Below are 57,671 nucleotides of genomic sequence, written 5' to 3'. Positions count from 1 at the left end.
TAGTAAGAGTCTGTCTGGCTTGAGGACGCATCGCCCTACAGAGTCGTGATCTAGCCGTACTCTTTACCATATGTTAAATCACTAAAATTCAAATTTAATGAACTTGCCATGATGGAAGAGCTAATAAAATACATCTTACAAATTGGCAACCTCAATACACAACAATTAAACCTTGTAACCCAAAGTGCAATTGAAATTGATCTTCAAAAAGACAAGTATTTCTCAGTGGCAGGAAAAATCCCAAGGCAAGTTGGTTTTGTAGTAGAGGGTGTCATAAGAGGTTGTTATTACAACAAAGAAGGAGAGGAAATCACTCGATGTTTCATTAGCGAGAATAACCTGGTAGTAGATTATGTCAATTTTGAAGCAAGTACTATCTCCTCTGAATATTTGCAAGCATGTACCGACTGTAAGCTCATTGTTTTTTCTAAGCAACACTGGGAAGATCTGTCACAGATTATTGTAGGGTGGGACAACATTAAAAACAAAATGGTACAATTATGTATGTACCAAAAATCCAGAAAAGGCCCAGTTGTGTCACAAGATGCTACTACTCGCTATTTAGAATTTATGGAAAACTACCCTTCTCTTATCAATCGTATTCCATTGACTTACATTGCTTCTTACTTAGGCGTCACACAACAGTCCTTGAGTAGGATAAGAAAAAACATCCGCTGATTGCTTTTTACCATATGGTAAAACAGTTTGTTTTTCATCCAGCGAATTTTGTTTCAGAAATTTAAAATGGAAACAAAATGAAAAAAGCACTCATTACAGGAGCGAACAAGGGAATAGGTTTTGGAACAGCAAGACTACTATTACAAAACGGGTTTTATGTCTACATGGGCAGCCGAAATGCACAAAATGGAGTAAATACTGTTGAAAAATTGAAAGCAGAAGGGTGGAACAACGTCGAAGTGATACAGATGGATGTAACCGATGAATCTTCGGTGCAAAAAGGCCGTGAACATATCGGGAAAAGGACGGATGTTTTGGATGTCTTAATAAACAATGCGGGCATCAACGGAGGAAACAGTCCCTATACGGCTCTTGAAGCTAAACCGGATGAGTATCGAGCGGCATTTGATACCAACGTGATCGGAACCGCAAGAGTAATAAATGCATTTATTGATTTACTAAGAAAGTCGGACGAACCAAGGATTGTAAACTTGAGTACGAGTGTAGGCTCTCTTACCTTGCAAAGTGACCCCAACTGGCCAGCTTACAACTATGCCAAATATGCAGTCTATGCTGTCTCAAAAGCAGCACTGAATATGTATACAGTTCATTTAGCGTATGAACTTCGTGATACCAATTTCAAAGTCAATGCTGTTTGTCCAGGGTTAACTGCAACTGATTTTACTTTTGGCAATGGTGGTGATGTAGAAACTGCTGCCAAAAGAATCGTTAAGTACGCAACCATAGGTAAAGAAGGTCCAACTGGTAGATTCTTTAGTGAAGAAACCAACCCTGAAACAGGGGAAGTTTCTTGGTAAAAAAATAACAAACCGCTAATTGAGTAGACGGCCGTGAGCGATAAGCCCACGGTGCGCCTCTCACACCACCGTACCTACATGGCGTTTTTTTAGGAAGACTACACTATCAATCCGTGGCGGTCAGTGCTAGAATTGAGTACAGCGGTTTCTGCTAGCGGCCAAAACCTCTCTTTACAAATTGTCGTATCTTGCTATCCCGACCCAAACAATACTTGAGATACTCCAAAGCACAGAGACATGAAAGTCAAATCATCACTCGGCCTTGTCGTCGCGTTCCTTGTCGTCACGCTATATAGCCATGCTACCCCTACCCTATCCCCCCAAAAAGGAACTTTCAACATAGCAAAAGACCTCTTGCTGGTCCAGTTTGATTGCAAAACCGATGTCGACGACCTCCATACTGTAGCAGCCTTGGCGACACTGCTTGCATCGCCTGAGTATTCGAACATCCACTACCATGCCGTGGCAGGGACATATGGTATCCAAGAGGGGTTGTATGTTCCACCCAATGACCTATTTCAACTCGCCTTTGGCCAGAACTGGACCGACGCGCATGGCCAGCCCAAAGACGCTACGAAGCGTGTCCAAAATATAGTACAAAAGACACTAGCCCATGGTGGCGATATCTGGATAGCAGAGGCCGGCCAATCGGATTTCACTGCCCAGCTGGTCAAAGCACTGCAATCCGAATGGTCAGATACAACCTTGGCCCAGCGGATACATGTCGTACAGCACAGTGATTGGAACGAAAACACTACCTCCCCTGAGCAGCTGCAGTTTGTCAAGAGCCATACTGCTTACCAAAAAATACCCGATGGCAATGCCTCAGGGAATGGAACGCCGGGATTTCGTACGGCTCGGGCGGTGGGTTACACAAACCAGATCACCAATCCCCAATTGATCCAAATCTGGCAATTGGCAATCGCCCTGTCCAACGAGTACAATGGCAAAGAAGGACGGTACAACAATGAAGCGATTTCGGCCGGAGGCCTTGACTTTTCGGACCTTTCTGAAGTTTGTTGGATACTAGGTATCCAAGACCTCAAAGACACCAAGCAGTTTTTTGCGACCTACTCCAACTAACCCCAAAACCTCCCTCACCTATGCCCCGCCATACCGCTGCCTGCCTCCTCCTCCTCACGATAGTGAGTGCCTGCCGTGAGACAATAGAGCAAGTACAAACGAACTACAGCTACGTCGATGTGGCGGCAGACACCAGCGCCCTACCGATGCTCTATGCAGTATCCGACGAGGAGTATCTACAGTACGGAGCAGCTGTCTCCTACATCACAGCAGAAGGAGATACGGTCATCCCCTTTGGGCAATACGCCTACTATGGCACGGACTCTTTCGTCCATGTAGCCCATGTCATCCTACACCCCGACGACAGCACCTACGGCCGACAGGTCGGGATCAACCGCCTCCATGACATCCTCTTTGATCTGGTCATGTATGACAATGGTCCCGAAGAGGCTCACGAAGACCTCCTCCGCGTACTGCGCAACGGCAAGATGGGCTATGCCAACGACCGTGGGCAAGTCGTCATCCCCTGCATCTATGCCTATGCCCGGTGGTTTGACCAAGGGCGTGCCGAAGTGACTTTTGACGCTACGCAGTACTATGACCTAGACCACCACCTGCGGGTCGAGAGTGACGACTGGTTCGAAATAGATCGTCAGGGTGAGCGCATCACCACACCCTAACTCACAACCACTACAAACATGAACGAAACCATAAGAAAAAAAATCATCTCTGTCTGTGAAGAGAAAATCGAAAAGAAAGGCGAAAAGGTCGGGCTTTCGTTTTACGCCTTCTTTGCCAACAAAAACGACAACCCCGACCTGCTGATGGAGGTCGCCGAATGGTGGATCAAAACACACCAACTCGACCACTTCGAAAAGGCAGTAAAAATCAAAAACATGATCCTCAACAAACAATAATGTTCCATAAACTGAATATCCTAGAAATCCATGACAGCCCTAGTGCGAACTCTTCTAACCTATCTATTCTAAGAAAAACAGCATCCCTTGGTTAGAAATATGTTGACCAGACTCTGATAGAAGACCTAAGCGAACGGCCTCCTTTCAAAACCGAAACATCACTAAAAGCTCTGGTACAGACCTTTCACCACCTAGTCTCGAGACACCAATCAAAGACTTGACATTCCCCTTCGTTTAGAATACTTTGCAACGCAAAATTAAAACAACATGCATGTCTTTATTAACCCCTTTTCTTTGGTTACTGATCGTCCTCCCGCTATTCATCTTGGCACATTTCAAATCAGAAAAAACGAACTTCAAATACCTCCTAATATTTGTCATCTATTTCCTCATTGACAATTATCTAAACACTTTAAATTTCACCAATGCTGTATTTCCGGATCTAAAATGGAACTGGGCGGGAAAATTGCTGAGCATGTGTTTTGGTCTTGGATTCATTTTTTTTCATGCCAAAGAAATCCGAAAAGACATCGGTTTCACTGGCAAATTTAACCCTCAGACTAAACTAGGTATACTCCTCTTTCTCGGTTTCCTGACTTTCGATTTCATCATCAAAATGTTCATCTTCCCAAAAGGAGGTGAATTTGATTTAGAAGCCTTCATCTTCCAAGCCTCTTTCCCTGGCCTGACGGAGGAAATAATCTACCGAGGGATCTATCTGTGGCTTTTGAGCAAAGTTTTCATTTCGTCCAAAATCATCAAAGGTGTAGCGTTTCGTTGGAGTTTTTTGATCGTCACTGTGCTATTCGGTGTAGCACATGGGATCGTCTTGACAGAATCTTATGAGATCCGTCACGACATTACGACGATCGTATACCTGACGTTAGTATCGTCACTGAGCCTTGGGCTGTTGAGAAAATTTTCGGGCAACCTGATCTTACCCATCCTAGGGCACAACATGATCAATACGATGAATTTCTTCATCAGACTGCTCTAATCCTGACAGTAAGAAAAATCCTTTGCTGTTCATTGCGCCAAGAGCTACGCCCCGATACTCGTCAAAGGAGAAGTTATGCAACCGACGGCAAGAGAACTGTATGATACACTCAACACGAACAAAAACGAAAAAACATTAAAAGCAACACCTAAATAACAGCCCCTGTACAGTCACATGTGCTATACGGCGGGCTGTCGCGATAACCAACGTAAACTCAACGAATAGGGAATGGAAGGAGATGACATCAAGAGAATTTCGAGACTGACTGCCATACTAACACAGTTGCAGACCAAAAGAATCGTAACGGCAGCAAGCCTCTCCGAAAAATTTGGGGTCACGCGACGAACTATTTACCGGGACATAAAAGCACTGGAGAAAGCCGGCGTCCCGATTTTGACCGAAGAAGGCAAGGGGTATACCCTAATGGAGGGATTTAGAATCCCTCCAATCATGTTCACCGAACAACAAGCCAACGCCTTGATCCTAGCCGAACAATTGGTTTTGAAAAGTAAAGACGCCTCATTTGTACAGGACTACTCAGAGGCTATGGATAAAATCAAGTCCATCCTCAGATATACGATCCAAGACAAAGCCAACCTATTGGCAGATCGAACCCAATATGACGAAGCGCTGAATCAAGAAAGAAACAGCTCCAATTTATCTGACCTACAATATGCACTCACCAACTACAACCTGGTCAAAATACAATACATCAACAAGGAGGGCATAGCCACTGACCGAGAGATTGAGCCATTTGCCATACTAAATTCAGAGAATTGGTATTTGATCGCGTGGTGCCGTTTGCGAGAGGAGTTTCGTTTTTTTCGACCCGACAGAATTCAAAAAATGGACGTCCTTACAGAAAAATTTGAACCCCACAAGATGAGCTTACAAGAGTATTTTGATAAATATCAATAACTCTTTCGAACCCTTGACATAAGGCTGTCTCATGCCTCCCATACGTTTGCCTCACATCTTTAAAAAAACATAAAAATGACAAACGTAATGAACTCAACCCTTGATGAAATAGGGTTTCCCAAGCCTACTTTCATATCGGCCAATGGCGTAGAACTAGAAGTCTATGAAGCAGGTCGACAAAATACAGGAAAACCGATTGTACTATGTCATGGCTGGCCTGAGCATGCCTTTTCTTGGCGCTTTCAGATCCCTGCACTTGTCAAAGCTGGCTACCATGTCATGGTCCCAAACCAACGAGGGTTTGGGAACTCATCCGCTCCATCCGAAACAACAGCCTACGACATTGCACAGCTCACAGGAGACCTAGTGGCTCTACTCGATCACTATGGATATAAAAAGGCCACTTTTATAGGACATGATTGGGGGGCAAATATTGTATGGGGGCTTGCACTGTTGCATCCAACACGAGTAAACAAAGTGATAAACTTGGCTTTGCCTTATCAACAAAGAGGAGAAAAACCTTGGATCGAACTCATGGAAGAAGTCTTTGGAGGAGACCACTATTTCGTTCACTTCAATAGACAGCTAGGAGTTGCCGACGCGATACTGGACGAAAACAAGGCACAATTCCTGCGCAACTTGTTCCGCAAGAATGTACCTCTTGCTCCACCTGAGCCCGGAATGTTGATGATGAACCTTGCCAGAGCCGAAAAACCACTCGGTGAACCGATAATGAGCGAAAGCGAATTGGCAGTTTTCGTTTCCGCCTTCCAAACATCTGGGTTTACTGGAGGTATCAACTGGTACCGAAACCTAGACCGAAATTGGCACCTACTGTCAGATGCAAACCCAATCATCCCACATCCTACACTGATGATCTATGGTACACAGGATATGATCCCTCAGTCCGAAAGCCTACAAGATTTCGTCCCTAATGTAGAAGTAGTCAGTCTAGATTGCGGCCATTGGATTCAGCAAGAAAAACCCGAAGAAACCAATCAAGCCATCTTGCAATGGCTGAAACAACAAAATGAATAAGTAAATAGAGACACATTCTCCTCAAAACCGAACAGATTGGAGAAACTGGTTAAAGAAAAATCGCCAGTTCAAACAGTCTGTTTGGTTTGTCTATTTTTAGGTCTTCTACGAAGACCCCTTCTATCCACTGGAGGAGGCAGTAAATGAGGTCCTTTGCTTTGGATGAGTAGATCACATAAAAAACTCTTGACAAAGAAAAACGGTTCTTGGTCATTGTACCCAAATAGTAATTTTCATTAAAAATAGCGATTGTAACAGCTGTATATGAGACATGGTTTTGTTGAAAACTATAATAAATTCTCCGACTGGAAATGTCGAAAAATCTGACTTTGATATCCTGACTCCCGTAGCTGCGGTTTATACACACTATACAGAAAGCGACGATTTCGAAATGGTTTTCAATAAGGTAGCAACCCTGATCAAAGAGAGCGAATGATCCGCACATGCGATGAAATCAACGAAATAGCCAAACAATAGAAGCCCTACCGCCCAAGGTTCTCACCTTGAAGATGCCAGACTAAATGAACACGCTAGGGGTAGATTCATTGACTAAAAACATACATCCAAGAACCTGCGCGGGTTTTCAGACACACATCAAATGGCATTGAAAAATGGTGGAGAGACCAAGGTCGTCCTCATGCATAACCCTACAAATGACTAGAAACGACTCGAAAGTCTCACGCAGATGGATTAGTTTGGCCAGCCCAAATAGAGCTGTAGACTTTGAATATTAGTAGACTACTTGATATAGCGCACGATCAAAATCCTAAACTAGACGTATTGAGAACAACATAAGTCCTAAAAAGAAAACGATGAAAACCTTAAAAGAACAGACAGAAGCCAAAATTGCAGCAGGGCGACAAGCTAATCCTGACTTCATGAAAGGGGTTGACGATATCATCCGAAAAGCCAAAGCTTTTCAACAAGGCGATGATGCGATTCAAGTTGGGCAAAAAGCGCCAGCTTTCGAACTCCCCAACGCTGAGGGCAAGTTGGAATCCTTAGACTCTCTATTAGCCAAAGGGCCACTTGTGCTGACCTTTTACAGAGGCAGTTGGTGTCCTTATTGCAACTTACAGCTTAGAGCCTTGCAGGCTCGACTAGACGAGATTCATGCACTGGGTGCGACATTGGTTGCCATCAGCCCACAAGTACCTGATGGATCAATGAGCAAAAATGAAATAACAGAAATGGATTTCACCGTATTGTCAGACCAAGATGCGAAAACTGCCTCTCAATACGGCATAGCCTGGGAAGTGCCCGCATTTTTGAAGGAACACATGCGCGTGGATCGCAACCTTGATTTGGAAACAATCAATAACGGCAACAGTAGTATATTACCGATTCCAGCCACGTTCATCATCGGGCAAGATGGGGTAGTCCTATGGAATTATGTCAACGTTGACTATCGAACACGTTCAGAACCTGAAGAAATTATTGACGTCTTGAAAAATATGTCCTAAACAAAGCGTATACAACGATTTTGGTATACGCCCAAAGCAGAAGCTTTTCTACGAATACCCAGTTGTACCTATCCCTTACAACTGCCTTGCAACCCCAGTATCCTCTACAAGAACGAAATAGCTCGATGGCATGTCCAATCACGCTACGTCACAAGAGGGCTGGGTAAAACCTAAGTCCCTTCTCCTTGCTAGCCTGCTAGCCATACAGCATACAAACTAGGTCGCGCGCTATGAGCAGCTCTATACTCGCCTACGTAGGATCCCACTGTAGTACCTATGCAATACGCAATGACTGAGTGAGCCCAAGTGTTTTGAAAATCAGTAAAACTCTGAAAAACAATACATAAGCGACAATTACAGCTTATCTTGAATAGAAATTCATTCTTCCAAACAACTGATACGAAGATGTATTTTCAACAACTGGATCTATCCCTAAACTAAAGACTAACTAAACATGAATGTAAGACGCAAATTATCCATCGCCATTGGCTTTGTTGCTCTCTTGACTACAGGCTGTCAAAACACCAAAGAAGAAGGCAAGAATGAAGAAAACCTTATTGAAACCAACTCAATAGCACACATCAAAGAAAAGTACAATACAGATATACCGACAAAAATACTGACACCTGATGTAGTAGACACCAGGATAGGCTCATTGAAATTCTTCGATGGTTTACCCTCACAGGCTACCGTCGAAAAAGTGTATGACAACCTCGATTTTATGCGAGGTGTTGAAACTTTCTTGAATGGCGTGCCAGCGACTTCCATAGAAGGCCTAAGGCTGGGGATGAATGAAGTGGGTGCCACTGCATCAAATCAAGTCGTTATTTTCGATGAATTATTGGACTCTACCCCCTTATTTTTGACAGGGAATACCAGTACCGTATACGCTTCTACTTTTTTCAACTTACAAGAAAGTGGCCCCATCGTCGTAGAAGTACCAACAGGTTGTGGCCCTGGTACAGTCAACGATGCGTATTTCAGATTTGTGGTAGATATGGGGGGGCCTGGTCCTGATAGAGGGCAAGGGGGCAAATATCTAATCCTTCCCCCAGACTACAATGGTGAGACACCTGATGGATACTTTGTCGCACAATCCACCAGTTATGTCAATTGGCTCATCCTCCGAGGCTTTTTGGTGGACGGAAAACCAGACATGTCATCCAAAATGTATCGTGAGGGATTAAAAATTTACCCCCTTAAAGACAAAGACACTCCTCCAGCCATGGAGTTCATCAATGTTTCAACCAAAGATTTCAATACCATCCATGCCAACAACTACGATTTTTATCATGAGTTGAATGAAGTTATTCAACGTGAACCTGTCTCCTTTCTAGACCCAGAGTTAAGAGGCCTATTTTCAAGTATTGGTATAGAAAAGGGGAAGACTTTTAGTCCAGATAAAAGAATGCAAGAAATACTAGAAGATGCTGTAGAAGTAGGCAATGCAACCGCTCGAGCTATTTCCTTTAGAACACGGGAAAAAGAAGCCACGATTTTTAAGACGGGGCATTGGGAATCAGGGTTCTTGGGAGGAAGTTATGAATGGTTGAAAAATGAAGGAAAAGGTGGCCGCTATTTGGATGCCCGCACACGCTTTTTCTACGTTGCTACGGTCAACACTCCAGCGATGGTCTTGAAAATGGTGGGCTTGGGATCCCAATACGCACTCGGTGTCTTGGATTCTGAAGGAGAGTATCTAGATGGCAGTCAAAACTACACCTTGAACATCCCTGCAAATGTCCCCGCAAAAGATTTTTGGTCAGTTGTAATGTATGATCCACAAACACGCTCGATGCTCCAAACCGATCAAGCCTTGCCCAGCGTAAGTAGTAAAAGAACCCCATTGATAAAGAATGACGATGGATCCGTCACTTTGTATTTTGGACCTACAAACCACACTCCTCAAGGTAAAGAAGCCAACTGGCTGCAATCCATAAATGGCAAAGGCTTTTTCGTATTGTTTAGACTCTATGGCCCACTTCAACCTTGGTTTGATAAAACATGGCAACCAGGTGATTTTGAGAGAGTAGATTAACTGCACCCCCTTGAATAGACAGTCGCTGAACATACCTCACGGCTGTCTATTCACTCTTTCCTTTATTCCCATCTTACTTGACGCTGACCCTATCTCTCTGACTCAGCGGATCACCCCGCTTGATGAAATAACCGAGTAGAAACAAAGTAGCTCACCTCCTTGCCAGGCAAGTACAGCCACTACCTCCTACACACGCCTAATATTATTGGTCAATCCCTGCACAGTATTGACCGAATAAATTAATTTTGCCGCTTAATTTTTATACAATACCATGATTTTAAGCGAACAGGAAATAATCAGACGTCAAGCCAGAGAGCAACTGATGCAATCGGGCATTGATCCCTATCCATCTGACACCTTCGAAGTGAACGTGACTACCCAAGACATTCACCAAAACTACGAAAAGCGAAAGACAGACTACAAGGATATTTCTATCGCGGGTCGACTCATGAGTCGACGCATCATGGGGTCAGCATCATTTGCAGAGCTGCAGGATGCCTCAGGTCGTATCCAGATCTACTTGCGCCGAGATGACCTCTGCCCAGATGAGGACAAGAGTCTCTACAACACCGTCTTCAAAAAAATGATGGATATCGGTGACATCATCGGTATCAAAGGCTATGTATTCACCACTGAAGTAGGCGAGATATCGATACACGTCACTTCACTCAAGCTGTTGACCAAGTCCCTCAAGCCCCTACCAATCGTCAAGGAAGCCAAAGACGCCGACGGAAACGTCAAGACCTTTGACGCCTTCACCGATCCAGAGATGCGCTACAGACAGCGCTATGTCGACATGATCGTCAACCCAGAGGTACGCGAGACGTTCGTCAAAAGAACACAACTCGTCAATTCGATGAGAAACTTCCTCGCAGACCGAGGATACCTAGAGGTAGAAACCCCTATCCTACAGCCACTATACGGTGGAGCAGCGGCACGTCCGTTCAAGACACACCACAACACACTGGACATGACGCTCTATTTGCGTATCGCCAACGAGTTGTATTTGAAAAGATTGATCGTCGGAGGGTACGATGGCGTATTTGAGTTCTCCAAGGATTTCCGTAACGAAGGTATGTCCCGCTTCCACAACCCAGAGTTCACGCAAGTCGAGCTCTATGTAGCCTACAAGGATTACGAATGGATGATGGACTTGACAGAAGCCATGGTAGAAAAAGTCGCCATGGACCTACACGGCACGACCGAAGTACAAGTCGGTGACAACATCATCAACTTCCAGCGACCTTGGAAGCGCTACACGATGTTCGAAGCGATCGAACACTTCACAGGTATCGACATCTCCGAGATGGACGAAACAGGCCTCAGAGAGACCGCCCAAAAACTCAACGTACCCATCGACGAAACCATGGGCAAAGGCAAGCTCATCGACGAGATCTTCGGAGAGAAATGCGAGGGTCAGTTGATCCAACCGACCTTCATCACCGACTACCCAGTAGAGATGTCACCACTCGCCAAAAAACACAAAAACAAGCCAGGGTTGGTAGAGCGCTTCGAAGCGATCGCCAACGGCAAGGAAATCTGTAATTCGTTCTCAGAGTTGAACGATCCTGTAGATCAACGCGCGAGATTCGAAGAGCAACTCGAACTCGGCAAGCGTGGCGATGACGAAGCGATGGTACTCGACGAGGACTTCCTCCGAGCACTCGAGTACGGCATGCCTCCTACGGCAGGACTGGGTATTGGGATCGATCGTCTCTCGATGATGATGACCAACTCCAACTCGATACAAGACGTCTTGTTCTTCCCCCAGATGAAGCCTGAGAAGAAAGTCGTAGCACTCACGGCAGCACAGTACGAAGAACTTGGTGTGGCCAAAGACCTCATCCAAATCCTACAGAAGATTGGCATGGTCACCAAGCAGCAATTCGCAGAAGCCAAAGACGGAAAACTGCACCAAGACGTCTGTGGCAACAAAAAGAAGATGAAACTCAAAGAGGTAAAGAACCCTAGCCTAGAAGACGTGCAAGGCTGGATCGCCAAAGCAGGCGAAGAGTGACATGTAGATTCTCGATCATTAGACTCTAGAAATTAGACGAATTGATCGAGGCAAAAAACAAGAGAAAGCGACATGCCTAGCAGTTTGTCGCTTTTTTTATACCCTTTTGAGATACATCAGTTTTTCAGGCCATGTTCATTTTAGTAGGAAAATACCCTCCAAGACTATCTTCGAACATCCGATTTGTGAATCACCCCTCTAGATGACTAACTTACCCTTGTGAACAGCTACGAAGACAAAATCACCCGAGAGTTGGCCGAATGGCAAAGTACGATGCAGCGCACGCCGAGTTTCTCCAACGAGAGCATCAAGAATTTCCAATCCAAAATCCAAAACCTCATCCCAGAAAAAGTCCATCAAGTGATAACCAAAGCAGTCAAGGAACTGACACGCGCCGTACTCTTCGGAGCAGCATTCACGACAAGCAAAAAAATCACTGGCCCCATCAATCTCATGGACGCAGAAGACCATGTCAAAGAACGGATCAACTTCTATACCTCGTCGGCCACTGCCGAAGGAGCTATCACGGGATTCGGAGGCTTTCTCAGTGGTTTGGCAGACTTTCCGCTCTGGCTGAGCATCAAGATGAAAATGCTCTTCGAGATTGCCCATAGCTACGGGTTTGACACCAACGACTACAAAGAGCGAATCTACATTCTGTACGTTTTTCAACTGGCATTTTCTAGTCAACAGCGCCGTATCGAACTCTACCACTTCATCTCCAACTGGGAACAAAACCAAAATAATTTGCCCGAAGACATCAATAATTTCGATTGGCGCACGTTCCAACAAGAGTACCGTGATCACCTTGATATCGCCAAGCTCCTGCAGCTGATCCCAGGGATCGGTGCGGTAGTTGGTGCCTACATCAACCACAAACTCACCAACCGCCTAGGTAAAACAGCCATGAACGCCTACCGCATGCGGCTCGTTCAAAACACACCCAAAATTGAAGATTAACCCCTCCAAAATGACTGATTTAGACAATTTGATCCAAACCCTCTCACTCGTACCACACCCAGAAGGGGGCTATTACAAAGAAACCTACCGCAGCACAGACAGTATCCAGCTTGCCTCCCCCTTTGACGGAGCACGCAACTACTCCACGTGCATCTATTATTTACTGACTTCCGAGACTTTCTCAGCCTTTCACCGAATCAAACAAGACGAAATCTGGCACTTCTACCAAGGAGCAACCATTGATCTCCACCTCATCCATCCGGATGGGCGCCACGAGCTGATAGAGATTGGGCACGACCTAGGCATGGGGCAAGTCCCACAATACGTCGTCCCAGCCGGTGTGTGGTTTGCAGCTGAAGTCAACGAACTAGACGGCTATTCCTTAGCAGGTTGCACTGTAGCACCAGGTTTTGACTTCCAAGATTTCGAACTCGCCGATCGTGAAGAATTGATCACAAAATTTCCTCTGCATGCAGAGCTAATCCGCCAATACACTCGAACTTAAAAGGATTACCTAACTATTTTTTTACGTGTTATCACGAATAACATCTCTACACTCGTTGCCCTTTCTTTGCATTGTGATCCTTCTATTCTTGCTGACAAGAACAGAAGGGATCATGGACCTCCTTTCCTATGCAATAGCATAACCTAATGTGACTCACTCCGGCCTAATCGTAGTAAAGCAACATACAGGTGACCCATAGAGAAAAAATCAATTCGGAATTAGACGCTTGGCGCAGACGACTGGAGACACCTCCTACCTCTTCGTACAAAACTGTCAAAAGAATACAGCGCAGAATCAATCTATTCATGCCCAGAAGCATGCATCACTTGATCGCCAAGATTGTCAAAGAAACGACTCGAGCTGTACTACAAGGTGCTCAGTACACGACTCCCAAACGTGAATTCACCCTTCAAATCCACAATGCCGAAGAAATGATCCGCGAATCCATATGGTTTTACTCCTCGTCCGCTGCAGCACAAGGTGCCATCACAGGACTAGGAGGTTTGGTCAGTAGCATAGCGGATTTCCCTCTATGGATTAGTCTGAAGATGAAGATGCTCTTTGAGATTGCAGGGTACTATGGATTCGACACCCTCTGTTTCAAAGAACGGCTTTTTATTCTTCATATTTTCCAACTGGCATTTTCGAGTCAGGACCGACGTGTCGCCGCGCTAGCGCATATCGAAAACTGGAGCGAAGTAGCCCAAACACTTCCTGACAACTTACATGCCTTTGATTGGGAGCGATTTCAGGATGAGTACCGCGACAACCTAGATATTGTCAAAATCTTTCAACTCATCCCAGGGGTAGGTGCGGTGATTGGCGCATGCGTCAACCAGAAACTGACTTACCGTCTAGGCAAAACAGCCATGAATGCCTACCGCATCCGCTTGATGAAAGAAGACAGATTGGCCATAGCGAACTAATTTTTTTTCAAACCGCAAACAATCCTGTCCTACTCTGATGTAAATTAGAGGCATGTCATTTGAAGCGAAGCACATGCAAAAAGCCATTGATTTGGCCATGCATTCCATACAAGAAAAGAGTGGTGGTCCTTTTGCTGCGGTCATCGTCCGCCATGGAGAAGTCATAGGCCAAGGCCACAACACAGTCACTGCCAGTCATGACCCCACTGCACACGCCGAGATCAATGCCATCCGTGATGCCTGCCAACGCCTCGGAGACTTCCAATTGCAAGACTGTGAGATCTACACTACCTGTGAACCCTGCCCCATGTGTCTCGGAGCAATCTATTGGGCTAGGCCCAAAGCAATCTACTATGCTAGCGCCAAAACAGATGCCGCTACTGCAGGATTTGATGATCAGTTCATCTACGACGAGATCGCTCTCCCAAGCCCCTCACGAAAAATAAAGACGCAACAAGCCATGAGACAGGAAGCCCAAAAGGTATTCACTGCATGGAAAAACAAAAAAGATAAAACGGAATACTAGGCGACTAGCCCTGCAAAAAAGAGACCAGGGCCTGCATGGCTCTACCTCGATGTGAAATGCGATTTTTAGCTTCTGCAGACATCTCTGCAAAGGTCACATCATGCCCCTCTGGCACAAAGATGGGGTCATACCCAAAGCCCTCAGTGCCTTTCAACTCTTGGGTAATACTCCCCTTGACCACCCCTTCGAATTGCAATTCTATGTCATCAAGAATGAGGGTAATCACAGTGCGAAAACGTGCCTGTCGATTGGTCTTTCCCTTCAGCTTTTCGAGCAAAAGCTTCATATTGGCTTGGTTGTCCTTTTCTTCGCCAGCATAGCGCGCCGAATAAACCCCTGGCTCTCCTCCCAACGCTTCGACTTCTAGCCCAGTATCATCTGCAAAACAGTTGACCCCAAAATGCTCCGCTACAAACTGTGCTTTGATCTTAGAATTTTCATCCAAAGTAACGCCATCTTCGGGAATCTCATCCACACAACCTATCTCATTGAGACCTACGACCGTATACCGGTCACCCAACATTTGCTTCACTTCTCTGAGCTTGTTGAGATTGTGTGTAGCGAAACAAATCTTCATGGCTTAGGGACGTATATTATCAACGTAAAACTCAAAAATTAATACAGAATTGGCAGGTATATTGGTCAACTCGGCAGTCCCATACCCTAAAGCAGAAGGGAAAATTGTCATTCCCTCTCCTCCTGTACCTATTTCAGGAGTAAGATACTTCACAGCTTCACGGTACCCTTTGATCGCTCCTGAAGGAATCCCTGCACCGCTAGCAATATAATTGTAAGTCATGGGCCTATAAGACTTGAGGCTAGAATAAATCCCCGAGACACTCCCATCATAATACTGAAGAGAATCAAGTGTAGTCTCTATGTCAAAGCCTGTTTCGGCCATAGCGGCCGCTATATCTACACCATCGGCCACCCAAGCCAAACTATCCTCATAGATAGCCACTTCTTTGATCGAGGTATCGAAAATTTCTCCATTCGTCAATTTACCAATATAGTCCAAAGAGACAATCTGATTGATCTCAGCAAACACGCCATCCCCTACTGATACCACGCCATAGCGTACACCATCCTCAGTAGAAGAAACATTGGTATAGCCGTTGTCCTCAAGGTATGTTTCGATGATTTCTTCGTCGATCGAAGCTTGCGCCAAAGAATCTTGATACGCTTGTTCTATGTCTGCTTGCTCATCCTTGACGGGATTGCTACAGGATGCTACGATACCCATCGAGACCAATAGACCCCAAAATACCAACTGCTTATACCTCTTCATCTACTAGCGTATATCTATTACTTCTATTTCAAAAATCAGATCATCATAAGGCGCAATCGATCCAGAACCTGCAGTTCCATATCCCAGCTCGTACGGTATGTACAAGGTGCCTTTTTGCCCTTTCTTATATAGTGCAATTCCTTCATCCCAACCTGCGATGACTTGCTCTTGGCCGATGACAAACGTAAAAGGCGTGCCTCTGTCTATCGACGAATCAAATTTGGTACTATCAAGTAGATACCCTTCATACTGCACAGTGACACTTTGGCCTGCTTCGGGCAAATCACCTGTCCCTGCACCGTCAACTGTATAAATAATCCCACTGGCCGTCGTTTGATAGTTGTTCACTTCATTTTCTTGGACGAAGTCTTCCATCGTAGGGTTAAACTCCGTTGGTTTGATGACGATGCGCAGATCTTCATAAGGACGAATCGTCGTAGATGCACCTGCACTGCCCCACCCTAGAGCATAAGGCGCAAGCACAGTCGCCTCGTCATTGAGTCCCATTCGGAGCAATGCTTCCTGCATCGCGGGCACTACAATTGAGTTCTCATCCAATGACGTGATCCACAGCAAACTGTCAACATAGCCATCAAACAACAAATCACCATTCATTGCATAAATCTTTGTCAAAAAAAGTACGACATCATCACTACCTATTTGCTCCCCTTCACCATCCGAATCCAAACGAAAATAGAGGCCCGAATCAGTCACAGTATATGCAGACACATCATTGAGTGCCACATATTCTTCCAATGTCCCTCTAGGATCAGATGAGCCATCGTCCTCTTTACACGAAGTAAAGAGAACGGTAGCTACCAACATCGCCGTAGCGATAAACTTACTTTTCATCATTTGCTTTAATACCTAATAACTCCACATCAAATTTCAAAATAGAGTTAGGTTTGATTGTTCCTCCTGCGCCTCTTGGCCCATAAGCTAATGCACTCGGGATGTAAAGCGTTGCTTTAGATCCTACGTTGAGTAGCGCAATGCCTTCGTCCCATCCTTGGATGACTCTGCCCTGGCCTAGCGGAAACTCGAATGGCTGATTTCTATCATATGACGAATCAAACTTCGTGCTATCCATCAACATTCCACTATAATGCACAATCACTACGTCACCCACAGCTGGTTTGTCGCCATCACCTTGCTCAGTGATCACATATCTCAACCCTGACTCTGTTACTTCAGCAGTGATGTTGTTTTCCGTCAAAAACAAATCGATTTCTTCTCCTTGTGCGATGGTTCTTTCTTCTTCTTCAGCCATCATTTTTGCTTGCTCCTTTTCCAATCTTGCTACGCGATAGTCCTGAAACTCATCAAACGTCATCTGATCTTGCATGCCTACATAGAACTGAATCTCAGATTCTGCTCCAATGGAGTCAGGCACAGAAGGTGCACCAAATGTCTTCACAAAAAGCTCTGTTGCGTTGATTTTGAATGTAATACTATCTCCTACTTTACATAGACTCAATACTTCGTAAAACACTCTAGAAGTATCCCACTGAGACGCATAGTAAGGCAACGTAATCGGCCCACCTCTCTCATCAGAAGAAAAGATATCAAAACCTTTGTCCGTTGTATACTTCATGTTCACCAACAACACACTGCTATCTTTCAAGGCTTCTTCGCCTCTCTTTTGATAAGACACTTTTACTCCCGATTTGGTTGTAACTACATCTTCGCATGAATAGAAAAATGTCGCCAACGCGATCATTGACAACAACATTAAGGTGTTACGCTTCATAGTTTAATTCTTTTGTTTGGCCTTGAACCAGTTCTTTAAATTTATTTATTGTGGTCTCTAGATCATCAAATGAAACTCCTCCAGCTGCATTTTTATGTCCTCCTCCATTGAAATACTTTCTTGACAATTCGTTGATCGGGATGTTTCCAAACGAACGAAATGATATTTTTACCTTCCCTTCATCTTCGATAAAAATCGCAGACACCTTGACGTCCTTGATACCCAAGCCGTAGTTGACCAAACCTTCCGAGTCACCTGTCTGGTAGTTGAATCTCTTCTTGTCCTCTGTCGTAAGGTAGAAGAAGGCTACGGGTGTCCCTTCGATCACTTCCAGTCGCTCTGACAAAGCAAACCCCAAGAGACGCATCCGATCCAGTGAACTATTGTCATAAACGTTGTGACTGACCTTGGATATGTCCGCTCCCAACTCCATGAGTGTTGCCACGATGTTGTGCACGTGAGGTGTCGTTGACGGAAGTTTAAAGTTGCCCGTATCCGTCATCAGTCCCGCATAGAGCGCCTCCGCCATGGCTTTGGTGATTTTTTCGACATCTCCGAGCATTTCGATCAAGTCAAAGATCAACTCAGCCGTCGCTGCAGCCTCTGTACTCCATAGCACATATTGTGCAAAGGTCTCTGGATTGAGGTGATGGTCGATGAGAACCTTTTCGGCCTCCGAATCTCTCACCATTTCCCCTAGCGCACCAATTCGCGTCAAGCTCGAAAAATCTAAGCAAAACACCAAGTCTGCATTTTCTACGAGATACTGTGCCTTTTCTTCGTTTCCTTCAAAAATCAACACGTCCTCATTGCCCTCCATCCACGTGAGAAAATCCGGATAATCCGTCGGAGTGATCACACATACCTGGTGGCCCAGCTTCATCAGATAACCCGCCAACCCCAATGAAGAACCCAATGCATCTGCATCTGGCTTGACATGAGTAGTGATTACAATCCGCTTGGGTAGGTTTAATTTTTCCTTTAAAGCTGCTAGATTCTGCATTTACATTGATAAAGAGTGTGCAAAATTGACAAAATTTAATTGAAAACCAAAAGCATCGCACTAACTAACACGCAATCAAAAAGATTACCTTTTTTATCCTCGACATTCGGGCTAGCTTTGCGGCATAAAAAAAGACGTCAAAATCAAAAAACAGTAATGGCAAACAACAGAACGTTCACAATGATTAAGCCGGATGCTTTCGCAGACGGGCACACAGGAGCAATCCTAAAAATGATCGAAGAGGCTGGCTTCACAATCAAAGCAATGAAAACAGTAAAGCTCAGTGCAGAAGATGCGGGGAAATTTTATGCAGTACACAGCGAGAGACCCTTTTATGGAGAGCTATGTAGCTACATGTCCAAAGGGCCCATCGTCGCAGCAATCCTCGAAAAAGACAATGCCGTGGCGGACTTTAGAGAATTGATCGGCGCGACCAACCCTGCAGATGCTGCAGAAGGTACAATCAGAAAATTGTATGCCAAATCACTCGAAGCAAATGCCGTACATGGATCCGACTCAGACGAAAATGCAGCCATCGAAGGTTCATTCTACTTTTCAGAGATCGAAAGAATATAAGAATAGAGGCGGGGTCTTGGGTACACCGAGACTCTGTCTACTTGCCCTTGTTGAAAAACCGACTCTTCACCCATCTCGGCAAAAAGATCGCCCCTAAGATCAAGTACGGATAGTACGACATCAATCGCCAAAAAATACTTGACACGAAGGTGTAATCCCCTAAATACTCATAAAAGAATTGATTAAAAAAATACTCCGCCGTACCTGAGCTACCCGGCGTAGGAGAGACTAACATTACGATCCACATGATCACTTGTCTCGAAAACACCACCATGTGCTCTGGCACACTCAAGTTGCTGTAGGCCTCCACGAGGCTATTGAGCATCAAGTAGCGAGCCACCCATATAAAGGTCGTCGCGGCAGATATCTTGACCCAGTACGACACTGCTTTGCCCTTGAGCCCATTGGAAGCCATGATGATCTCATCACCATATTGATTGGCCTTTTCTCTCCATTTTTTGAAAAATCTAAAGCCCGTAACCTTCAACAAAAACCACTTGAATGCCCTCGGTCTCACAAACAAAGCGTAAGACATCACTAAAGTATACACAGCAATCAGTCCATAGCTCAAAAAGAACAACAACTGTAAACTCGTACCCAGTTCCAAGTCCATGGCCTGTACATCTGGAAAAATCATCCCCTGTGTCAGCAGCATCACGATCGGTGCTGCAATCACAAAAAACAGATTGTCCAAAATCGCAGTGAGCATTACGTAGGCTAGTGATTTGCCCACATTGATCCCCTCAGCCATGAAAACAAAGACTACTACCGCTGTGCCTCCTACAACAGAGGGGGTCACCGCAGAAGCAAACTCCCACAAGATGATGATGACGATACTCCGAGACCAGTTGAGTTCTCCGTCCGATATCGTTTTGACGCGATAGACATAGCCTGCATCCCGTGCAAACAACACCAAAAACGCCACAATCACTGAGGACAATTTGGCGTCAAATATCAACTTGAGTGTATCAGATGTAATGTTTGGATCGCTGTAAAAGAGATAAAACACGATGGCCAATCCAAGTGCAATGGGCATCCAGATCTTTTTGGGGTCAAGAACCTGAAACACCTTTTTACTGTTTATATCCATTAGTCTACGGGTACCTCCTCCTGTTTCTCTATCCAAAAATTATTGAAGCCCTCTCCCAAATGGAGCTTTACCATTTGCAGCTGCAGCAATTCCAAGATGGCTAAAAAATTAAAAATGACATAGATTTTCTCAGGATTCTCCTGAATCAAATCTGTAAAGGCCATCCTCGAGGACACTTGCAAGGAATCGAGGATGTGTTTTTTTTGGTTAGATATGGTATATGGGTATTGGACGACTTGGTGCACAACCTTATTTTTCTCCATCTCGTAGCGACTCATCACTTTCTGGTAAACTTTTAAGATCTTGAACAAGTCTAAGTTCTGCAGTTCAGCCTCGACATTGGTCGATTCTGCCAAAGCCCTAATTTCCTTGGTAATGTTGCCTCGCTTTTCTCTGTCCAAACGGTCAGACTCTAACTGAACCATCTCCCCAATGATCGATTTGTAGCGCTTGTACTCCAAGAGATGACGGACAAGCTCTTCACGAGGATCTATTTCATTTCCTTCCTCATCCACACTAGGCCTAGGGAGAAGCATCTTGGCCTTGATCCGCATCAAACTAGCAGCGACCAAGATGAATTCACTCGCCACTTCGATGTTCATTTTTTCCAAATGATGGACATAATCCAAAAACTCCTCTGTAATCTGAGAAATCGGAATGTCGTAAATATCCAACTCGTCTCTTTCGATAAAAAAGAGGAGAAGGTCAAAGGGGCCTTCAAAAAGCGGGAGTTTTACTTCAAATTTCAAATTGGTTATCCTTAGTCTCTCAAAGGTATATGGATTCACCCTTATGGAAAAATCCGTGAGAGATACTTTACTAGGATTTAGATTTTGGTCGTTTGTAAAGAGGGACGGCACTACATGCCTCACCGTACATCAAACTACTGACGACAGGGGTCAATAGACGTGTCAGCTCTACATAGGCAAACTCAGGCACAGGAAATCGTCCACAACCTTTGACGATCACTTTGCCGTCTCGGTATTGCTCCAAGTCGATTTTGCTCAAAGCTTGCTGAAACAAGAAATTCTCCAAATGACTCATATCTCCAAAGACAACCGATTTGGCGATGGGTTCGAGGATCGAAGACAGCAGCATATATGCCCAAGTCGGCACGATCGCATCGACACTACAGTATACTGCTACGTGCTTGCCTGCATACTGAGACCAGTCGTGCTCCTTGACGAAAGCGCGAAAATCCTTTTCACGCAGCACCAACTCATTGAATAAATTATCTTTGATATCAAACTGTATTCGTGGCGCTTGGTCGTAGTAGGTTTCTAGATCAAAATTGATCAGCGAACTCTCTGCTACTTTATTGACTATTTCTCCTTCCATTATTTCTTTGCTGTAGCTAATCTAAACTCCTTCAAATAGAACGGCTCAAACGAAACAACGTTCTCAAATTCTCCCTTTTCAAACTTCCGACCTGCCAAAATCCCTACATCCACAGCCGAAGGGTGCACATGATCTAGAAACAACGCGTGAGGGTGATGAATGATTTCTTTGCACTTCTCCGCACCGTCTCCAAAGAACAAGACCTTGGCACCTTCCAACTCTTTCACAAAGCTATTTTCGTCGATGATCACAGGTTCGGTCTGCTCTACGACCTCAAACTCCGCATTGACCAGCATGGTATAGACCTCCATACGCCTTGCATCGATCATCGGACGAAACCATCCCACCTGTGGGGCATATTTATGCACTTGGTATGCCATACTCTCCAGGGTATTCACCGCGATCAGCGGGATATCCAAAGCGTAGCAAAGCCCCTTAGCAGCAGAAGTTCCGATCCTCAACCCAGTATACGAGCCTGGCCCTTCGGATATCGCTACTGCATCGAGATCGCTCAACTTGTGTCCTGCATTGTCTACCGTCTGCTGTATCATCACATGTAGCAATGATGAATGCGACTTATCTATGTGGTAGTGCTGCAAACCGAGCACACGTCCCTCTTGAATCAAAGCTACAGAACCACTCTTGGTCGAGCTATCTATACTGAGTATTAGTGACAAAATAGTACGAGTTTATTTAGATAATATCTTATTGTATCGCGAAGGGCTATTGAGCACCTCTTCCGCTTTTAGGACCACAGGATCGTGATCTAGTGCTGCTTCAATCATCCCCTCTTGGTAATAATATCGACTGACAATTTCTTCTTCTAGCATGAACTTCACCTCCGCCTTGTAGTCTCTCAAATAGTTCCTTTTGAGCATGGACACCTTTTCCTTTAGACCCTCGATGGACGGGTGCAAGCCCTCGTAAAACTTCTCCTCCTTAGACATCTCTATCAAACCTTCGATCGCTTCATCAATCTGCGACGAAAAACTCAGGTCTTTGGACTCGATCCAAGTTACAAAATCTGCGTATTCAGCATCTGTCAACTCAAATGCTCTCGGCTGACTGATTTCTGGATGCTTGGATCTATAGATGTTGGCATAATCAAACATGAAGTTGTTGTTGATGATGTTGTAGAGCAAGTGCGAATATTTACGTTCCTCGACCAACACATCGGGGTTGATACCTCCTCCGTCATAGACCGTTCTTCCATTGCGTGTTTTGAAAGCTACTTTGAGAGAGTCTGGGATTTTGCCCACACTACCGTCAGGGTTGCGATGGGAATAATCGATCGCTTGTATACATCTACCACTCGGGATATAGTACTTGGCTGTCGTGATCTTGAGTTGTGCATTGTAAGGCAATGGGCGTGTTGCTTGAACCAAGCCCTTGCCAAAAGTCCGTTTTCCAACCAATACACCTCGGTCGTAATCCTGCATCACACCTGACACAATCTCTGCAGCCGAAGCAGTCCCACTACTTGTCAAGACGACCAATGGGATCTCCTCATCCGTACTGGGTGCTGGAGCTGTATAACTCTTGTTCCATGAGGTTTTTTTCCCTTTGGTATTCACGACCTCTTTCCCTTTCGGGATAAAAACATTGGCAACTTTGACCGCTTCGTCGAGTAGCCCTCCTGGGTTATCTCTCAGGTCCAAGACCATTTTCTTTGCTCCCTTGCCTTTTAACTCCAACAAAGCATCTTGTACTTCTTCGCTAGCATGTGTCGTAAAATCACTAAGGAGAATATATCCCGTATCCTTATTGAGCATGCCATAGTAAGCCACATTGTTGATGGTTATTTTTTCGCGGGTAAGGGTAACGAGCATTGGGTCCACCACTCCATAGCGGTGCACTATCAAGTCCAGCTGAGTTCCAGGTTGTCCTTTGAGCATGTTGCTGATCTCATCCGAATCAAGCCCCTTGAGTGACTTGCCATCGATATGGGTGATTTGATCACCGATTTGCAAGCCTGCATCATGAGCCGGAAACCCCACATACGGCATCAAAACCGTATTGACTCCATCACGCTTGCCTACTACGGCACCAATACCACCATACTCACCAGTCGTGATCGTACGATAACTCTCCAGTTCACTCTCTGGGATATAGTCTGTGTAAGGATCCAACGAACTGAGCATCGCATCGATACCTGTCGTGATGATCTCTTCGTCTGGCAGCTGATCTACGTAGTGCGTATTGAGTTCGCGATATAGGGTTGCAAAGATGTTGAGATTGCGCGAAATCTCGAAGTAGTCATCGTCAGAGAAGGTGAACGAAAACATCCCGACCAACAATGCGCTTCCTACTATACCTATGATGACTCTTTTCATTTACACTGTTTTTTCTCGTTCGGCTAATAAACGACGGAGTGACCCAATTAGTTTTTTCTGAATGAAATCGAAAGAATGAATCTCCTTTCCCGTGTAAATATAGGCAATCGACAAAAACTGATCTGCATTTTCGATGAGTTGCTTGTTGAGCCGATAGGATTCTCTAATGAGTCGTTTGATGCGGTTGCGATCCACGGCTCGTTTGAACTTGCGCTTGGATACCGAAATCAAAATCTGATGGCAATCTGCATCCGATCGATCGATCGGTGTGTGCTTGATGCTGAAGGGGTAAAAATAAAAAGATGCTCCTTTCGAAAAAAGAGCATCAATTTCCTTTTTGCTATTGAGTCTTTCCTTCTTGGAAAAACTGTGCTTTTTGATCGTAACTTCTTCTTCCTCCATATATCTCGAAGGAACAAAATTAAGCAGAAACTTACTTCTTGCTACCTCTTTCGTCAGATACAGTCAATTTTTTTCTTCCCTTAGCTCTTCTTCTAGCGATGACAGATCTACCGTTAGCATCTTCCATTCTAGCTCTGAATCCGTGCTTGTTTTTTCTTTTTCTCTGCGAAGGTTGAAACGTTCTTTTCATTTTTTTCTTATTTTATCTTAATCGGAATCAGACCACTATTCTGTCCCTTCTTTTAATCTATCCTGTATTTTCTGTAAAACCCTAAACCAGAGCCTCTTTAAAAAATGGAGTGCAAAAATAAGTAGCTTTTATATAATTACAAACATGTATGTCATTCTTTATTGACCCAAGTCATTAAAAATGAAGGATTAACTCCTGAACACTCATTTTTTTCACCCTCAAATATGATATTTGTCCAAACGCTCGCTTATGATTTTTTGCCACATCTCCTTCAAAAACCCACACAGTCACTTTGCCAACATCAAAATCAAGTTTGCAAATCTAACTAAAGGGCCTCAAGAATTCACTCTACCAGCATGGCGTCCGGGCCGCTACGAACTTGACCCTTTTACAGATCATATCTTTCGGTTTGGAGTGTCAGATGAGGCAGGAAGACCACTCGCTTGGCGCAAAACTACCCCCAACACTTGGATCGTTGACAATCCTAGCACTCAGGCCTTGACCTTGCGCTACGACTACTACGCGTTCAAAATGGACGCAGGCAACTCCCTCGTGGACAAACAGCAAGTCTACCTCAACTTCATCAATTGCATTTTTTACCAAGTCGGAAGGATGGACCTACCCTATACTGTATCTCTCGACCTACCAAAAGATTATCTCATAGCCTGCGCTCTCGGAACACGCCCCACACTCCAAGCATCTAGTTACCATCAGCTGGTAGACTCTCCTGTCTTTGCCAGCACGAAACTCCGAGACCTCACCTACACCATTGACGGACACGAGTTTCACCTCACTTTCCAAGGCGAACACCCGCTCGACGAAACCAAGCTACTTGCCGATTTCTATCAATTCACTCGAGTACAGATGCAAGCCATGGGCGGATTCCCTTGCCAAGTCTACCGCTTCTTAGTACAGTCCCTAGACTACACACACTACCACGGTGTAGAACACGAAGATTCTACCGTACTCGTACTCGGTCCTAACACCCCTGATACACACGACAACTACCGCGAGATGCTACTAGGCGTAGCTTCACATGAACTGTTTCACGCCTGGAATGTCACCCGAATCCGTCCCGCCGAAATGTCCCCATATGATTTTTCCAAAGAGGTTCTCTTCGATACAGGCTTTGTCGCGGAGGGATTTACCACCTATTATGGTGACCTTTTTCTGAGACAGTCCGGAGTATTTTCCCATCAAGCCTATTACAAAGAAATCAATACCCTACTCTTGAGACACTTCCAAAACTACGGCAGATTTGAAAGCAGCCTGCTCGAATCCTCCCAAAACCTCTGGGTAGACGGCTACCAAAAAAGTACCCCTTCCAAAAAAGTCTCTATCTACGTCAAAGGAGCACTGGTCTCAATGATACTCGATATCCAGATCCGTCAATCCACAACTAGTCAACATAGCTTGATCGACGTGATCCAACAGATGTACGCATTACATCGATACGAACAAGGTGGATACACACTCAGCGACGTGTACGCACTAATCGGCAAGATAGGGGGAGAGCACGTACTGACGCTCGCCCGCGAACTGGTAGAAACTACCACTCCAATAGAAAGCATCCTACAACAAACGCTCGCTCTCGTAGGGTGCTCTCTCGTGTCAGAACCTCACTCCAATGAGTTCACTGCCAAAACTGGTATCTTATTAGACCGAAACCGCATCATCGATATCGCCCCGAAATCGATTGCCTACCAGGTCGTTTCAATCGGAGATACGCTCACCCATATCAATGGTACATTACTTGAAGAGGATTGGGAGATCAGTGACACCACTGTTCTCACGCTTGCCGATGGTTCTACCTTGACACTACCAAGTAGCACTGAGACATACTACTCGTACTACAGTATAGTGGATGACCCTGCAGCAGACACCTTGCAAAATTCACTCAAAAAAGAATGGCTTGGTGATGAATAATAAGCACTTATCTTTTCAGCTAACTATCTAAAGCCGTAGCTTTGCTCGACTATCCCCCACCTCAACGAGATGTTTAATAGTAATAATACCGTCAAGAATGATCTTTAGAGAGTTGCTCGTCAAATTTTTAGTCTGGAGACTAAAGTACATTAGCAGCAACAACTTCATCCTCATCCTGAGTGGCATAGTGGGCTTGGTTTCAGGATTTGCAGCCGTCACACTCAAGAGCAGCGTCCATTTCATCCAGCACACCTTGGCCGAGTACAAGGACAACAGTGGATTTGATTTTCTCTATATGATATATCCGATCATTGGGATCTTCCTTACTGTATTGGTCTCCAAATACATTCTAAAAGTAAAAACAGGGCACGGCATTACTCAAATTTTGTTTTACATCTCGAGACGCTCCAGCATCGTAAAACGCACAATGACCTACACGCGCATGATCACCAGTGCCATCACTGTCGGATTTGGTGGATCAGTAGGGCTAGAGGCCCCCATTGTCGTGACTGGGTCTGCCATTGGCTCGAACCTCGGACGCCTCACTCATCTCAACTATAAAAAGCGAACGCTCTTGATAGCCTGCGGAGCCTCTGGAGCCATTGCAGCTATCTTCAACTCTCCGATCGCAGGAGTCATTTTTGCTATTGAGGTCATTTTGACAGACGTCACTATCAACAAATTCATACCTATACTCATCTCTTCTGTCGTCGGGTCACTGGTCTCCTATACCTTGCTCGGCAGGGAACTCATGTTTTCATTCAAACTGTCCAATGCCTTTCACCCGGAACACGTGCACTACTACATTCTCCTAGGAGTAGCCTGTGGAATCATATCTGTGCATTTTACCAGGCTCACGTATCTCGTCGAAAACGCCATCGAGAAAGTCAAAAATGACCTCAATAGGGCCTTGCTAGGTGGAATAGGCCTAGCACTCATCATATTGGCTTTCCCTCCCATCTATGGAGAAGGCTATGACATCATCCTCCAACTCCTCAGCGGAAATGACAAAGCCATCTTTGATAACAGCCTCATCTATGGTCAATCAGACAAAACGCTCATTGTCATTGGACTATTGTTTGCCATCTTGATCATCAAACCCATCGCTTCTGCCCTTACAATAGGTGCTGGAGGTAGCGGAGGGATTTTTGCTCCTTCGCTGTTTATGGGAGGAATCGGCGGATACATGTTTGCGCGTACGATCAACTACATCTTCCCAGTCACCATCGACACGAGTCACTTCACCCTCGTCGGGATGTGTGGCGTCATGAGTGGTGTACTGCATGCTCCGTTGACTGCCATCTTCTTGATCGCTGAGATCACAGGAGGCTATGGACTGTTCGTCCCGTTGATGCTCGTCTCTGCGATATCCTTCACGACGATCAGCTATTTTGAGCCTTACTCACTCTACACCAAACCTCTCATCGAAAAAGGAGATTATGTACAATATGACAAAGACAAACAGGTCCTCAGTCAGATGAACATGCGCAAGCTCATCGAGTCTGACTTGCTCAGCATCAAGTTTGATGAAACCTTAGAAGACCTGATCAAGCTCGTCAAAAAATCCAAAAGAAATATTTTCCCCGTTTTGAATTACGAAGGCGGACTAGAAGGCATCGTCACGCTTGATGACATTCGTGACCGCATGTTTGACTCAGAAAAGCGTAAAGAAATCATCATCAAGCAAGTCATGCAACTACCTCCTGCAGAAGTAGGTCCAGACGACTCAATGGAAGAGGTCATGAACAAGTTTGAAATCACACAAGCATGGAATCTACCTGTCATCGAAAACGGAAAATACCTCGGATTCCTGTCCAAATCGAGAATTTTCAATGCCTACCGCACCCGATTGATCTCTCAAAACAAAGATTAATAAAAATATAACTATTTCAATATTTTTATTAACCCATAAACAGATCAATCTTTTTTATCCACAAACACTTATTCTAACCCAACAGAATAACAGAGCTATACACATCATAAACAGACAACACAAACAAACATGTGGATAACTATTCATTTTGTGGATAAATATTAAAATTCCAAAAAACAGAACTATACCTAGATAACACTCTAGTTTGCAATATTTTTCCTGTCAAATAACCGCATTGAATCTAATGCAAAGGAATTATCTTTAGAGCACTTATGAAATCACCACACGCTAACTACAAGAAAACCATTGGCTTAACTTTCGCCCTCCTGCTATGGATGGGAATTCATATGGCGACAGCCCAAGAAATCCAAGTCATAAAATACGAAGAACTCAACCAGATCATCCAAAAACAAGACGGCAAGACTCGAGTCATCAATTTTTGGGCAACTTGGTGCGCTCCCTGCGTCAAAGAGCTCCCTCAATTCGAAGCATTATACGAAAAGTACAAAAACAAAAACACGGAAGTAATTCTAGTCAGCATGGATTTTGCCGACCAGCTTGATGCAAAAGTCAAGAAATTTGCTGCGAAGAAAAACTTAAAATCAACACTCTACCTACTTGACGAAACAGATTATAATTCGTTTATTGACAAAATTGATCCAGCATGGAGTGGAGCCATCCCCGCCACGCTAATGATCCGAAGCAAAACAAACACTAGAATATTTATAGAAAAAGAATTCAAAGAAGGCGAACTTGAAAAAGTCTACCTCAACTTCATCAATTAAACAAAACGATCATGAAACACCTGTTCCTTTTCAAACCACTTACACTGGTCACCTTGTTGTTGATCTTGACCAGCTATACCTCAATTCCATCTGGTGACGGATACAACATCGGAGATACTGTAGGCGAAATCAAACTCAAGAACGTAGACGGATCCATCATCTCCACGTCGGACTACAAAAACGCGAAGGGCTTCATCGTGGTATTCACATGCAATACCTGCCCCTACTCTAAGTTGTACGAGACTCGAATCAACGATTTGAATCTGAAATTCGCAGACAAAGGCTACCCAGTCCTGGCGATCAATTCCAACGACAAAACGGTACAACCTGGGGACTCCTTTGAAGAAATGGTCAAACTGGCCCAAAAGAGTAATTATTCTTTCCCATACCTGTATGACGAATCGCAAGAAATGGCCAAAGCATACGGTGCTACGAAAACACCACATGTGTTTGTTCTCCACAAAGAGAACCAGGCCATGGTTGTAAAATACATCGGTGCAGTAGACAACAATGCACGCAGTGCAACAAATGCAAATCAGTTCTACGTAGAAGATGCAGTCAACAGCCTACTCGAAGGAAAGCCCATCAAAACCACCACCACCAAAGCCATCGGATGTACCATCAAGTGGAAAGAGGCTTAAGCCTTACCCTTTGCATGATAATACAATGTTGAACAATTGATTTTGTTCAACATTTTTTTTGCATTGGCAATCACCCCTTCTTCGGTCACAGCATTGATCTTGATTAGTTCTTGATCCATCAAATCTGTATCTCCTAGCATCGTAAAGTAGGCTAGGTTGATTGCCCTATTGAGTAGCTCTACCTCTGAAAAAACATGGGAAGATTCGGCTTGCATTTTCACCCTATCAAGCTCTCCCTCTACGAGTCCCTCCTCTATCAGACGATCAAACTCTCTCTGCAGAGCCTCCTCCACTGCATCAAAGGACACTCCACTTTTGAGTTTGCCTGATATCACCAGCAAGCCCGTATCTGTCGAACCTGTGATACTCGCACTGACGGAGCTCAATAGAGCCTGCTCTTTGATCAGTGCCTGATACAAGCGAGACGAGTTGCCTCTACCCAAAATATCCCCCAACATATCGGTTGTATGATACATCGAGCCCAATTTGCCATCCATATGATAGCACTTATAAAAAACATCGAGGGGCACATCTCCTTCGATATGCAAGATGCGCTCTTCGGTCTGTATCGGCTCTTGGGGCAAATCTCTATGGTACGCTTCCCCTGCCGGAATCGGCCCAAACCACTTCTCACTCAAAGTCTTGACCTGAGTATACGTCACATCTCCTGCGACCACCAAAACGGCATTGTTTGGAATATAATACTTATAAAAAAACGCCTTGACATCCTCCATCGTCGCGTGCTCGATATGTGCAATCTCTTTGCCGATGGTCGCCCAACGATACGGATGCTTCTGATACACAAGAGGCCGTAGCTTGAGCCACGCATCGCCATAGGGTTGGTTGAGATAGCGCTGATTAAACTCCTCGATCACCACTTTGCGCTGCACTTCGAGCACCTCTGGATCAAACGACAGGGCATTCATCCGGTCTGACTCCAGCCAAAAAGCAGTCTCCAGATTATTGGAAGGAATGGTCACATAATAATTGGTCATATCCGGGCTCGTGAAAGCATTGTTGTTGCCCCCTACTTTCTGCAGCGGCTCGTCAAAGGATGAAATATTTTCTGATCCTCCAAACATCAAATGCTCAAACAAATGAGCAAACCCAGTCTTCTCAGGATCTTCGTCTCGCGACCCCACGTCATACATCAGATTCAACACTGCGACTTTCGTCGAATGATCTTCGTGTACGATGACCTTCAACCCATTGTCCAATACAAAACTTTGATATTCCATAATCCTCTTTATTCGCCACAAAAATATAATCCTAATCGGGTATTCAATGCACTTCTCTATTTTATGATAAAATCTCTGCGAAAAGGAGTGTAGTAAGGGATCGTCATTAGATTTGCTTTCGATTTCCCAATCACAGTCCACACTATACTAGATGAAATTCGACACCAAAGACCTAAGTTCGGCCGATCTACTGGCATTTTATCGAGCACTACTACTACCCCGACTGATCGAAGAAAAAATGTTGATTCTCCTGCGACAAGGCAAAATCAGTAAATGGTTTTCGGGCTATGGACAAGAAGCCATTTCGGTCGGAGCGACACTCGCGATGCAATCCGACGAATACATTCTACCCATGCACCGAAACTTAGGCATCTTCACCACGCGAGAAGTCCCTCTAGACCGACTATTTGCTCAGTTTCAAGGCAAGTCCAGTGGCTTCACCAAAGGCCGGGACCGTTCCTTTCATTTTGGCTCCCAAGCCCATCATCTCGTAGGCATGATCTCACACCTCGGGCCTCAAATGGGAGTCGCCGATGGTATAGCGCTAGCGCACAAACTCCGCAACCAACAAAAAGCAACACTAGTCATCACAGGAGATGGAGGGGCCAGCGAAGGAGATTTTCACGAAGCAGTCAATCTTGCGGCTGTTTGGCAACTCCCCGTCATTTTTTTGATCGAAAACAACTGTTGGGGCCTCTCCACACCAAGCCACGAACAGTTTAACTTTGACTCCTTCACACTCAAAGGCCCTGGCTATGGGATACAGACTAGACAAGTCGATGGCAACAACCTACTTGAGGTCTACCACACCATCGAGGAAGCCGCAAAGACCGCACGTCATCAATCTCAGCCCATCTTGGTCGAATGCATGACCTTTAGAATCCGAGGACACGAAGAAGCAAGTGGAACAAAATACTACCCCAAAGGACTCATCGACAAATGGACCTCCAAAGACCCCATCGATAACTATGAAAGTTTTTTGCTGGGACAAGGCCTGATGACTGCAAAACAGGTCGAAGAAATCAAAACGGAACTCAACGACAAAATCACCCTCGCGCTACAACAAAGCAACGCCGAAGCACCCGTCACAGCCGACACAAAAGTAGAAGAGCAAGACCTCTACGCTCCTTACAAACAAAAAATCACCCTACCCAAATCCAGACGAAAAAACACGCTCCGTTTCGTAGATGCGCTTTCCGAAGGATTAGAACAAGCCCTAGAGCGTCACCCAGAGCTCGTGCTCATGGGGCAAGATATCGCCGAATATGGTGGGGTATTTAAGGTCACAGAAGGATTTGCTGAGCGATTTGGTAAAGAACGCATTCGCAATACCCCCATCTCTGAATCGGCAGTGATCGGATCAGCTCTTGGACTATCCATACAAGGAATGAAAGCCATTGTCGAGATGCAATTTGCTGATTTCGTCACCTGTGGGTTCAATCAGATCGTCAACAACCTCGCCAAGAGTCACTACCGCTGGGACCAACCTGCCGATGTAGTCATCCGCATGCCCACAGGCGCAGGTGTCGGTGCGGGGCCTTTCCACTCTCAATCCAACGAGTCCTGGTTTTTCCATACACCTGGACTCAAAATCGTCTACCCCTCTACGCCGTATGACGCCAAAGGGCTCCTCCATGCAGCGATAGAGGATCCAAACCCCTATCTCTATTTTGAACACAAGGCACTCTATCGCTCGCAGACACAAAACGTACCTCAAGACTACTACACTGTAGAGGTAGGAAAAGCACGCTACGTGACGCGCGGCGAAGATCTCACCGTCATCACGTACGGCATGGGTGTACACTGGGCCATCGACACTTTGACAGAGTTAGAGACCATTGACGCGGAGATCGTAGACCTACGCACCCTGCTCCCATGGGACCAAGAGACCGTACGGATTTCGGTCAACAAGACCAACAAAGTACTCATCCTCCATGAAGACACCTTGACAGGAGGAATAGGCGCGGAAATCGCCGCATGGATCAGCGAGCATTGTTTCGAGTCATTGGATGCGCCCGTGATGCGCGAAGCAAGCCTCGACACACCCGTACCCTTTGCAAAGCCACTAGAGGACAACTATCTACCCAAACTTCGTCTCAAACAAAAGCTACTTGATCTTCACCGGTACTGACATTCCGCTACATCTGGACGACATAGGTCAGCAGAGTCCTATTTTTTCCCAGTAGGGTTAAAATAATTTACTAACTTTCCGTTCTGTTATAGGGTGTAATATTTATGAATAAACGCAATTTCCTCTTGTTGGGCATAGGATTGATGATAGTCATGCTATCCACAGAGGTGAGTTATGCCCAGTTGCTCGAGGACCGAAACAAACTCAAAACAGCAAAAAGCAAGCGTCAGGGATTTTCTCCTTTCAAAAAACACATCAAAAAATCCTCCGGAAAAGGTAAGCCATCGGTCGCCAAAGCACCAAAAACAAGAACCAGCACCAACATGGCTGGCTCCAACAAACCCACCCGCATCAATCCAAAATACAGCCAACCCTCGCGATCCAAATCCAAGTACTCCGTACACCCCCGCTATTCGCAAAACAACGCTGGGCAAGCGGGCCACAAAACCAAAGTTTCCCCACGATACAGCCAAAGCAATCCAGGCAGATCAGGACGAGTGACAAAAGTCTCCCCGCGCTTTTCGCAAAACAATGCTGGACAAGCGGGCCACAAAGTCAACGTCAACCCTCGCTTCTCCCAAGCTCAACCAGGCAGATCAGGCAAAAAACAAAAAATCAACCCTCGATACAGCCAAGAAATGGCTGGGCAGGTTGGTCACAAATGGAAGGTCAACCCGAGGTTTTCTCAGGCAGAGCCTGGCCGTTCGGGTAAGAAGACCAAGATTTCTCCTAGGTTTTCGCAAGAGAATGCAGGACAAGTGGGGCACAAATGGAACGTCAACCCAAGATTCACTCAAGACAAAGCGGGAAGCTACCCACAGAAAAAACAGGAAAGTCCTCGCTTTACACAAGAGAATGCAGGACAAGTGGGACATAAATGGAACGTCAATCCAAGATTCAGTCAGACCAATGCAGGACAATTTGGCGAAGACAAAAAAATCAAGCCTCGCTTCTCCAAAGAAAATGCTGGAGAAATGGGACATCACTCAAGGGTCAGACCCCGCTATACACGAAACAACGCGGGAGACGTCGGCGTGCATAAAGTACGACCGAGATATTCTATACCTCCATCCTACGTCAAAGACCCCGCGAGCAATTACAAAATTGGATTTCTCTCATCAATCAATGTCATGATCGACAAAGCGAAATACAAGAAGCAATTTGAACAAGACTATGAAGGCCCCAAGGTAACCCCTGTACCCACTCGATCGCAAAACATCGCCAAGCACAACCAAAACATCCGGAGCTATCAAAAATATAGCAACCGAACACTACGAGAGTCCCCCAACTATCAAATTGCGAACTATACCGTCAAAGTCAAACATCAAAAAAAGCCGGATGACCTACACCCGAGTGCACGCTATCTCTCTGCCAAAAATGACAGTAATCACACGGTCCGAGAATCCAAACGGAAAATAAATGTCGCTTGGGTCCGCATGTTTGGGAACCAAACACAACCCGACGCAGTTAAGGACAAAGTCAATAAGGCTAAGTTTGATAAGGACGAAAAGGACATTTGGAATAATTGAAACATGAACTGGAAAACACTCTCCTCTACCGATCAACTCTCCGAACTCATCGCTGCATCACACACTCATCCTGTGATGATCATGAAGCACAGCACACGATGCAGTATCAGCAGCATGGCACTCAACCGTATCGAGCGTGCTTGGAACGAGGAAGAAGCAACCCCATTGACTCCCTACTACCTTGACTTGATCGCTCACAGAGATGTATCCAATGCCATCGCCGAACAACTCGGAGTGATGCACCAATCTCCACAGATCATAGTCATATCGCAGGGCAAAGCAGTATACGACAACTCCCATATGGGCATATCTTACAACGACATCATCAAAGTTGCCAAAGACCAAACCCTCACTTAACCCTCCACTTCGTCTCGGTTGAGGGACTCGACCATTTCTTTGATTTGGCGGCCCTTTTTGCCATACATGTGCTGAAACATGAAATAGGCAAACACCATACTCGAGACGATCACTACTGCTCCCCACGCCCACTTCCACCAGTTGTCTTCGACAAAAACAGAAGTATACTTATCGTTTTGGGTATAACCGATGTAGAACCCAAAAGCAAAAGCAGCCATCCCTACCACAACCAGAGTAATTTTGAAGTGCTTAAAAAAGCGACAAATACTCTTATGTACCTCATTGAGGTAGCGCACGACATCTTGATCGATGATTTTTTGATCCAACTCACGAATCAGTGCTCGATAATAGAAAAAGAAAAGCAAGTTGAAGGTGAGCATAATAGCAGCCATCACCCACATCTGAGTGTAGCCTAAATAAATACACACCGCAGTGAGCACAACCAGGTTGAGCCACTTCTCGATGCGGAGGTTTTTGACAAACCGAGAGATGATGTTTTGAGGGCGCTGACGAATAATAGACTCAATAGCCTCCACAGAATACCCCGCCTCTTCGGTCTCATTTCCTTTTTTCCAAATTTGCTTAATATCCAGTTCTTCCATCGATAATCTGCTTTAATTGGTTTTTCACACGGTTTACTTTGGCCCCTACATTGGTCACTGTGATACCGAGAATCTCGGCCATTTCTTTGTAACTCTTCTCCTCCAAATACAGAAGAATAATTGCGCGATCTGATTCTTTGAGAAGTTTGATCGCTGTATAAAGCATGCTGAGTTGCTCCTCTTCAACGGTATCCTTCTCCTCTATCTGCTCGGGTACAAATTCGCGGGTCTCGACGACTACCTTTTTCTTGATGCGCAATTGTGACAGGCATACATTGAGACAGACACGATATACCCAAGTCGAAAGTTTGGACGCACCCCGAAACGAATCGAAAGACCTCCAAAGTTGAATCACACACTCTTGGTAATAATCATTGAAATCCTCGGACGTATCGGTATAGATTCGACAGACTTTGGCTATGATCCTATGGTGCTCGTTCAAAAAAGGCTGGAAATCCGACTTCATTCAATTTTTCAATTCATGGAGTTAGTGGTAGGACTGTCGCGGTTTATTACAATCCTATCCTACTATTTGATAGGCATACGCTCAAACGGCTTATTTCTATCGAAAAGATAGCGGTACGTATGGTGTGTTTTGCCAATATCGCCCCCAATCTGCTTAACCACCAGTATCATCTTGCGATTGAAATCTCCGATCCAGTTCATCTCCAAAACCGGATACCGTTTGTAATCCTGCTGCACCATCTTGGCAGTCGCCATGACGAGTGCACCGTCCAGACCTTTGCCCTGATGAGCAGGCACTACGCCAAACACTAACCCAAGCATCTTTTTGTTGGTCTTCCGCATCTTGTGCCAAACGAACTTGAGTTTACCTAACCAGTTGAGTTTACCATTGACATGCTTGAAAATCTGGTTCACCTCTGGGAGATTGACATAAAAGGCCACTGGCTCCTCCTTATAGTAAGCAAACCAAATGATCTTCTCATCCAAGATAGGTTTCATCTGTTTCATGATCGCCGCAGATTCTTCACGAGTCATCTCTACCACACCATCGTGATGCGCCCAAGCTTGGTTGTATACCCGTCTAAAATCCTCCGCATACTTGCCCAAGTGCTTGATTCGCAAATGCTCGAAGCGATAATCAGGATCTTGATTCAAGATGTCTGCCTTGTGCTGTATCCTGGGATGGAAGGGATCAAATGTATTGCGAATGAACGTAAACTGCTTGAAATACACCTCAAAACCATACCCCTCAAACAACTCACGATAATAGGGCAATTGATAATTGCACTGGTAATTGGGTTCTATATCGTACCCATCGACGAGCAATCCCCACCATTTGTCTCGATCACCGAAATTGATCGGTCCATCCATAGCCTCCATACCTATCTCGGTCAGCCAGGCCTTCGCTGCGCCAAAAAGCATGTTGGCAGCCTGCTGGTCATTGATACACTCAAAGAATCCACAACCGCCTGTAGGCTGGTCATTGTCTTTGGTGGCCGTCTTGTTGTTGACAAATGCCGCAATACGTCCAATCGTCTCTCCCTCCTCTTGCAGCACCCAGCGCACACACTCTCCATGCGCAAAAGTTGGGTTTTTTTGACGATCAAACACCCAGCGCATATCCTTGTCCAAAGGCCTAATCCAAAAAGGATTGTCTCGGTACAGCTCCACCGGATAGAGCATAAATTCCTTTTCCAAAACAGGAGTATTGACTTCAATCAAGTTCATGGTTTAAACTTAGTACAGAGCGGTGGATTGAAAAAAAATTACAGAATATTTAAAAAAGTTAAAACCCACATTTGCAAAATAGAAAAGGAAATCTATCTTTGCAGTCCATTACAAAATGGTCCGTTCGTCTAGGGGTTAGGACGCCAGGTTTTCATCCTGGTAACAGGGGTTCGATTCCCCTACGGACTACAAAAAGCGGTTTTCAAATGCCGCTCTTTTTATGCGAGTAATGGTCCGTTCGTCTAGGGGTTAGGACGCCAGGTTTTCATCCTGGTAACAGGGGTTCGATTCCCCTACGGACTACTTCAGAAGCCACTCATACGAGTGGCTTTTTTCGTTTCGCCTCTACCTATACAGACTTTTCACTCGGCCCCCGAATTTCTTGGAGGCTGATCCAAGATCACTTCGTCATGTATGATTCATTGTTCGACATTGTTTCTTAGGATCAGTCTGTAAACTTGGGGGATTGAAAAAATCACGCATAAATTTTAGATAGTCTGTAGAGGAAAAATTCTACGTTTTGAACACCTCTGAATTGAGATCTAAAGGCCTTGATCTTGGCATTGAAAGATTCTGCTGACGCATTGGTACTTCGATGATCAAAGAAATTGAGAATACTCTGATAGTGGTTTTGTATTGTTCTGGCCACTGTGTTGAAGGACTTGAAGCCTGCCTTTTCTACCTTGTCATACCACTGTGCCAAACGAGTGAATGCAACTCCTTTGAGGTTGCTACTTTGATAAATGTAAGCGAGTTCTCTTGAGAGTTTGTAGGCTTTTTCCAGTGAAGGATAGCGTTTGAAGAGTATCTCTGCACGGTGGACTTGTGAGACAGTCCAGTTGTGTTCGCTTTTGAAAAGCAAGTACCTGCTTCTAGCCAAAAGCTGCTTCTCTGTATCGCCATTTTCGAGTCGATGGGCAACATAAGACTTACCTGCTTCACGACTCAATTCAATTTCTTTATTTTCCTGATCGATGGCTTCCCATCTGTAAGCAATGCGCATTTCTTGTACCGCATCATAGGCCAATTTTTGAACATGAAAGCGGTCTGTTACTAACTGGGCTTTTGGAAAGCTGCGTCTAACTATTTTTTCCATGCTAGCAGCCATATCCAGTGTGACTTCTTGGACTTTGCGCCTTAAAGTACTGTCAACTTGCTTCAATACCGCGTTTACTTGCTCACTATCAGTTCCTTTGACCAAAGCAACTAAGCTACCTTTCCTTCCTTTTGCTGCTTTATTGGTCACAATTGTATAAAGCTCTCCTTGTGAGAGAGCAGTCTCATCAATACTTAAATGAGTGCCCATGTTTTCGGGGAACAATATCCAATCAGAAGCGTGCTCCCGTTGAGACCATTGCATGAAATTGCTCAAACAGAAGACATATTGGTGTTCGAGTTGTTTACTATTGAGATGAAATAGATCGGCAACCAGCTTGCAGCTTATAGGCTTGGAATCCAGGAGTTCCGTTTTAAAAAAAGCGCGAATTCCTCTGTCATCCGCGTACCTGTTGCTACCATTTTCCAATCCCTGCTTACATTTTTGCCAGTATCCTCATTGAGCCACTTCCTACGCTTGATCTTAAGATAGCAGGGCTTGCCGCGAAGAGGAAAATCTTGAATGGAAACCTCATCAAAGAATCCTTTGGAGGTCAATTTATCTCCTTTGAACTGCTGAGGGTGGATATTCTTCTCTTCCAAATAAATGAAATACGTTTTGTCCTTTAGCCTCATGGACACTACTTCGAAATAATCCAACATACCCTCAGGTAATAATAGACTCAATAACTCCTTTTCCAATGCTTTTTTCTAGCAAAGAAAATTAATTATGACTTATTGACCCCCAGAAATACAGACTGATCCGAAATACAAACTGACCAGAGAGTCGCTGCTGTTCCAATGGCCCGTTATTCGAGAATAATACCTAATTTGAAGCCATGATCAAACTATTGCGCAGCATACTCCTTGTCTTGCCTTGGCTACTACTCGTTGGCGTCATTTCATGGATGTGGGTCGACGAAAAATTCTTCACCTCCGACCACAGCACACCTCAAGAGATTCATCAATCCAGCATCTTGACACGCTCCGAACAGATCGGCAAACTAGAATTGGTCAAATACAATTTCCAAGAAATCACAGAGATCAAACAAGTAGCAGACTACATCGACCTCAAGCTCTTCAAATACAAACCCGTCCCCGACTCCAAGGCAGTCCTCATCAGTCGCGGCATTGCAGTGGGCTGCATCGACTTGTCCAAAATCACCAAAAAACAAATCACCCTCCTCGATGACACACTCTACATCAAACTGCCGACCCCAGAACTTTGTCATTTCAAAATCGACCTAGAAAAATCTCGTATATATGACTTGCAAATCGACTACATGAATAGCGCAGACCGTGCACTGTTTATGGAACGACTCTACCAAGAAGCCGAATCGAGCATTCGCCGCTCCGCCATGGACATGGGCATCCTAGATCAGACTCGTGAAAATGCCCAAGACCTCCTCGTCCCTCTCTTCGAAGGATTGACTGGCAAAAAAGTCATTGTTACTTTTTCACTTCCTCCCTCCTTCCTCGAAAAAACACCTTGATACCTCCCGTCAAATGGGTATACACCCTCCAAAACCACATCCTTAAGTAATTTTTCACTACTAGTAGTGATTGACAAGTGCAATCTTCCGAGGTATGTTTGCGGCTCGTTATTTTTAACAAGTCTAAATAACCATTGAAAAACAATCTCCTCCTCATACTAGCCATGCTGGCTCTAGGGCTCACCTCGCATACTGCTCGGGCTCAAAACGGCAAACTGCATGGCACGGTCGTTGACCAAAACAACATTCCAATACCTGGAGTGAGTGTAAGAGTAGGAACAACAGCAAAAGGTGCAGCAACGGATATTGATGGTAATTTCCTAATCGAAGGTCTAAAAGCAGGCTCCCATGCTTTCCATATCAGTGGACTAGGGTACAAAAAGCAAATCATCCAACAACACATCTCCGACAATCAAAAGGTCAAACTCAACATCCAGATGCAAGAGGATGCTACGGAAATGGACGAAGTAGTGGTCTATGGAAAATCCGAAGCTACAGTCATAGAGGAAAAAGGATTTGCTGTCAATGTGATCGAAACAAAAGAAGCTAGTCTAAGAAACATTCAAACCAACGAATTGTTAAACACGACCGTGGGTGTTAAAATCCGCCAAAATGGTGGTTTAGGCTCTGATGTTAGCTATAGTCTCAACGGATTGTCCGGGAGTGCAGTGCGGATTTTTATCGATGGCATTCCCATCTCTACCTATGGCAGTTCATTCAACCTCAACAGTATTCCGCCATCCATGATTAAGAATATTGAAGTATATAAAGGCGTAGTTCCTGGACACTTGGCTGACGATGCTTTGGGTGGTGCGATCAATATAGTCCTGCACAAAGAAACCAAAACCAATTTCAACGCTTCGGTTTCTTACGGGTCGTTCAACACCTTCCAAGCCAGTGTCAATGGCTTGTACCGTTTTGAAGAATCTGGACTAACCGTCAAAGCCTCTCTTTTCTATAATTACTCCGACAATGACTATGAGGTTTCAGGCAGAAGCGTGGTAGTCACAGGCATAGGTGGCGTGCAAACACCCGTCACAGCCAAAAGATTTAATGATGCATATAGATCCACTGGAGGAATGGTACAAATAGGCTATACCAATGTAAAATGGGCTGACCAGGCTTTCATTGGCTTTACAGGGTCTAGTGATTACAAAGAGATCCAACATGGTGCTTTTATGACCATTACACCCTATAAGGATCGATTCATGGAATCAGACGCTATGCTGGCCAACCTCACTTACCAAAAGAAAGACTTTCTTGTGAAAGGTCTGGACATAAATGCCCATGGCCTATACGGCAAACGAAATCGCAACCTTAGTGATACAGTCGCTTGGGCATATAGCTGGAATGGAGAAAGAGCCGTTGATTTTAGAGGCGATGAATACAAGTACACTTGGGGTTCTCAACAAGAAGGGGCTCCTACCTTGGCAAAAATAAAAAGAAACGTAGCTTCCATTAGAACAGGATTGTCCTACACCATCAACAGCCATCACAAAATTTTGTTAAACCATGTATACAGCGGTATTGACAGGGAAGATAGTGATGCTTTACGATCCGTTTTGGAAAACACATTCAAAGGAACAAGGGATCTGCATAAAAATATAATTTCAGCAACCTACGAATTCAATACCTTTAATGACAAGCTAAAAACCAATGTGTTTGGAAAATACTACCAACAAAAAACGGTAAACATAGACCCTGAGGTTAATGAAGACACCCATGAAATAGAAGATGATGTTACAAGTGCCCATACAAAAGACCAAGGCTATGGTGTAACTATTTCCTACGCCATCCTTCCAAATATCATACTATTAACCTCTGCAGAAAAAGCGATCAGGTTGCCCAATGAAAGTGAAGTGTTTGGTGATGATGGTGACAATGTAGTCGCCAACCCCAGTATCAGACCTGAGCTGAGCAACAACTATAATCTAGGCTTTAGGTTTGGAACATTTACTATCAACAGACATGACTTTACGATTTCCACCAATCTCTTTACAAGAAACATCAAAGACAGAATTGGTTTGCCTATTGAAACATCTTTGAATGTCAACGACGAAACCATCTTGTACGAAAACCAGGGCAATGGAACATCCAAAGGAGTAGAGGCACAATTGGAGTACAAATACAACAACAATTTTGGACTCAATTTCAATGTTTCTCACTTCGAATTGAAAGTAATCAACAGAGGTGTAGAAATAGATGTGCCCAATACGCCCTTCTTTACCATGAATGGCAGTATGCGCTATTCGATAAAAGATTTAATCCAAAAAAACGCGCGGCTAAACCTTTTCTACACCATGTACTTTACCGATGAATTTTCATACTTGGTACCTCAAGGGGCCAATACTGTAGGAGATGACTTTTTCAAAATCCCCATGCAATTGGCGCAAGATTTCGGGATGAGTTATGTCTTCCCAAGCAACCAACTTGTGGCGAGTTTTGACATCAAAAACATATTTGACAAACCCGTATACGACAACCTGTCTGTGCAAAAGCCAGGTAGAGCCTTTTATCTAAAAATAAATTACAGAATCAATAAATTTTAACTCTATTAATACATCTACATATGAAACGAAGCTTTTTGAATTATAAAACGTTGAGCTCCATTGCACTGCTAACAGTTGGGCTAACGACAGCTTGTACTACAGACGACAATGGCGTTGATCCAGAACCAGAACCAACTGAATCTAGATGGATCACTGTAGCGGCAGCAAGAATGGGAGACAATCCTGGTGACGGTAACGGAGGGACATTGATTTACTCGCTAAGCAGTGAAGAAGCCAAAGACCCTACGGTATCTATAGCTCCTTTTGACAATGGATTCATTGTGCCATCTAACCGAACAGCCAGATTACAGTCTTCAGAAGACGGTAGCACCATGTTTAACATCAGCTATGCTGGTGATACAGGTGGAAACTACACGAAATACACGGTTGAAGGTGGACAAAACTTCACTCAAACGGGTACTGAAGTAAGCATTGCTCCCTATGTAGGCTCTGCGCCAAGATGGATTAAGTTGTTCGATGGGGACAAAACAGGGTCTGCCGTATATGTATCCACCGAACACCAGTTTGATGACAATGGCACACCAGATGATGCTACCGATGACACCTACCTTCGCACGGAGGCTACCATGGGTGTAGTGACTTTGGATTTGGTAAATTCTTTGATCACCGGGTTCGAGGAAAACTCTGTAGCTTTAAGTGAAGACGAAGAAGCAAACGGCTACTATATTTCAAGAATAGACATGCCTACCTTGAATGCTGCTGGTGACAAACTATACATTGGCGCACGCTTGAGCAAAGTAGACCCTGCCACAGGAGAGTCCGATAGCGATTACGAAATATTGGGATCAAAAACTATTGTACTAGATTATCCTTCTTTGTTGAACCCAACGGTCATTTCATCTGGAGTAGGATACGGCAACACGAATGGTTACCGCAGCATCAATTCTTTCGAATACAACGGAGATGTGTACCAGGCGAACCAAGGAGACCCAAATGGTTCTCACATCTTGAAAATTGGCGCAAACAACCAATACGACGATTCTTATGTGTTTAGTTTGGACGATGCTTTAGGTATAGATGAGGCTTATATCTTAGCTTGGAGACCTGCTGCCAATGGAAAAGCCGTAGTGGCGTACCGAGATGCTAGTTCTGCTGAAGGTGTGGCTGGAGCACAAGGATTCTTTGCTTTGGTAGATCTAAACACTAAAACAGCTGAAAAAATTGAAGACATCCCTTACGAAGCAGACTTTTACTTGTTCCAGTACCAAGGCTTTGTAGTAGACGGAACGGAGATTTACCTCACTCAAGCTCCTGTAGGGAAAAACGGAAACATATACGTCGTAGAGACTGAAACGGGTGATGTAACCAAAGGTGCAGAACTAGTCAACGTCGACGGTAGTCACTACATCGGTGTATTTTAAGAAGTAAAACAAGTATCAAAAAGACCACAAACAGCATCAGATCATGACGAAAGGCCAAAACACCCCTTGGAAGAAGACGAGAAAGTTTTTCAACGACATTCATTTGTGGTTGGGTATAGGTGCTGGTCTGGTTCTGTTCGTGGTATGTCTCACGGGTACGATCTACACCTTTTATCATGAGATCGAGGAGACTATCAACGCTGACATTTACCAAGTAGAGGTTCCACAAGGAGCCTCTACTTTACTTTTAAAAGACTTGGTATCTAGCGTCGAAAAAACCGTAGAGGAGGGAAAAGCCTCGTCGATCAGCATCCCTGCTGATCCAGAAAAAGCCTACGCCATCTCTGTACGAAAGGAAGGGGAACGCCGCGGCACCAACTACCTAATCAACCCCTACACAGGAACAGTACAAGGTACTAGCAAAACTGCTTCGAGCGAATTTTTCATGGTCGTATTTAGACTGCATCGCTGGTTGATGCTAGACACTGAGATCGGTCGTCCGATTGTCGGCTGGTCTACCGTCATCTTTGCTCTGCTCACACTCACAGGTCTGATCATCTGGATACCCCAAAAAGTAAAGGCATGGAAGCAAGGCTTGAAAATCAAATGGTCAGCCAGCTGGAAGCGGGTCAATCACGACCTTCACAATGCCCTTGGTTTTTACTCCGCTTTTATCCTGCTGATCATGTCACTGACAGGACTCTACTGGTCATTTGACTGGTACCGAGATGGGCTCTATGCTACCTTCAGTGTAGAACGACCTACGCGTGGACCTAGAGGTGGTGATGAGAAGAAAAAAGAAAAGCAACCGCTACAACAAGTCACGACTTTAACCTTAGAAGACTACCTACAAGTAGCCCACGCCGAGCTAAACTACCAAGGTGACACGAGAATCAACCTACCTACTGACAACAAGCCTACTGTCTCCATCGCCAAGTCCAAAGTAGGGTTCTTTGCCGTATCGGGCAGAGATGAATTGACCCTTGACAAAATGACCGCAGCGGTGAAGAAAAAGGAACTGTTCTCCGACGAACCGCTCAATCACCAAATCATGCATTCGATCCGGTCGATACATACAGGTGAGATATTCGGCACCTTCTCTAAGATCATCTACTTCATCTCTTGTTTGATTGCGACCTCACTCCCTGTGACGGGCACGATCATCTGGATCAACAAACTCAAAAAGAAACGAGCCAGAGGAAAGAAAAAGCTACCTCTCACCAAAGCGGAACCTGCTTTGGCATAAACCTCAAGAAGCCCTTGTAAAACAATCCAAACAAAGGATCACTCCCCTACCAGGTAGTTCATCCATCCCTTCATACGCAGGAGTACCTTGCGTATGATACTGACAGGCTCTAGGTATTCGGAGTAGACAGCCATTTGTGCCTTGGCACCTCCAGGGACGAAATACTCCTGCATCTCCTCATCCAGCTCGATGAGCAAAGGCACAGCCCCTTGCCCATGACTCGTATCGAAATCATACATCGTCCCGAAGGCCTGCAACTCTCCCTGTGCAATATACTCCCCCATTTCGATGACTTTTCCCGAAAAAATCCGTCCCGGCACGGCATCAAATATCACTTCCGCTTCATTGCCCACTTTCACGCGCTGCAAAGGATTTTGCGGAAACGCCCCCACAATGAACCCCTGACTCGTATTGACGATGGTCATCAACGGCCGCAAAGGAAACTGCACCGCCCGCATGCCTTTGACCAGCCTATTTTGCGTCACATAGCCATCCGTAGCTGCCACGACCACACAGGCCTGAAGGTTGTATTTCTGCTCACGGATCTGTGACTCATACAGCTCTACCTGCGACTGATAGGTCTCCACATCAAACTTGGTCCCTGCACTCACCGACGCCAATTGGCGAGACTCCTTGAGTCGGATACGTGCCAGTTTGACCTGTGCATACAGCGCAAGCACCCTACTGCGATAGATCTCGTCATCGAGGGTAAACAAGGTATCCCCCTTGCGTACCGACTGACCACCTCCCTTGACATAGACACTGTCCACGCGCCCACTCACCTCTGTGATGACTGGCGTAGAGACGAAATACACCCGCGCATTGTGTGTGAAGGGATGGTTGTAGTTCATCAAGCCAATGAGCACCCCGATCATAATAGCTCCTCCCAAAATAGCCGTCGTGATGGTCCATTTGTTGACAGGTACTTTGAAGACCTTAAAAATCAACCAGCACAGAGTACCGTATAGTGCAGCAAGTATCGTTTCCATTATTTTTTCTTTAGGGATTCTACTTCTCGGCGAAGTTCTTCGATTTCCTTTTTCAAGTCGTCGGTTTGGGTTTTGTTGGGGATGAGATTGGAACCATCATCCGTATACAAGTAAGCCCAAATCCAAAGCAACGGCCAAATCGCGTGCATGAGTATCAGGCTCACCCATCCCGCCATATGGATCGCCTCTTGGTGAGGATGATTTCGCTTCTTGGCTATCTGATAGGGAATATCATGAATATAAATGACCACATACACCAATGTGATGGCGATCAGAATCATGAAACAAAGGGCAAGAATATTGAGTCCGTCCATGCGAGATTAGTTTGTAAGGGCACCGCCCAAGGATAAATACAATTGAATACGTACGAGATAGTTCATCAACTTCAGGTTCACTACATCCAGCTCCGCACTCAAATATTGAGATTGCATGAGCAATACATCGAAAAGATCAATACGACCCACGCTATACTGATCCAGTGCGATCTGATACACGTTTTTGTAGTCTTCGGCTGCCTCCTTGGCAAAGGCCAAACGCTCCGCCAAGAGTTGTGCGGCATTGAGGCTGGTTTCGACCTCATTGTAGGCCTGTAGCACCAAACTACCGTAGTTGGCCACCAGTTGCTGCTGCTGTGCATCCAACTGCTCCACCTGCGCGCGGATGGATTTACCGTTGAGTATAGGGCCTAGCAGAGACGCCACTGGTGTAATGAAAAGACCGTCTGCTGTAGACAGACCTGGAGTCAAGGTCAAGGTCAACGAAGGATATTTTGCCAGTTCGGCCTGTTCTCTGAGGTAAAACACCTGTCGCACTTGGTGCTCCAGCGCCCTCACATCTGGCCGCCTACTGAGCAGACTATACGGATCGGACAACTGTACCTCCCCATGCAGATCATCGGGACGCCACGAAACCTCTAGGTTCTTGGCAGGATATCTACCCAGGATTACTTCGAGCTGACGAATGGATTCTTGCAACGTATTTTCGGTGTTTTTGACGATGCTGTTGATTTCATTGAGTTTGGCCTGAGCCATATAGACCTCCTTTTGGTCGATGATACCTACAGACTCCCTTTTTTTGAGTATTTCTATGATATCCTGATTGAGTGCGATGAACTCGTATCCCAAATCCAACAGATCATATTGCGCCCCAATCGTGAAGTAACTCGCCGATACATCCGCGGCGATAGACATCCTCGTGTAGGCCAACTGGTGTGTCTCAGCCACTACGTTTTCTTGTGCCGCTTCGATGCCTGCGGCGATTTTGCCCCAGAGGTCTGCCTCCCAGGATATGGCTAGCCCTACGCCTGCGTTTTGCGAATAGCCGTTGTCCGAGGTATAGGATCCAGCGTATCCCGCTCCATAATCCATGTACACAGCACGCCCCGCACGCGCGAGTTGTACCCCGGACTCACTCGCCCTAATCCGCGCCAGACGATAGACCACTCCTGGATTGGCCGAGTCCAGGGCTTCTGTGATGTAGCCATTGAGCCGCTCGTCATCAAACTCACGGTACCAATCCTCGCTTACATCTTGGGTGGTAGTGGCATCTGCCGTCCAGTGATCTGGGATCAAGGTGTTGGGTGGCAAAGCAGATTCGGCGATCTGCTCCGTCGACGGAGGATCCTTGTACAACTTGCAGTTGGTGAGCCCAACAGTCAGCAGCAGCATAGACACTGCCACCCTCGTTTGGTATATGTATGGATGGATCAAGTAAAAGTCGGTCTAGTTTAGATTTTCTAAGATAAGATTACGTTATTTTTTAAGATAAACCAAGCCAGAAACGACCCAAACCAATGAATCTTTTGCCCTAAACCAAAGTAGACCTGTGTGCTGATCCAATCCCTCCCTACCCCGTCGGTGCAAACATTGGCGTGTACCCTATAGTACAAAGACAAAACAACCAAAGCAACAAGACTTGATTGGAGTCCATGCCAATTAACCACGCCAAGATTAAGGTTTGATATAGGTCCAGAGGTTGCAGTTGAGCATGTACTCCTAAAGTTGAATGATTTGCGACCGAAACATGTCGTTGATGAAATCATCCATGGATAATACCTGATTTGTGCGGGAAACTAGCCCCACCGTATGGCTCAGGAATCAATAATAGTATAACGAGGAGTGAACATTCGGATCAGTAGCATTTCTCTCCTCAACGTAACGGCTAAACAAGCGGTATCGGGCTCCCCAAATGCAGGCATTCCGGGAACAATAAGTGCAGTAGACATACGGCTGGTTTTGAGGGAAGGCTACAGGAATCACCCTATAGTCAGGGGGTAAAGACATAGGCATGAGACAATGGGTGAAGAAGAAAAGTTAACAAATAAACTTGCTAGAAAACCTTGAAATCAGTATTCCCAAAGCGTAAGACAATAAAATCGCGTGCACTTGTTGCTAACCTTGATCGTGGAGGGTTCGTTGTTTTTCAACCCAACAACCGAAGAGGTTGACCGCATCAAACAATTACCAAAACTAACTCCATGAATCGGGCGTATACACCTCTTGGCCAAAATAGGCATTTACTAACACACAAATCATCATGAAAGAAACCCAATATCCAAGAACCTTTTCACACATAGGTATCACCGTCCCAGATATTCACAAAGCCGTGAAGTTTTACGAAGAAGTGATGGGGTGGTATGTCATTATGCCACCGTCAAAAGTATTGAAAGAAACAGATACTGCTATAGGCCAAATGTGTATTGACGTATTTGGAAAAGATTGGGAGGAGTTTGAGATTGCCCACTTGTCCACCTCCGACGGGATCGGGGTAGAGTTGTTTTCATTTCCGCATGGCATCAAAGAAGCCCCAGAATTCAACCCTTTCCATACCGGACTGTTCCACTTCTGTGTCCAGGATCCAAACATCGAAGATCTTACGAACAAAATCGTGGAATACGGCGGAAAACAACGAATGCCCATCAGGGAGTACTACCCCAATGAGAAGCCATACAAAATGGTATATGTAGAAGACCCCTTCGGGATCGTTTTCGAGATTTATACACACAGCTACGAACTCACATACTCGTCGGGCGCATACCAAAAATAAATCCCAGACTGACAACATACACCACTCCATTCTTTTTCAAGACTGAAGAAGGCATTGCTGCAGAAAATAGAGCAGTGCAAGTAGTCCGAAGCCTTCATATCTTCGGGCTACTATCCAAGGTTTTGGAAGTATTGAAAGGCCTTCAATAAAAATGAAATATTGCCCCATACAACTGATATTAAATTAGGAATTTTGCTTTCAACAAACAGAGCATCACTCTTTAGTCACAGATACTATCTGTAAAAAAATACAGGATGAATAGAATACAACATATAGAAAATGAAATCTCAGAGTTGAGAGATCAACTACAAAACCATGAACTTTACACAAACCTAAGAACCTTAGGTGACATCAGAATTTTCATGGAAAATCATGTATTTGCTGTTTGGGATTTTATGTCCCTTTTAAAATCCCTGCAAATAGAATTGACCAATGTTCAAATTCCTTGGACTCCTCCTAAAAAACCAACTCTTTCAAGATTCATAAATGAAATCGTACACGGGGAAGAAAGCGACATCAATGAAATAGGAGAACCTAAGAGTCATTTTGAAATGTATTTGGATGCTCTGATGCAAGCCAACGGAAGCACTTCTGAGATTCAACATTTCATCCAACTGGTTGAATCTGGAAATCCACTTGAATATGCTTTGAACCAAATCAATATTGATGAAAGAGTAGCTGATTTTGTCATGTTTTCTTTTTCAATCATTGATACACACCAAGCCCATCTAATAGCCTCTGCATTTACATTTGGGCGAGAGGATGTCATCCCTGATATGTTTATTGAAATACTCAAAAATGCCGATGCTGAAAACAAATCTTACAATAAACTAAAATATTACCTTGAAAGACACATAGAATTGGACGGAGATGAGCACGGACCATTGTCTCTCAAAATGATTGCAGAACTATGCGGTAATGACGAACAAAAGTGGAACGAAACTTTAGCAGTCGCTAAACAATCCTTACAAAAGAGAATTTCACTTTGGAATGCTATCAATGATTTGATCAAAAAAGAAAGACCTGCACACAACATGGTATGACAGACTACTACCCCGCTAGATGAAAGAAATAGCCTGTTCACTACTTTGATTCTTTTATCAAACGACACATACAAACCCTACACAAGCCTTCTGCCCAATTGAGCAAAGCTACGTTTGCCAAAAAGTAGGCTTGAGTTTCAAAAACAGAACAAAGAAACATGAAAATCCAGGTCATGACAGGGGTATTGATGATTTTGAGTCAAACGCTACTGGCTCAGCACACAATCCATTCGCAAGTTGATCGCCTACATCAATATGCTGGAAATTGGGTGAGTAGCATCCATGCAGACACGGATAGCATTGATTCATTTCCCATTGTGAAAATGAATAATCATTCTAAAATGGGAAATCATTCCTTGCAGGTTGAAGTACTCCACTATCAAAATAGCACATACCAGCCCCTACTCACAGAGTTGATTAGTCACGACTCAAAAAGTGACCAAATCATTGCTTTGGGACAAAATGCCGAAGGCGTGGTTTTCAACGGGACGGGGCGTTTTGCTAATGAAAGAGAATGGCAGATGCAAGATATCGACATGTTGGGCGATTTTTACTTGCGTGTCAAATTTGATTTTCAAAGCTATACAGAGGTATTGCTAGAAGGCTTTGATCAGTTGGATCAAAGCATTTGGAAAACCCGGTACATTAAATCTAACCCAAAGGACAAAAACATAGGCATTCAATTGGTTTCTGTTCACCAGCAAATGTTGAAATCCCCAGTCACAACCCTAAGAGAACTAAGCCGAATGGCTACAGCTATGTTGAGACTTTCGTATATGACGAGGGGACATTTTACGGAATGTCCCCCACCGAGTTTCGTCAAGTAGTGGAGGAGCAGGACATGCAGTTTTTAGGTTCGATGACATTTCATGACCTTCCTAGTCCTGGTGCCTGGAAAAGCACCATGGAATGGTGGTCGAAGTGTATTGATGATCATATAGCAGCAGGTGTGGAGTACTTGACAACTTCAAATAATCAACTCAAATCGGTGACAACCAAAGTAGAGTTGCAGCGCTATTGTGACTATTACAATACCATAGGGAAATTATGCAAAGACAAAGGTCTCGCCTTTGCCTTTCACAATCATGGCGATGAATTTGGTTTGGTTGAAGGTGTTCGGATTTATGATTATTTTTTGGAAAACACAGACCCCAAATATGTCTACTTTCAAGCTGACATTTATTGGATGGATGTAGGAGAGGTAAACCCTGTTGATTATTTTCAAAAATACCCCTCACGATTTTTAAGTTGGCATATCAAGGATTACAAAGAGTTGGGAAAAAGTGGAAAGATCGATTGGATGGAGTTGTTTAACCATCCCGATTTTGAGACGCCAAAATATAAAGTAGCAGAAGTAGAGGATTATTCTTACCCACCCATGTTCAGCGTACAGTTGGCGTGGGAATATTTGTATTATGAAATACTGGATTAGATCTCCTCACAAGGTTCGCTTGAACTTGGTCTAAAAAACTGAGCCAACAATATCTGAAGCAACCAGAGGGTTGATCGCAATTATTTCGAGGATAAAAACATCCATATTTTCATCAATCCTTTAAATTCGTGTGACCTATTTAACTTACAATGACTTATATACTATTCGCAATTGGATTTGTACTGCTCATCAAAGGGGCAGATTACTTGGTAGACGGAGCGTCATCCATAGCTAAAAAAAACAAGATCCCTACACTAATCATTGGGCTGACCATTGTATCCTTTGGGACGAGTATGCCCGAATTGATTGTTAACATTCTGGCAAGCTCAGACGGCAGTTCGGAGTTAGCCATTGGCAATATCCTGGGGAGCAACATTGCCAATGTACTGCTGATTTTGGGTGTTGCATCTGTGATCAAGCCACTCCCCATACAGCGGTCCATTTACTTTACAGAAATCCCAATTTCGTTGGTGGCTACACTTCTCGTTGGTTTTTTGGCCAATGCAAATCTATTTGTAGAGGTAAAAGGACTTACGTTGAGTAGAGTGGATGGCTCCATATTACTCCTCTTTTTTGCGCTATTCATGTTTTACATTTATGTCGTATCAAAAACCAATAAGTCCAAACTGGAAAACACCAGTGACTCTGAAAGCGAAATCAACTCTTTGCCAACAAGCAAGTCTATCCTGTTTGTGGTTGGAGGTTCTATCGCCCTATTCGTAGGTGGAAAATGGGTAGTCGATGGCGCCTTTGAAATCGCTCTAGCCTTTGGGCTCAGCGAAACGTTTATTGGTTTGACTGTGGTCGCGATTGGCACATCATTGCCTGAGCTAGTAACTTCCGCTATAGCTGCCAAGAAAGGCCAGGCCGATATGGCTGTTGGCAATGTCATAGGATCCAATATTTTCAACCTGCTCTGGATACTAGGTCTTAGTTCAATCATCCGCCCCTTACCCTTTGATGTGATTAGCAATACGGATATTTTGATGGTCATTACGGCCAGTACTTTATTGATCTTTGCCGTGATCGTAGGCAAGAGGCCAAGAATAGATAGATGGGAAGGAGTATTGTTTCTCATCGTATATTTCTCATACCTGACTTACTTAGTCCTACGAGGCTGATTTTCAGCAGAGCCCGCCTGCCCCTCAATGGCTGAAGTCAGATTCATGCTATTGAGCGATAGGCAACTAGTGACACAGGCATTGTAGCCACCAACCCTGGCCGACTAGCTACGCAACATGATGTTCACGGCATCTTCCAGAGGGAGTACTGGCGTTTACGTTCCAAAAACTATATTTTAGCTACCCAAAACAACTATCAACTACGCTCCCTATGAGATCATTGCTTTTCTTAGCCTTAGCACTGGCATTCACGTCACCCTTACTCGCACAAAAATCCTACGTCCTCTACCCTTTCGACATACAAATGGACGAGGGAGAAAATTACTATGAGCGGGAAGCGAAGCGAAATTTTGAATCAGGAAAAAACGCCTTTGAGAACACCACAGTACCCGAGAAATTCACCCCAGGAGTTGGTCTACTCAATGCCGCCAAAGGACTGCAAATCGCCAAGAGAAAGGGCTCTATCTCAGATCTACAAGAACTCCTCCGAAGCAACTATGAATGGGTAACCAATAGTTTTATGATGCAAATCGAAGACCTCAAAAAAGCAAGTGAAGAATTCGAAGGAGACGTCACGGCCAATCAAAAGGCTGATATCATCAACTACTACACACTTATCAGCAAATACAATCGCATCCTACGGTCCACTAATCCAGAAAAATTCGAAGCGGCCAAAAAGAAAGATCCGCCACTCAACCTCAACCTCGTAGATGTATCCGCAGACTTAGCTGCCGCAGAATCCTCTCTCAACGAGACCATCGAGGCAGCCGCAGCGATGCACTATGCCAATGCCCGCAAGGATGCCCAACTACAAGGGCTAGAATCAAGCAAGTCAGCCGCTAAGAGTTTTCGCTACGCCTACGAATATGTGCCCGCATACCGAGACTCCGAAGAACGCTATTTGGCTGCCAAAAAACTAGGCACCACCCGACTCGGGCTCACCGAATTCGAAAACATCTCCTCCAGTGACCACAACGCGGGAGGGAGCATTGCCTTTGACATCCTCTCCTACTTTACAAAATACAACAACAATTATGAGTTTTTTGAATTGCTCGATCGCGATGCTACCAACCGCATCCTTGACGAACAAAAACTCAGCGTCTCTGGTTTGATGCAGGATGGCACCACTGCCCAACTCGGCGAACTCGTAGGGGTCAACTCCATACTCGTAGGTACCGTCACACTGACTACTTACGATACCGAACGACTCGACCCCAAAGACCGTAGCTATGAAAAGAAGATCAAAGTCGGGGAAGAAACCTACATGGAAGACGGCAAAGAAAAGACACGTGATATCAAGAAAGACGTGACGGTCCAAATGCACCAACACATCAAAATCGCCAAATCAACCGTCGCAGCGACTTTTAAAATCATCGACGTAACCACCGGTCAAGTACTGGTCACTGACGAAGTAAACAACACGGCAGATTGGTCAGGAGTCTGGTACACCTACGAAGGGGGGGACAAACGCGCCATACCGAGCAATCTCAATCGCGACGAAGTGCAATACATCGGTAGTGCTCAACTCATCAAGCAAGCTTCAGAAGAGGTCGCCAACCGCATCATTCGTCGCGTATCGAGCTACGCCAAAGAGGTATCCAAATAATCCGAAAACCTTTTACCAATTGGTCACCGATTATACTCCAACTCATAGGTCAGATCATCTACGATCTGACTTTTTGCTTTCTGAAAAGCCTTGGCCTGGGCATCGTCAAAATTGGCTCCTATGCCTTTGATATCATAAAACGAGTTTTTATAAATTTCCTTTTGCGTGTCCAAATCGATGAGCGAAACCGTCGCATCTACATATGCCAGTGTCGCGATGTCTCCTGTTTGCCCTTTCCGGGCAAATGCCTCCACCACCAACTCATAATCCGACGACACCCGCTCTTCTACAAAAGCGTACCGCAATTGTGCCAAGCCACTTTTGAGCGCTGGCTCGATTACCTTGATACGCAGCGGTTCTTCGATCCCTTCTTCGCTACTGCGCACAAATATCGTCGGAGACAACACAGTCAACTCTGTATGCCCCTCAGACAAACCATCCTGATTACGAATGGCAGACAAGAGAGGGGTATCTTCGGATACCGATAGGTAGCGTGCCAAATCCAAACTAAAATCCAATCGATAATCAGCCCCTGGAGATACCATATCAGTGGTCAGATAAAAAGCCGCCACCCCGTCATCCGAACTCAGCACTCCATAATACTTCGATTTCCCATTGTGATCCAACCGCACACGAAACGGCATATTCGAAACAGATCTCCCACCCAACACACATCGAACCATTATGGGCCGACTGACAAATTCATTGGGTTTGACATGAAACTCTGCAGGTGCCTCTACAACCATCTCTGGCAACTTGGAGATAAACTCAAAATGCGTCGGTAGAAGCTTGAGTCCCTGTCGATCGATGACCGAAGTTCCAACCGAAAAACTACTACTCGATAACACGGCCTCTCGGCCGTTGATTACTGCCGCTTGAAACATCACCTCCTCCTCGGTCATGCTATATACACCTACTATCCGTGCTTTGCCTGTCGTGGAAAGTGTGATGCGTGGATCATCCCCTAGCACTTCCCCTAGCTGAGCAAACAAACTACTACTGAACTCACTACCTACTGTCGTCTGTGAATAGTACATGCTCTCAAGGCGAGCCGGCTCCACTGTACCGTTGGGTAGCTTCATCAGTAGCTCGGTAGCCAAACGTGTTTTGATGTCCTCCAAACTCACACGTCCACTATGAAACAGGTCGTTGAGTTCTTTTTGGCTGTCCCGAGCAACTTGACGCAAGAACGACAAGTCCGCACCGTGAGGTTGTGACAGTGCCGTCAGTACCTGAACAGACTTTTCGATCGCAGAAAGTGCGGACTGAGTCTGAGACAGCCATTCTATTCTTTGGGACTTGCTCTGCACACGCACAACCTGCTCCTGCCCTTCCATGATCTCGTTGATGTTCTTTTGAATGATGGCTCGGTGGTAATTACTCAGCTCCTCGATCGAAACATAACCAAACACAAACAAGGATTTTTGCCGTTTGTCATAGTAGGACTCTTGCTTGAGTCCTACGAGTTCTACATCGGAAGCAGATCGAGAACGCTGCTCCCAGAGTTGATCTGTTTCGGCATTTTTCACACTGATATTGAGATGCGTTTCGGCATTGATCGATACCAAGATAGCATCTGACAACTGGCTTTTGACCAACTGGTACATTTGCGTCTGTATTTGGGTCTGGTTGTCCTTTTTGCCTACTGTCTCCGATACCATCACGCTGAGGTACTGGTCATCAGGCCACTGACTCATGCGAGTCGCAGGATCCATCCAAGCAGGGGCTTGTCCCAAAGTCATGAACGTCATGACACTCATTGATAGCAATAATATTATCCGTAGCATAAGTCTTATTTTGATAGGTGCCAATTTATGCAAATTCAAGAACTTGTAAGAGATTGCTGCTAGATTCTATCCAAAGGGACTACAAACACCGAAGAGTACAGAAATAGACAAAAAAGCCCTTGCAGCATTCCGTGCAACAAGAGCTTCATGTCATTCTATCTGATTCTGGAGTGTATGAATATCCGCAATCAACTGATTAACTGACGCTTTATTGAGACCATTATAAATCCCCCGGATGTGCTGATTCCCATCCACTAGGATGAAATTTTCTGTATGAATAAAATCCTCTTCTGCCTTTTGTAGTCCTAAATCCTCTTCTACAAAATACCAATGACGTCCCAGATCATATATCTCCTCTCTGTCCCCTGTCAGCAAATGCCACTTACCACTCACCACCTCTGTACGCTCAGCATAGCCTCGTAGTATAGGGACACTATCGTACTCTGGCGTCACTGAGAGCGACAGCATTATCACCTCATCTGTCTCCAGAAATGCCTCCTGCACAAGAGCCATATTGGAGGCCATTTTGGGGCATATTCCTGGACATGAAGTGAAGAAAAAGTCCACCACGGAAATCTTACCCCTTACTGTGTGCTCCGTGACCTCCTCTCCATACTGATTGACCAAACGAAACGATGGTATCTGATGAAACCCTATGGGTAAATCTAGATCCGAGGCGTACCACTGCGGTGTAAAGGTCGCTTCATTATAGTAGGGCAGAACCTCAATCCTACTCTCCTTCTCAGATGGTGAAGACTTACACCCAGCCCCTATAACAAGTAACCCTACCATCAAGCATAGATCAACGGTCAAATTGAATATTTTCTTCGTTGAGTTCATAGCATAAATTTGTGCGTTTCAAACCAAATATGCGACCATTTTTGGCTTCATAGTTTACATACACCTTTCCATTTTTGCGCCAAGCACGTTGCAGCCCTTCCTCGCGCCCTTGGACGATATTCATTTCCTTGAAAAGTGCCCCATCACTGTACCATTGCCTTTGTACCCCATTCGCCTTACCCACCACAAAAGACCCTTCTGATCTCAACTGTCCATTCCACCACCACGACTTCACCACTCCGTTCAAGCGATTATCAGTATAATATGCTTCATAACTCGGTTGACCATTCTCAAACCACTTTTGACGAACACCATGTCTCTTTCCATTCAGGTACTCTACCTTTTCCTTCACCTGCCCATTTGAAAAACGTCGTACACTCACTCCGGTAAACGGCTCCTCTCCTCTATACCACTGCCCCTGGTTTCCGTGCAAACTCAACTGCTCGACGTTTACGACTACAAGAACCTCGTTTTC

General features: G+C 44.9%; 58 protein-coding genes and 2 tRNA genes (1 of these 60 cut by a window edge). 36 read left to right on the top strand and 24 right to left on the bottom strand.

The features are described 5' to 3' along the window. The first annotated feature begins 108 nt into the window (after positions 1–108). The 16 genes from BFP72_RS00995 to BFP72_RS00925 all read left to right on the top strand — a co-directional run bounded on the left by BFP72_RS00995 (position 109) and on the right by BFP72_RS00925 (position 14,824). Positions 109–678: a Crp/Fnr family transcriptional regulator gene (locus BFP72_RS00995; RefSeq protein ID WP_369824003.1), complete on the top strand. Its 570-nt coding sequence runs from the start codon at positions 109–111 to the stop codon at positions 676–678. Between the two features lie 77 nt (positions 679–755). Continuing rightward, positions 756–1,496 carry an SDR family NAD(P)-dependent oxidoreductase gene (locus BFP72_RS00990; protein WP_099597325.1) on the top strand — a complete coding sequence of 247 codons (741 nt, stop codon included), beginning with the start codon at positions 756–758 and terminating at the stop codon, positions 1,494–1,496. 237 nt (positions 1,497–1,733) lie between these two features. Beyond that, positions 1,734–2,579 carry a hypothetical protein gene (locus BFP72_RS00985; RefSeq protein WP_099597324.1) on the top strand — a complete coding sequence of 282 codons (846 nt, stop codon included), beginning with the start codon at positions 1,734–1,736 and terminating at the stop codon, positions 2,577–2,579. 20 nt (positions 2,580–2,599) lie between these two features. Next, the gene (locus BFP72_RS00980) at positions 2,600–3,199 is read left to right on the top strand and encodes a WG repeat-containing protein (protein WP_099597323.1); all 600 of its coding nucleotides are present in this window, start codon (positions 2,600–2,602) and stop codon (positions 3,197–3,199) included. 18 nt (positions 3,200–3,217) lie between these two features. Beyond that, on the top strand, positions 3,218–3,436 hold the full coding sequence (locus BFP72_RS00975) for a DUF6500 family protein (protein ID WP_099597322.1): 219 nt from the start codon (positions 3,218–3,220) through the stop codon (positions 3,434–3,436). A 271-nt stretch (positions 3,437–3,707) separates the two neighbouring features. Continuing rightward, complete coding sequence (locus tag BFP72_RS00970) at positions 3,708–4,433, top strand: type II CAAX prenyl endopeptidase Rce1 family protein (RefSeq protein ID WP_099597321.1); 726 nt, start codon at positions 3,708–3,710, stop codon at positions 4,431–4,433. A 228-nt stretch (positions 4,434–4,661) separates the two neighbouring features. Then, positions 4,662–5,351, top strand: coding sequence for a YafY family protein (locus BFP72_RS00965; RefSeq protein ID WP_099597320.1), 690 nt, complete (start codon positions 4,662–4,664; stop codon positions 5,349–5,351). Between the two features lie 87 nt (positions 5,352–5,438). Continuing rightward, the gene (locus BFP72_RS00960; RefSeq protein WP_369824002.1) at positions 5,439–6,389 is read left to right on the top strand and encodes an alpha/beta fold hydrolase; all 951 of its coding nucleotides are present in this window, start codon (positions 5,439–5,441) and stop codon (positions 6,387–6,389) included. 280 nt (positions 6,390–6,669) lie between these two features. Then, positions 6,670–6,825 (top strand): hypothetical protein, encoded by a 156-nt coding sequence (locus BFP72_RS19060; RefSeq protein WP_158233220.1) that lies wholly within the window; start codon positions 6,670–6,672, stop codon positions 6,823–6,825. Positions 6,826–7,201: 376 nt separating this feature from the next. Beyond that, positions 7,202–7,852, top strand: a complete 651-nt coding sequence (locus BFP72_RS00955) for a peroxiredoxin-like family protein (RefSeq protein ID WP_099597318.1) — start codon at positions 7,202–7,204, stop codon at positions 7,850–7,852. Between the two features lie 454 nt (positions 7,853–8,306). Then, complete coding sequence (locus BFP72_RS00950; RefSeq protein ID WP_099597317.1) at positions 8,307–9,890, top strand: DUF1254 domain-containing protein; 1,584 nt, start codon at positions 8,307–8,309, stop codon at positions 9,888–9,890. Positions 9,891–10,161: 271 nt separating this feature from the next. After that, entirely contained in the window at positions 10,162–11,907 is a 1,746-nt protein-coding gene (gene lysS, locus BFP72_RS00945; RefSeq protein WP_099597316.1) for a lysine--tRNA ligase, read from the top strand. A 219-nt stretch (positions 11,908–12,126) separates the two neighbouring features. After that, positions 12,127–12,867, top strand: coding sequence for an EcsC family protein (locus BFP72_RS00940; protein WP_099597315.1), 741 nt, complete (start codon positions 12,127–12,129; stop codon positions 12,865–12,867). Between the two features lie 10 nt (positions 12,868–12,877). Further along, complete coding sequence (locus BFP72_RS00935; protein ID WP_099597314.1) at positions 12,878–13,372, top strand: cupin domain-containing protein; 495 nt, start codon at positions 12,878–12,880, stop codon at positions 13,370–13,372. Between the two features lie 188 nt (positions 13,373–13,560). After that, entirely contained in the window at positions 13,561–14,298 is a 738-nt protein-coding gene (locus BFP72_RS00930) for an EcsC family protein (protein WP_158233219.1), read from the top strand. 52 nt (positions 14,299–14,350) lie between these two features. After that, on the top strand, positions 14,351–14,824 hold the full coding sequence (locus BFP72_RS00925) for a nucleoside deaminase (RefSeq protein ID WP_099597312.1): 474 nt from the start codon (positions 14,351–14,353) through the stop codon (positions 14,822–14,824). 4 nt (positions 14,825–14,828) lie between these two features. Here BFP72_RS00925 and BFP72_RS00920 read toward each other — a convergent pair whose 3' ends face one another. Genes BFP72_RS00920 through BFP72_RS00900 form a run of 5 tightly spaced genes read right to left on the bottom strand, consistent with a single transcriptional unit; the run spans position 14,829 to position 18,865 of the window. After that, positions 14,829–15,401 (bottom strand): non-canonical purine NTP diphosphatase, encoded by a 573-nt coding sequence (locus BFP72_RS00920; RefSeq protein ID WP_099597311.1) that lies wholly within the window; start codon positions 15,399–15,401, stop codon positions 14,829–14,831. Positions 15,402–15,404: 3 nt separating this feature from the next. Further along, on the bottom strand, positions 15,405–16,112 hold the full coding sequence (locus BFP72_RS00915) for an FKBP-type peptidyl-prolyl cis-trans isomerase (RefSeq protein WP_099597310.1): 708 nt from the start codon (positions 16,110–16,112) through the stop codon (positions 15,405–15,407). A gap of 3 nt (positions 16,113–16,115) precedes the next feature. Then, positions 16,116–16,967 carry an FKBP-type peptidyl-prolyl cis-trans isomerase gene (locus BFP72_RS19365; protein ID WP_099597309.1) on the bottom strand — a complete coding sequence of 284 codons (852 nt, stop codon included), beginning with the start codon at positions 16,965–16,967 and terminating at the stop codon, positions 16,116–16,118. Continuing rightward, positions 16,954–17,862, bottom strand: coding sequence for an FKBP-type peptidyl-prolyl cis-trans isomerase (locus tag BFP72_RS00905; RefSeq protein ID WP_099597308.1), 909 nt, complete (start codon positions 17,860–17,862; stop codon positions 16,954–16,956). The genes BFP72_RS19365 and BFP72_RS00905 overlap by 14 nt, the downstream gene beginning before the upstream one ends. Continuing rightward, a complete protein-coding gene (locus BFP72_RS00900) occupies positions 17,852–18,865 on the bottom strand; it encodes a bifunctional oligoribonuclease/PAP phosphatase NrnA (protein WP_099597307.1) in 1,014 nt (337 codons plus the stop codon). The genes BFP72_RS00905 and BFP72_RS00900 overlap by 11 nt, the downstream gene beginning before the upstream one ends. Positions 18,866–19,021: 156 nt before the next feature. On the opposite strand from BFP72_RS00900, the gene BFP72_RS00895 reads away from it, so the two are divergent. Beyond that, positions 19,022–19,441: a nucleoside-diphosphate kinase gene (locus BFP72_RS00895; protein ID WP_099597306.1), complete on the top strand. Its 420-nt coding sequence runs from the start codon at positions 19,022–19,024 to the stop codon at positions 19,439–19,441. 37 nt (positions 19,442–19,478) lie between these two features. Here BFP72_RS00895 and BFP72_RS00890 read toward each other — a convergent pair whose 3' ends face one another. From BFP72_RS00890 to rpmH, 7 genes are all read right to left on the bottom strand, one after another. Beyond that, a complete protein-coding gene (locus BFP72_RS00890; RefSeq protein ID WP_369824001.1) occupies positions 19,479–20,477 on the bottom strand; it encodes a YbhN family protein in 999 nt (332 codons plus the stop codon). Positions 20,478–20,530: 53 nt separating this feature from the next. Then, positions 20,531–21,280: a ScpA family protein gene (locus BFP72_RS00885; RefSeq protein WP_099597304.1), complete on the bottom strand. Its 750-nt coding sequence runs from the start codon at positions 21,278–21,280 to the stop codon at positions 20,531–20,533. A 70-nt stretch (positions 21,281–21,350) separates the two neighbouring features. Continuing rightward, on the bottom strand, positions 21,351–21,869 hold the full coding sequence (locus BFP72_RS00880; RefSeq protein WP_099597303.1) for a DUF2480 family protein: 519 nt from the start codon (positions 21,867–21,869) through the stop codon (positions 21,351–21,353). Then, positions 21,869–22,546, bottom strand: a complete 678-nt coding sequence (gene tsaB / locus BFP72_RS00875; RefSeq protein ID WP_099597302.1) for a tRNA (adenosine(37)-N6)-threonylcarbamoyltransferase complex dimerization subunit type 1 TsaB — start codon at positions 22,544–22,546, stop codon at positions 21,869–21,871. The genes BFP72_RS00880 and tsaB overlap by 1 nt, the downstream gene beginning before the upstream one ends. 12 nt (positions 22,547–22,558) lie before the next feature. After that, positions 22,559–24,202 carry a S41 family peptidase gene (locus tag BFP72_RS00870; RefSeq protein ID WP_099597301.1) on the bottom strand — a complete coding sequence of 548 codons (1,644 nt, stop codon included), beginning with the start codon at positions 24,200–24,202 and terminating at the stop codon, positions 22,559–22,561. Then, positions 24,203–24,604, bottom strand: a complete 402-nt coding sequence (gene rnpA / locus BFP72_RS00865; protein ID WP_099597300.1) for a ribonuclease P protein component — start codon at positions 24,602–24,604, stop codon at positions 24,203–24,205. Positions 24,605–24,635: 31 nt separating this feature from the next. Then, entirely contained in the window at positions 24,636–24,794 is a 159-nt protein-coding gene (gene rpmH, locus BFP72_RS00860) for a 50S ribosomal protein L34 (protein WP_099597299.1), read from the bottom strand. Between the two features lie 249 nt (positions 24,795–25,043). Between rpmH and BFP72_RS00855 the strand changes: the two genes are divergently transcribed. The 4 genes from BFP72_RS00855 to BFP72_RS00840 all read left to right on the top strand — a co-directional run bounded on the left by BFP72_RS00855 (position 25,044) and on the right by BFP72_RS00840 (position 30,019). Continuing rightward, positions 25,044–26,720: a M61 family metallopeptidase gene (locus BFP72_RS00855; RefSeq protein WP_099597298.1), complete on the top strand. Its 1,677-nt coding sequence runs from the start codon at positions 25,044–25,046 to the stop codon at positions 26,718–26,720. A gap of 97 nt (positions 26,721–26,817) precedes the next feature. Further along, positions 26,818–28,593: a chloride channel protein gene (locus BFP72_RS00850; protein ID WP_185123714.1), complete on the top strand. Its 1,776-nt coding sequence runs from the start codon at positions 26,818–26,820 to the stop codon at positions 28,591–28,593. Between the two features lie 272 nt (positions 28,594–28,865). Next, positions 28,866–29,378 (top strand): redoxin family protein, encoded by a 513-nt coding sequence (locus BFP72_RS00845; RefSeq protein ID WP_221406451.1) that lies wholly within the window; start codon positions 28,866–28,868, stop codon positions 29,376–29,378. 11 nt (positions 29,379–29,389) lie between these two features. After that, positions 29,390–30,019 (top strand): thioredoxin family protein, encoded by a 630-nt coding sequence (locus tag BFP72_RS00840; RefSeq protein ID WP_099597296.1) that lies wholly within the window; start codon positions 29,390–29,392, stop codon positions 30,017–30,019. Here the strand turns inward: BFP72_RS00840 and BFP72_RS00835 are convergent. Continuing rightward, positions 30,016–31,257 (bottom strand): M16 family metallopeptidase, encoded by a 1,242-nt coding sequence (locus BFP72_RS00835; RefSeq protein ID WP_369824000.1) that lies wholly within the window; start codon positions 31,255–31,257, stop codon positions 30,016–30,018. The genes BFP72_RS00840 and BFP72_RS00835 overlap by 4 nt on opposite strands. Before the next feature lie 151 nt (positions 31,258–31,408). Between BFP72_RS00835 and BFP72_RS00830 the strand changes: the two genes are divergently transcribed. The 3 genes from BFP72_RS00830 to ytxJ all read left to right on the top strand — a co-directional run bounded on the left by BFP72_RS00830 (position 31,409) and on the right by ytxJ (position 35,274). Next, entirely contained in the window at positions 31,409–33,388 is a 1,980-nt protein-coding gene (locus BFP72_RS00830) for a thiamine pyrophosphate-dependent enzyme (RefSeq protein WP_099597295.1), read from the top strand. Positions 33,389–33,492: 104 nt separating this feature from the next. Then, a complete protein-coding gene (locus BFP72_RS00825) occupies positions 33,493–34,917 on the top strand; it encodes a hypothetical protein (RefSeq protein ID WP_099597294.1) in 1,425 nt (474 codons plus the stop codon). Positions 34,918–34,920: 3 nt separating this feature from the next. Then, the gene (gene ytxJ / locus BFP72_RS00820) at positions 34,921–35,274 is read left to right on the top strand and encodes a bacillithiol system redox-active protein YtxJ (protein ID WP_099597293.1); all 354 of its coding nucleotides are present in this window, start codon (positions 34,921–34,923) and stop codon (positions 35,272–35,274) included. On the opposite strand, the gene BFP72_RS00815 is transcribed toward ytxJ, so the two are convergent. The 3 genes from BFP72_RS00815 to BFP72_RS00805 all read right to left on the bottom strand — a co-directional run bounded on the left by BFP72_RS00815 (position 35,271) and on the right by BFP72_RS00805 (position 37,568). Then, the gene (locus tag BFP72_RS00815) at positions 35,271–35,876 is read right to left on the bottom strand and encodes a hypothetical protein (RefSeq protein WP_099597292.1); all 606 of its coding nucleotides are present in this window, start codon (positions 35,874–35,876) and stop codon (positions 35,271–35,273) included. The two genes, ytxJ and BFP72_RS00815, sit on opposite strands and share 4 nt — an antisense overlap. After that, on the bottom strand, positions 35,857–36,342 hold the full coding sequence (locus tag BFP72_RS00810) for an RNA polymerase sigma factor (RefSeq protein WP_099597291.1): 486 nt from the start codon (positions 36,340–36,342) through the stop codon (positions 35,857–35,859). The genes BFP72_RS00815 and BFP72_RS00810 overlap by 20 nt, the downstream gene beginning before the upstream one ends. 62 nt (positions 36,343–36,404) lie before the next feature. Further along, positions 36,405–37,568 (bottom strand): hypothetical protein, encoded by a 1,164-nt coding sequence (locus BFP72_RS00805; protein WP_099597290.1) that lies wholly within the window; start codon positions 37,566–37,568, stop codon positions 36,405–36,407. 117 nt (positions 37,569–37,685) lie between these two features. On the opposite strand from BFP72_RS00805, the gene BFP72_RS00800 reads away from it, so the two are divergent. Then, positions 37,686–37,757: transfer RNA gene (locus tag BFP72_RS00800), tRNA-Glu, on the top strand. 42 nt (positions 37,758–37,799) lie between these two features. Further along, positions 37,800–37,871 (top strand) — tRNA-Glu (locus BFP72_RS00795). Positions 37,872–38,043: 172 nt separating this feature from the next. Here the strand turns inward: BFP72_RS00795 and BFP72_RS00790 are convergent. Next, complete coding sequence (locus BFP72_RS00790; protein WP_221406537.1) at positions 38,044–38,928, bottom strand: transposase; 885 nt, start codon at positions 38,926–38,928, stop codon at positions 38,044–38,046. 80 nt (positions 38,929–39,008) lie between these two features. Then, positions 39,009–39,350, bottom strand: coding sequence for a transposase (locus BFP72_RS00785; protein WP_255397137.1), 342 nt, complete (start codon positions 39,348–39,350; stop codon positions 39,009–39,011). A 152-nt stretch (positions 39,351–39,502) separates the two neighbouring features. Here BFP72_RS00785 and BFP72_RS00780 point away from each other — a divergent pair, with 152 nt between their 5' ends. The 4 genes from BFP72_RS00780 to BFP72_RS00765 all read left to right on the top strand — a co-directional run bounded on the left by BFP72_RS00780 (position 39,503) and on the right by BFP72_RS00765 (position 45,333). Next, positions 39,503–40,156, top strand: coding sequence for a DUF4230 domain-containing protein (locus tag BFP72_RS00780; RefSeq protein ID WP_099597287.1), 654 nt, complete (start codon positions 39,503–39,505; stop codon positions 40,154–40,156). A 134-nt stretch (positions 40,157–40,290) separates the two neighbouring features. Continuing rightward, positions 40,291–42,705, top strand: coding sequence for a TonB-dependent receptor domain-containing protein (locus BFP72_RS00775; RefSeq protein ID WP_221406450.1), 2,415 nt, complete (start codon positions 40,291–40,293; stop codon positions 42,703–42,705). A gap of 20 nt (positions 42,706–42,725) precedes the next feature. Then, positions 42,726–44,087, top strand: a complete 1,362-nt coding sequence (locus BFP72_RS00770; protein ID WP_099597286.1) for a hypothetical protein — start codon at positions 42,726–42,728, stop codon at positions 44,085–44,087. Positions 44,088–44,130: 43 nt separating this feature from the next. After that, positions 44,131–45,333, top strand: a complete 1,203-nt coding sequence (locus BFP72_RS00765) for a PepSY domain-containing protein (RefSeq protein ID WP_099597285.1) — start codon at positions 44,131–44,133, stop codon at positions 45,331–45,333. Positions 45,334–45,371: 38 nt separating this feature from the next. Here BFP72_RS00765 and BFP72_RS00760 read toward each other — a convergent pair whose 3' ends face one another. Genes BFP72_RS00760 through BFP72_RS00750 form a run of 3 tightly spaced genes read right to left on the bottom strand, consistent with a single transcriptional unit; the run spans position 45,372 to position 48,031 of the window. Further along, complete coding sequence (locus BFP72_RS00760) at positions 45,372–46,322, bottom strand: HlyD family secretion protein (RefSeq protein WP_099597284.1); 951 nt, start codon at positions 46,320–46,322, stop codon at positions 45,372–45,374. Next, positions 46,322–46,636 (bottom strand): DUF3302 domain-containing protein, encoded by a 315-nt coding sequence (locus BFP72_RS00755; RefSeq protein WP_099597283.1) that lies wholly within the window; start codon positions 46,634–46,636, stop codon positions 46,322–46,324. The genes BFP72_RS00760 and BFP72_RS00755 overlap by 1 nt, the downstream gene beginning before the upstream one ends. 6 nt (positions 46,637–46,642) lie before the next feature. Further along, a complete protein-coding gene (locus tag BFP72_RS00750) occupies positions 46,643–48,031 on the bottom strand; it encodes a TolC family protein (protein WP_143519890.1) in 1,389 nt (462 codons plus the stop codon). An 826-nt stretch (positions 48,032–48,857) separates the two neighbouring features. Here BFP72_RS00750 and BFP72_RS00745 point away from each other — a divergent pair. The 6 genes from BFP72_RS00745 to BFP72_RS00725 all read left to right on the top strand — a co-directional run bounded on the left by BFP72_RS00745 (position 48,858) and on the right by BFP72_RS00725 (position 54,569). Next, positions 48,858–49,367, top strand: coding sequence for a lactoylglutathione lyase family protein (locus BFP72_RS00745; protein ID WP_099597281.1), 510 nt, complete (start codon positions 48,858–48,860; stop codon positions 49,365–49,367). A gap of 254 nt (positions 49,368–49,621) precedes the next feature. Next, entirely contained in the window at positions 49,622–50,410 is a 789-nt protein-coding gene (locus BFP72_RS00740) for a DUF3050 domain-containing protein (protein WP_099597280.1), read from the top strand. Between the two features lie 158 nt (positions 50,411–50,568). Continuing rightward, positions 50,569–51,237, top strand: coding sequence for a hypothetical protein (locus BFP72_RS19360; RefSeq protein WP_255397136.1), 669 nt, complete (start codon positions 50,569–50,571; stop codon positions 51,235–51,237). Continuing rightward, the gene (locus tag BFP72_RS00735; protein WP_255397135.1) at positions 51,210–51,842 is read left to right on the top strand and encodes a sugar phosphate isomerase/epimerase; all 633 of its coding nucleotides are present in this window, start codon (positions 51,210–51,212) and stop codon (positions 51,840–51,842) included. The genes BFP72_RS19360 and BFP72_RS00735 overlap by 28 nt, the downstream gene beginning before the upstream one ends. Positions 51,843–51,991: 149 nt before the next feature. Beyond that, on the top strand, positions 51,992–52,963 hold the full coding sequence (locus BFP72_RS00730; RefSeq protein ID WP_099597278.1) for a calcium/sodium antiporter: 972 nt from the start codon (positions 51,992–51,994) through the stop codon (positions 52,961–52,963). Between the two features lie 211 nt (positions 52,964–53,174). Next, positions 53,175–54,569, top strand: coding sequence for a CsgG/HfaB family protein (locus tag BFP72_RS00725; protein WP_099597277.1), 1,395 nt, complete (start codon positions 53,175–53,177; stop codon positions 54,567–54,569). A 23-nt stretch (positions 54,570–54,592) separates the two neighbouring features. Here BFP72_RS00725 and BFP72_RS00720 read toward each other — a convergent pair whose 3' ends face one another. The 3 genes from BFP72_RS00720 to BFP72_RS00710 form a co-directional block, all read right to left on the bottom strand. Further along, entirely contained in the window at positions 54,593–56,356 is a 1,764-nt protein-coding gene (locus tag BFP72_RS00720) for a hypothetical protein (RefSeq protein ID WP_143519889.1), read from the bottom strand. Positions 56,357–56,506: 150 nt separating this feature from the next. Then, positions 56,507–57,196, bottom strand: coding sequence for an SCO family protein (locus BFP72_RS00715; RefSeq protein WP_255397134.1), 690 nt, complete (start codon positions 57,194–57,196; stop codon positions 56,507–56,509). Beyond that, on the bottom strand, positions 57,159–57,671 hold the 3' portion of the coding sequence (locus BFP72_RS00710; protein WP_143519888.1) for a toxin-antitoxin system YwqK family antitoxin. Its footprint extends 18 nt past the window's final position; the window shows 513 of its 531 coding nt (coding positions 19–531); its start codon lies off the right edge, out of view — the gene reads right to left on this strand; it ends in the stop codon at positions 57,159–57,161. The genes BFP72_RS00715 and BFP72_RS00710 overlap by 38 nt, the downstream gene beginning before the upstream one ends.

The organism is Reichenbachiella sp. 5M10 (genome assembly GCF_002742335.1).
Taxonomy (GTDB): domain Bacteria; phylum Bacteroidota; class Bacteroidia; order Cytophagales; family Cyclobacteriaceae; genus Reichenbachiella.
The sequence above is the reverse complement of the archived record's forward strand: the minus strand, read 5'-3'. Positions and strand labels throughout refer to the sequence as shown.

Bases quoted from the DNA above. Each gene is read 5' to 3' on its own strand.
- BFP72_RS00720 (WP_143519889.1), bottom strand. From the start codon at position 56,356: ATGCTACGGATAATATTATTGCTATCAATGAGTGTCATGACGTTCATG.
- BFP72_RS00790 (WP_221406537.1), bottom strand. From the start codon at position 38,928: ATGCAATGGTCTCAACGGGAGCACGCTTCTGATTGGATATTGTTCCCC.
- BFP72_RS00715 (WP_255397134.1), bottom strand. From the start codon at position 57,196: ATGAACTCAACGAAGAAAATATTCAATTTGACCGTTGATCTATGCTTG.
- BFP72_RS00735 (WP_255397135.1), top strand. From the start codon at position 51,210: ATGTCCCCCACCGAGTTTCGTCAAGTAGTGGAGGAGCAGGACATGCAG.
- BFP72_RS00810 (WP_099597291.1), bottom strand. From the start codon at position 36,342: ATGAAGTCGGATTTCCAGCCTTTTTTGAACGAGCACCATAGGATCATA.
- ytxJ (WP_099597293.1), top strand. From the start codon at position 34,921: ATGAACTGGAAAACACTCTCCTCTACCGATCAACTCTCCGAACTCATC.
- BFP72_RS00960 (WP_369824002.1), top strand. From the start codon at position 5,439: ATGAACTCAACCCTTGATGAAATAGGGTTTCCCAAGCCTACTTTCATA.
- BFP72_RS00740 (WP_099597280.1), top strand. From the start codon at position 49,622: ATGAATAGAATACAACATATAGAAAATGAAATCTCAGAGTTGAGAGAT.
- BFP72_RS00950 (WP_099597317.1), top strand. From the start codon at position 8,307: ATGAATGTAAGACGCAAATTATCCATCGCCATTGGCTTTGTTGCTCTC.
- rnpA (WP_099597300.1), bottom strand. From the start codon at position 24,604: ATGGAGGAAGAAGAAGTTACGATCAAAAAGCACAGTTTTTCCAAGAAG.
- BFP72_RS00745 (WP_099597281.1), top strand. From the start codon at position 48,858: ATGAAAGAAACCCAATATCCAAGAACCTTTTCACACATAGGTATCACC.
- BFP72_RS00965 (WP_099597320.1), top strand. From the start codon at position 4,662: ATGGAAGGAGATGACATCAAGAGAATTTCGAGACTGACTGCCATACTA.
- BFP72_RS00765 (WP_099597285.1), top strand. From the start codon at position 44,131: ATGACGAAAGGCCAAAACACCCCTTGGAAGAAGACGAGAAAGTTTTTC.
- BFP72_RS00990 (WP_099597325.1), top strand. From the start codon at position 756: ATGAAAAAAGCACTCATTACAGGAGCGAACAAGGGAATAGGTTTTGGA.
- BFP72_RS00755 (WP_099597283.1), bottom strand. From the start codon at position 46,636: ATGGACGGACTCAATATTCTTGCCCTTTGTTTCATGATTCTGATCGCC.
- BFP72_RS00760 (WP_099597284.1), bottom strand. From the start codon at position 46,322: ATGGAAACGATACTTGCTGCACTATACGGTACTCTGTGCTGGTTGATT.
- BFP72_RS00970 (WP_099597321.1), top strand. From the start codon at position 3,708: ATGTCTTTATTAACCCCTTTTCTTTGGTTACTGATCGTCCTCCCGCTA.
- BFP72_RS00935 (WP_099597314.1), top strand. From the start codon at position 12,878: ATGACTGATTTAGACAATTTGATCCAAACCCTCTCACTCGTACCACAC.
- BFP72_RS00955 (WP_099597318.1), top strand. From the start codon at position 7,202: ATGAAAACCTTAAAAGAACAGACAGAAGCCAAAATTGCAGCAGGGCGA.
- BFP72_RS00730 (WP_099597278.1), top strand. From the start codon at position 51,992: ATGACTTATATACTATTCGCAATTGGATTTGTACTGCTCATCAAAGGG.
- BFP72_RS00980 (WP_099597323.1), top strand. From the start codon at position 2,600: ATGCCCCGCCATACCGCTGCCTGCCTCCTCCTCCTCACGATAGTGAGT.
- BFP72_RS00925 (WP_099597312.1), top strand. From the start codon at position 14,351: ATGTCATTTGAAGCGAAGCACATGCAAAAAGCCATTGATTTGGCCATG.
- BFP72_RS00995 (WP_369824003.1), top strand. From the start codon at position 109: ATGATGGAAGAGCTAATAAAATACATCTTACAAATTGGCAACCTCAAT.
- BFP72_RS00815 (WP_099597292.1), bottom strand. From the start codon at position 35,876: ATGGAAGAACTGGATATTAAGCAAATTTGGAAAAAAGGAAATGAGACC.
- BFP72_RS00840 (WP_099597296.1), top strand. From the start codon at position 29,390: ATGAAACACCTGTTCCTTTTCAAACCACTTACACTGGTCACCTTGTTG.
- BFP72_RS00900 (WP_099597307.1), bottom strand. From the start codon at position 18,865: ATGCAGAATCTAGCAGCTTTAAAGGAAAAATTAAACCTACCCAAGCGG.
- BFP72_RS00890 (WP_369824001.1), bottom strand. From the start codon at position 20,477: ATGCCCATTGCACTTGGATTGGCCATCGTGTTTTATCTCTTTTACAGC.
- BFP72_RS00725 (WP_099597277.1), top strand. From the start codon at position 53,175: ATGAGATCATTGCTTTTCTTAGCCTTAGCACTGGCATTCACGTCACCC.
- BFP72_RS00915 (WP_099597310.1), bottom strand. From the start codon at position 16,112: ATGAAGAGGTATAAGCAGTTGGTATTTTGGGGTCTATTGGTCTCGATG.
- rpmH (WP_099597299.1), bottom strand. From the start codon at position 24,794: ATGAAAAGAACGTTTCAACCTTCGCAGAGAAAAAGAAAAAACAAGCAC.
- BFP72_RS19360 (WP_255397136.1), top strand. From the start codon at position 50,569: ATGAAAATCCAGGTCATGACAGGGGTATTGATGATTTTGAGTCAAACG.
- BFP72_RS00975 (WP_099597322.1), top strand. From the start codon at position 3,218: ATGAACGAAACCATAAGAAAAAAAATCATCTCTGTCTGTGAAGAGAAA.
- BFP72_RS00850 (WP_185123714.1), top strand. From the start codon at position 26,818: ATGATCTTTAGAGAGTTGCTCGTCAAATTTTTAGTCTGGAGACTAAAG.
- lysS (WP_099597316.1), top strand. From the start codon at position 10,162: ATGATTTTAAGCGAACAGGAAATAATCAGACGTCAAGCCAGAGAGCAA.
- BFP72_RS00805 (WP_099597290.1), bottom strand. From the start codon at position 37,568: ATGAACTTGATTGAAGTCAATACTCCTGTTTTGGAAAAGGAATTTATG.
- BFP72_RS00920 (WP_099597311.1), bottom strand. From the start codon at position 15,401: ATGAAGATTTGTTTCGCTACACACAATCTCAACAAGCTCAGAGAAGTG.
- BFP72_RS00835 (WP_369824000.1), bottom strand. From the start codon at position 31,257: ATGGAATATCAAAGTTTTGTATTGGACAATGGGTTGAAGGTCATCGTA.
- BFP72_RS00780 (WP_099597287.1), top strand. From the start codon at position 39,503: ATGATCAAACTATTGCGCAGCATACTCCTTGTCTTGCCTTGGCTACTA.
- BFP72_RS00905 (WP_099597308.1), bottom strand. From the start codon at position 17,862: ATGAAGCGTAACACCTTAATGTTGTTGTCAATGATCGCGTTGGCGACA.
- BFP72_RS00825 (WP_099597294.1), top strand. From the start codon at position 33,493: ATGAATAAACGCAATTTCCTCTTGTTGGGCATAGGATTGATGATAGTC.
- BFP72_RS00870 (WP_099597301.1), bottom strand. From the start codon at position 24,202: ATGAAAAGAGTCATCATAGGTATAGTAGGAAGCGCATTGTTGGTCGGG.
- BFP72_RS00895 (WP_099597306.1), top strand. From the start codon at position 19,022: ATGGCAAACAACAGAACGTTCACAATGATTAAGCCGGATGCTTTCGCA.
- BFP72_RS00880 (WP_099597303.1), bottom strand. From the start codon at position 21,869: ATGGAAGGAGAAATAGTCAATAAAGTAGCAGAGAGTTCGCTGATCAAT.
- BFP72_RS00985 (WP_099597324.1), top strand. From the start codon at position 1,734: ATGAAAGTCAAATCATCACTCGGCCTTGTCGTCGCGTTCCTTGTCGTC.
- BFP72_RS00845 (WP_221406451.1), top strand. From the start codon at position 28,866: ATGAAATCACCACACGCTAACTACAAGAAAACCATTGGCTTAACTTTC.
- BFP72_RS00830 (WP_099597295.1), top strand. From the start codon at position 31,409: ATGAAATTCGACACCAAAGACCTAAGTTCGGCCGATCTACTGGCATTT.
- BFP72_RS00770 (WP_099597286.1), top strand. From the start codon at position 42,726: ATGAAACGAAGCTTTTTGAATTATAAAACGTTGAGCTCCATTGCACTG.
- BFP72_RS00855 (WP_099597298.1), top strand. From the start codon at position 25,044: ATGATTTTTTGCCACATCTCCTTCAAAAACCCACACAGTCACTTTGCC.
- BFP72_RS19365 (WP_099597309.1), bottom strand. From the start codon at position 16,967: ATGATGAAAAGTAAGTTTATCGCTACGGCGATGTTGGTAGCTACCGTT.